This window comes from Jiella marina (assembly GCF_024359545.1).
Lineage (GTDB): Bacteria > Pseudomonadota > Alphaproteobacteria > Rhizobiales > Rhizobiaceae > Jiella.
Genome location: NZ_JAKQZG010000019.1, coordinates 1 through 43,559, shown reverse-complemented (window position 1 = coordinate 43,559; position 43,559 = coordinate 1). Strand labels below are relative to the sequence as shown.

Annotated in this window: 44 protein-coding genes, 1 tRNA gene and 3 pseudogenes; 29 read left to right on the top strand and 19 right to left on the bottom strand. The window is 63.3% G+C overall.

All coding sequences use genetic code 11. From position 1 onward, the window contains the following. From MF134_RS22620 to MF134_RS22600, 5 genes are all read right to left on the bottom strand, one after another. Positions 1-2,547, bottom strand: a 2,547-nt coding sequence (locus MF134_RS22620; protein ID WP_255341655.1) for a beta-propeller fold lactonase family protein, incomplete at its 3' end; no start/stop codon positions are given. 188 nt (positions 2,548-2,735) lie between these two features. Further along, positions 2,736-2,912 carry a hypothetical protein gene (locus tag MF134_RS22615; protein ID WP_255341654.1) on the bottom strand — a complete coding sequence of 59 codons (177 nt, stop codon included), beginning with the start codon at positions 2,910-2,912 and terminating at the stop codon, positions 2,736-2,738. Between the two features lie 346 nt (positions 2,913-3,258). Next, entirely contained in the window at positions 3,259-3,879 is a 621-nt protein-coding gene (locus MF134_RS22610; RefSeq protein WP_255341653.1) for a 2,3-bisphosphoglycerate-dependent phosphoglycerate mutase, read from the bottom strand. A gap of 83 nt (positions 3,880-3,962) precedes the next feature. Further along, on the bottom strand, positions 3,963-4,766 hold the full coding sequence (gene dapB / locus MF134_RS22605; protein ID WP_255341652.1) for a 4-hydroxy-tetrahydrodipicolinate reductase: 804 nt from the start codon (positions 4,764-4,766) through the stop codon (positions 3,963-3,965). Between the two features lie 37 nt (positions 4,767-4,803). Beyond that, positions 4,804-6,573: an ABC transporter ATP-binding protein gene (locus tag MF134_RS22600; RefSeq protein WP_304363866.1), complete on the bottom strand. Its 1,770-nt coding sequence runs from the start codon at positions 6,571-6,573 to the stop codon at positions 4,804-4,806. Positions 6,574-6,972: 399 nt separating this feature from the next. Here MF134_RS22600 and MF134_RS22595 point away from each other — a divergent pair, with 399 nt between their 5' ends. Together MF134_RS22595 and MF134_RS22590 are read left to right on the top strand one after the other, a co-directional pair. After that, positions 6,973-7,293: an antibiotic biosynthesis monooxygenase family protein gene (locus MF134_RS22595; protein WP_255341651.1), complete on the top strand. Its 321-nt coding sequence runs from the start codon at positions 6,973-6,975 to the stop codon at positions 7,291-7,293. Between the two features lie 27 nt (positions 7,294-7,320). Next, positions 7,321-7,863: an adenine phosphoribosyltransferase gene (locus MF134_RS22590; protein ID WP_255341650.1), complete on the top strand. Its 543-nt coding sequence runs from the start codon at positions 7,321-7,323 to the stop codon at positions 7,861-7,863. 100 nt (positions 7,864-7,963) lie between these two features. Here MF134_RS22590 and MF134_RS22585 read toward each other — a convergent pair whose 3' ends face one another. Further along, positions 7,964-9,958, bottom strand: a complete 1,995-nt coding sequence (locus tag MF134_RS22585) for a hypothetical protein (RefSeq protein WP_255341649.1) — start codon at positions 9,956-9,958, stop codon at positions 7,964-7,966. A gap of 278 nt (positions 9,959-10,236) precedes the next feature. Between MF134_RS22585 and MF134_RS22580 the strand changes: the two genes are divergently transcribed. Both MF134_RS22580 and MF134_RS22575 read left to right on the top strand, forming a co-directional pair. Continuing rightward, entirely contained in the window at positions 10,237-10,983 is a 747-nt protein-coding gene (locus tag MF134_RS22580) for a pyridoxine 5'-phosphate synthase (RefSeq protein WP_255341648.1), read from the top strand. Between the two features lie 186 nt (positions 10,984-11,169). Beyond that, a complete protein-coding gene (locus MF134_RS22575; RefSeq protein ID WP_255341647.1) occupies positions 11,170-11,772 on the top strand; it encodes an inner membrane-spanning protein YciB in 603 nt (200 codons plus the stop codon). Between the two features lie 190 nt (positions 11,773-11,962). On the opposite strand, the gene MF134_RS22570 is transcribed toward MF134_RS22575, so the two are convergent. From MF134_RS22570 to MF134_RS22560, 3 genes are read right to left on the bottom strand one after another with little or no spacing between them, the layout of a single operon-like run. Further along, positions 11,963-12,895 carry a hypothetical protein gene (locus MF134_RS22570; RefSeq protein WP_255341646.1) on the bottom strand — a complete coding sequence of 311 codons (933 nt, stop codon included), beginning with the start codon at positions 12,893-12,895 and terminating at the stop codon, positions 11,963-11,965. Beyond that, positions 12,892-13,287, bottom strand: coding sequence for a phage holin family protein (locus MF134_RS22565; RefSeq protein ID WP_255341645.1), 396 nt, complete (start codon positions 13,285-13,287; stop codon positions 12,892-12,894). The genes MF134_RS22570 and MF134_RS22565 overlap by 4 nt, the downstream gene beginning before the upstream one ends. Beyond that, a complete protein-coding gene (locus MF134_RS22560; RefSeq protein ID WP_255341644.1) occupies positions 13,277-14,026 on the bottom strand; it encodes a hypothetical protein in 750 nt (249 codons plus the stop codon). The genes MF134_RS22565 and MF134_RS22560 overlap by 11 nt, the downstream gene beginning before the upstream one ends. Before the next feature lie 657 nt (positions 14,027-14,683). On the opposite strand from MF134_RS22560, the gene MF134_RS22555 reads away from it, so the two are divergent. The 9 genes from MF134_RS22555 to MF134_RS22515 all read left to right on the top strand — a co-directional run bounded on the left by MF134_RS22555 (position 14,684) and on the right by MF134_RS22515 (position 20,560). Continuing rightward, a complete protein-coding gene (locus MF134_RS22555; RefSeq protein ID WP_255341643.1) occupies positions 14,684-15,427 on the top strand; it encodes a TetR/AcrR family transcriptional regulator C-terminal domain-containing protein in 744 nt (247 codons plus the stop codon). A gap of 5 nt (positions 15,428-15,432) precedes the next feature. After that, entirely contained in the window at positions 15,433-16,452 is a 1,020-nt protein-coding gene (gene ilvC, locus MF134_RS22550; RefSeq protein WP_255341642.1) for a ketol-acid reductoisomerase, read from the top strand. Between the two features lie 361 nt (positions 16,453-16,813). After that, a complete protein-coding gene (locus tag MF134_RS22545) occupies positions 16,814-17,254 on the top strand; it encodes a PilZ domain-containing protein (RefSeq protein ID WP_255341641.1) in 441 nt (146 codons plus the stop codon). Positions 17,255-17,494: 240 nt separating this feature from the next. Then, positions 17,495-17,570: transfer RNA gene (locus MF134_RS22540), tRNA-Lys, on the top strand. Between the two features lie 965 nt (positions 17,571-18,535). Then, on the top strand, positions 18,536-18,700 hold the full coding sequence (locus MF134_RS22535) for a hypothetical protein (RefSeq protein WP_154653360.1): 165 nt from the start codon (positions 18,536-18,538) through the stop codon (positions 18,698-18,700). 17 nt (positions 18,701-18,717) lie between these two features. After that, complete coding sequence (locus tag MF134_RS22530; protein ID WP_024348516.1) at positions 18,718-18,906, top strand: hypothetical protein; 189 nt, start codon at positions 18,718-18,720, stop codon at positions 18,904-18,906. 196 nt (positions 18,907-19,102) lie between these two features. Further along, positions 19,103-19,483 (top strand): hypothetical protein, encoded by a 381-nt coding sequence (locus MF134_RS22525; RefSeq protein ID WP_024348515.1) that lies wholly within the window; start codon positions 19,103-19,105, stop codon positions 19,481-19,483. Then, positions 19,476-20,081, top strand: coding sequence for a metallophosphoesterase (locus tag MF134_RS22520; protein WP_024348514.1), 606 nt, complete (start codon positions 19,476-19,478; stop codon positions 20,079-20,081). Before MF134_RS22525 ends, MF134_RS22520 begins: the two co-directional genes overlap by 8 nt. Before the next feature lie 152 nt (positions 20,082-20,233). Then, positions 20,234-20,560, top strand: coding sequence for a hypothetical protein (locus MF134_RS22515; RefSeq protein ID WP_156421800.1), 327 nt, complete (start codon positions 20,234-20,236; stop codon positions 20,558-20,560). 532 nt (positions 20,561-21,092) lie between these two features. On the opposite strand, the gene istB is transcribed toward MF134_RS22515, so the two are convergent. The 3 genes from istB to MF134_RS22500 all read right to left on the bottom strand — a co-directional run bounded on the left by istB (position 21,093) and on the right by MF134_RS22500 (position 25,259). Further along, complete coding sequence (gene istB, locus MF134_RS22510) at positions 21,093-21,965, bottom strand: IS21-like element helper ATPase IstB (RefSeq protein ID WP_009209116.1); 873 nt, start codon at positions 21,963-21,965, stop codon at positions 21,093-21,095. Continuing rightward, entirely contained in the window at positions 21,962-23,461 is a 1,500-nt protein-coding gene (gene istA / locus MF134_RS22505) for an IS21 family transposase (RefSeq protein ID WP_009209117.1), read from the bottom strand. Before istA ends, istB begins: the two co-directional genes overlap by 4 nt. Positions 23,462-23,705: 244 nt before the next feature. After that, positions 23,706-25,259, bottom strand: coding sequence for an ISL3 family transposase (locus tag MF134_RS22500; protein ID WP_009209118.1), 1,554 nt, complete (start codon positions 25,257-25,259; stop codon positions 23,706-23,708). 106 nt (positions 25,260-25,365) lie between these two features. Between MF134_RS22500 and MF134_RS22495 the strand changes: the two are divergent. The 4 genes and pseudogenes from MF134_RS22495 to MF134_RS22480 form a co-directional block, all read left to right on the top strand. Further along, positions 25,366-25,689: pseudogene (locus MF134_RS22495) on the top strand (prolipoprotein diacylglyceryl transferase family protein); the annotation flags it as partial. Positions 25,690-25,795: 106 nt separating this feature from the next. Continuing rightward, positions 25,796-26,401: a class I SAM-dependent methyltransferase gene (locus tag MF134_RS22490; protein ID WP_009209120.1), complete on the top strand. Its 606-nt coding sequence runs from the start codon at positions 25,796-25,798 to the stop codon at positions 26,399-26,401. Positions 26,402-26,756: 355 nt separating this feature from the next. Beyond that, positions 26,757-27,020 (top strand): ZIP family metal transporter, encoded by a 264-nt coding sequence (locus tag MF134_RS22485; RefSeq protein ID WP_024352448.1) that lies wholly within the window; start codon positions 26,757-26,759, stop codon positions 27,018-27,020. Further along, a complete protein-coding gene (locus MF134_RS22480) occupies positions 27,017-27,160 on the top strand; it encodes a hypothetical protein (RefSeq protein ID WP_255341640.1) in 144 nt (47 codons plus the stop codon). The genes MF134_RS22485 and MF134_RS22480 overlap by 4 nt, the downstream gene beginning before the upstream one ends. 139 nt (positions 27,161-27,299) lie before the next feature. Here MF134_RS22480 and MF134_RS22475 read toward each other — a convergent pair whose 3' ends face one another. Continuing rightward, positions 27,300-27,653: an ArsR/SmtB family transcription factor gene (locus MF134_RS22475; RefSeq protein ID WP_024352447.1), complete on the bottom strand. Its 354-nt coding sequence runs from the start codon at positions 27,651-27,653 to the stop codon at positions 27,300-27,302. Between the two features lie 143 nt (positions 27,654-27,796). On the opposite strand from MF134_RS22475, the gene MF134_RS22470 reads away from it, so the two are divergent. The 8 genes and pseudogenes from MF134_RS22470 (at position 27,797) to MF134_RS22435 (ending at position 34,854) form a co-directional block, all read left to right on the top strand. Continuing rightward, complete coding sequence (locus tag MF134_RS22470; protein WP_369695448.1) at positions 27,797-28,591, top strand: cation diffusion facilitator family transporter; 795 nt, start codon at positions 27,797-27,799, stop codon at positions 28,589-28,591. Between the two features lie 16 nt (positions 28,592-28,607). Then, positions 28,608-29,354 (top strand): cytochrome c biogenesis CcdA family protein, encoded by a 747-nt coding sequence (locus MF134_RS22465; protein ID WP_009209123.1) that lies wholly within the window; start codon positions 28,608-28,610, stop codon positions 29,352-29,354. Positions 29,355-29,406: 52 nt separating this feature from the next. Further along, positions 29,407-30,408: a sodium:calcium antiporter gene (locus MF134_RS22460; RefSeq protein ID WP_024352445.1), complete on the top strand. Its 1,002-nt coding sequence runs from the start codon at positions 29,407-29,409 to the stop codon at positions 30,406-30,408. Next, entirely contained in the window at positions 30,408-30,935 is a 528-nt protein-coding gene (lspA, locus tag MF134_RS22455; RefSeq protein ID WP_009209125.1) for a signal peptidase II, read from the top strand. The genes MF134_RS22460 and lspA overlap by 1 nt, the downstream gene beginning before the upstream one ends. A gap of 214 nt (positions 30,936-31,149) precedes the next feature. Further along, positions 31,150-32,211, top strand: a complete 1,062-nt coding sequence (locus tag MF134_RS22450; RefSeq protein WP_255341639.1) for a cytochrome P450 — start codon at positions 31,150-31,152, stop codon at positions 32,209-32,211. Beyond that, positions 32,192-33,100, top strand: a complete 909-nt coding sequence (locus MF134_RS22445; RefSeq protein ID WP_024352443.1) for an IS5/IS1182 family transposase — start codon at positions 32,192-32,194, stop codon at positions 33,098-33,100. Before MF134_RS22450 ends, MF134_RS22445 begins: the two co-directional genes overlap by 20 nt. Before the next feature lie 25 nt (positions 33,101-33,125). Next, positions 33,126-33,889 (top strand): annotated as a pseudogene (locus MF134_RS22440) (IS5 family transposase). 359 nt (positions 33,890-34,248) lie between these two features. After that, positions 34,249-34,854 carry a transglutaminase-like cysteine peptidase gene (locus MF134_RS22435; RefSeq protein ID WP_009209130.1) on the top strand — a complete coding sequence of 202 codons (606 nt, stop codon included), beginning with the start codon at positions 34,249-34,251 and terminating at the stop codon, positions 34,852-34,854. 174 nt (positions 34,855-35,028) lie between these two features. Here MF134_RS22435 and MF134_RS22430 read toward each other — a convergent pair. Continuing rightward, positions 35,029-36,178: pseudogene (locus MF134_RS22430) on the bottom strand (IS3 family transposase); the annotation flags it as partial. Between the two features lie 279 nt (positions 36,179-36,457). Here MF134_RS22430 and MF134_RS22425 point away from each other — a divergent pair. Both MF134_RS22425 and MF134_RS24130 read left to right on the top strand, forming a co-directional pair. Further along, positions 36,458-37,225, top strand: coding sequence for a heparan-alpha-glucosaminide N-acetyltransferase (locus tag MF134_RS22425; RefSeq protein WP_081451349.1), 768 nt, complete (start codon positions 36,458-36,460; stop codon positions 37,223-37,225). Between the two features lie 322 nt (positions 37,226-37,547). Beyond that, a complete protein-coding gene (locus MF134_RS24130; protein WP_024352476.1) occupies positions 37,548-37,727 on the top strand; it encodes a thioredoxin domain-containing protein in 180 nt (59 codons plus the stop codon). Between the two features lie 373 nt (positions 37,728-38,100). Here MF134_RS24130 and MF134_RS22415 read toward each other — a convergent pair whose 3' ends face one another. Next, complete coding sequence (locus tag MF134_RS22415; protein ID WP_009209136.1) at positions 38,101-38,652, bottom strand: L,D-transpeptidase; 552 nt, start codon at positions 38,650-38,652, stop codon at positions 38,101-38,103. Between the two features lie 41 nt (positions 38,653-38,693). Here MF134_RS22415 and MF134_RS22410 point away from each other — a divergent pair, with 41 nt between their 5' ends. Continuing rightward, positions 38,694-38,981, top strand: a complete 288-nt coding sequence (locus MF134_RS22410) for a hypothetical protein (RefSeq protein ID WP_148233764.1) — start codon at positions 38,694-38,696, stop codon at positions 38,979-38,981. A gap of 6 nt (positions 38,982-38,987) precedes the next feature. Here the strand turns inward: MF134_RS22410 and MF134_RS22405 are convergent, their stop codons facing one another. The 4 genes from MF134_RS22405 to MF134_RS22390 form a co-directional block, all read right to left on the bottom strand. Continuing rightward, the gene (locus tag MF134_RS22405; protein WP_024352256.1) at positions 38,988-39,956 is read right to left on the bottom strand and encodes a L,D-transpeptidase family protein; all 969 of its coding nucleotides are present in this window, start codon (positions 39,954-39,956) and stop codon (positions 38,988-38,990) included. 121 nt (positions 39,957-40,077) lie between these two features. Continuing rightward, the gene (locus MF134_RS22400; protein ID WP_060576946.1) at positions 40,078-40,917 is read right to left on the bottom strand and encodes an EipB family protein; all 840 of its coding nucleotides are present in this window, start codon (positions 40,915-40,917) and stop codon (positions 40,078-40,080) included. Beyond that, a complete protein-coding gene (locus tag MF134_RS22395; RefSeq protein WP_040325504.1) occupies positions 40,907-41,296 on the bottom strand; it encodes a copper chaperone PCu(A)C in 390 nt (129 codons plus the stop codon). The genes MF134_RS22400 and MF134_RS22395 overlap by 11 nt, the downstream gene beginning before the upstream one ends. A gap of 422 nt (positions 41,297-41,718) precedes the next feature. Continuing rightward, positions 41,719-42,402: a L,D-transpeptidase gene (locus tag MF134_RS22390; protein ID WP_035695290.1), complete on the bottom strand. Its 684-nt coding sequence runs from the start codon at positions 42,400-42,402 to the stop codon at positions 41,719-41,721. 776 nt (positions 42,403-43,178) lie between these two features. On the opposite strand from MF134_RS22390, the gene MF134_RS22385 reads away from it, so the two are divergent. Further along, complete coding sequence (locus MF134_RS22385; RefSeq protein WP_024352261.1) at positions 43,179-43,433, top strand: type II toxin-antitoxin system Phd/YefM family antitoxin; 255 nt, start codon at positions 43,179-43,181, stop codon at positions 43,431-43,433. Positions 43,434-43,559: the final 126 nt, after the last annotated feature.

Sequence of the window (43,559 nt, the reverse complement as noted above, 5' to 3'; positions counted from 1 at the left end):
GAAATCGTTCGCATCCAGGTCGCCAATGTCGACATTGCTCAGCGTCAGCGTGTTCGTTCCATCGGTAATGACCGCATTCGCTCCGACCTGGGTAAGGTGATTGGCGGAAAGATCGGCGAAATCGGTGATCGCCGTGACAGCCGACAGATCGATCCTCTCGGAGTTCCCCAGCGCGTCGAAGTCGGTGATCGTATCCCGGCCGAAGCCATTGGCGAAGACGAAGGTGTCGCCGTCGAGACCTCCGGTGAGCCTGTCGTTGCCCGAGCCGCCCTCGAGCATGTCGCTCCCGGCGTCTCCCAGGAGCGTGTCATTGCCGTTGCCGCCGAAGAGGCGATCGTTACCGCCGAAGCCGCGGAGATAGTCGAAGCCGTTCTCGCCGCGCAGGATGTTGGCGAGACCGTTGCCAAGCAGCGTGTCGAAATAGGCCGATCCCACCAGCGCTTCGATGCCGGTGATCGTGTCGCCCTCCGCATCGCCGCCGATCGTGTTGCCATTGCGCAGGTCGACCGCGACCGCCGAACCGGAGCTCTCGTAGTTCGCCTGGTCGTAGCCGTCGCCACCGTGGATCTGGTCGGCACCGGCGCCGCCATTCAGGATGTCGTTGCCATCGCCGCCCAGGAGCTGGTCGTTGTTCGCTCCACCATATAGCATATCGCTTCCGGCCTCACCGAGCAGTCGGTCGCTGCCGGCATCGCCGATGAGCGTATCGTTGCCGTTGCCCCCGAAGAGCTGATCGTTGCCGGCGAATCCGCGCAGATAGTCGAAACCGTTTTCGCCGCGCAGGATGTTTGCGACGTTGTTGCCGAGGAGCGTGTCGAAATAGGCCGAACCGACCAGGGACTCGATGCCGGACAGCGTGTCGCCGGCCGCATCGCCGCCGATCGTGTTGCCGTTGCGCAGATCGACCGCCACGGCCGAACTGGAGTTGGCGTAGTTCGCCTGGTCGTAGCCATTGCCGCCGATCAGCTGGTCGGCGCCGGCGCCGCCCTGAAGAATGTCGTTGCCCTCGCCGCCGTCGAGAATGTCAGCGCCGACATCGCCGAAGATCTGGTCATTGCCGTCACCGCCGAACAGCCGGTCATTGCCGCTAAAGCCGCGCAGGACGTCGGCTCCGCCTTCGCCGCGCAGGATATTGGCGACGTCATTGCCGAAAAGCGTATCGACATAGGCGGACCCGACCACGGCCTCGATATTGGCCAGCGAGTCGCCCGTGGCATGCCCGCCGGACGCGGAACCATTGCCCAGATTGATGGTGACGCCGCCGTTCGAGCCCTCGTAGTTCGCCTGGTCGAAGCCGTCTCCACCATCCATCTGATCGGCGCCGGAGCCGCCGATCAGGATGTCATTGCCGCCATTGCCGTTGAGGATGTCATTTCCGGCGAGACCGAGGATCCGGTCGTCGTCGATCGTGCCCTGGAGCGTGTCGTCGCCGGCGCCGAAGCCAAAGGCGGAAATTCCGTCCTCGTTGAAGCTGGATGTGATGACGAAGGTGCCATCGCCCACGGTCGCAAATGCGTTGGAGAGGGTCTCGTCCAGTGCCACGCCAGACGTGTCGAAGGTGGTCGAAATGTGGGACAGAGAACCGTCTGCCGCGACGCTGAAAATCGACAAGGCCTCATCGTACCGTCCGGACGCCGCGAGAAGGACCTGGCCATCCACTTCGAGAATGGAGAGACTGGAGACTCCGTCGAGGCCGAGCGCGGACGTGTCATTGATGTTGAAGACGTTGATCAATTGGCCGGATGCCGTCACCTGGAAGACACTGATCCCGTCGTCTTGACGTCCGCCGACAAAGAGGTAGGCCTGACCGCCGATTTCGTGGGCCGCGACGCTGAGAGGAGCATAGAGTTCGAGCGTCCCATTGTCGAAAGCACTGTCGGTGAAGGTCAGATTTCCGCTGGCGTCGAGGATGAAGGCGGAAACGCCATCCTCTTCAAATGCTGCCACGAACACGAACGTCGTGCCGTTGGAGGTGACGGTGGCGACTCCGTTGGCTCCGTTGAGGGCATAGGCGGCGTTCTCGGCGTTGTCGACATTCGCGGTGTTGGTCAGAGTCCCATCGGCGTTGATGCGAAAGACGCTGACGCCGTCATCGACACTGCCGGACGCGATGAGGAAGCTGGTTCCTCCGACCTCGATGATACTGGTTCGACCTTCGGTGCCGTTCAGTTCAAGAGTATCGTCATCAAACACCGCATCGACATACGAGAGAGAGCCATTGTCGGCGACGCTGTAGACCGTGATACCGGCGTCACCATAGGCATTGACGTAGACGAACGTCCCGCTTGGCAGCGCGACAGAGGAGATGTTTGAGGCATTGAGAAGGGCCGTGGCGTTTCCATCCCCCAAGGTCTGGACGAAGTCGAACTGCCCGTCTGCCGTGAGTTCGAAGACCGAAACTCCGCTGTCATACCAGCCGGCCACATAAACGTAGGTACGTCCGGCGATCGAAAGCGAATGGAGCCCGAACGCGCCGTTCATGGCGAACGAGCCCTCGCTGTCAAACACGGTATCGGTCAAGCTCAAGCCGCCAAATATCGTCGCCATTCCGAAGCTCCCGACGCGTAAAAAGGATAATAATGACGTAAGAGTTGCACAATCGGAAGGCGATTAAAAGCACTCAATCGGGCTCAAGGTGCAATTGCCCAGAACTCCATTCGGATCCCTTCCTTAGGCGGGGACAAGCGTAGATGCCTGTTCATGTCCAGGATCCATCCGTGAATGACGTCGCCAACCTACCGCCGTCGCCGCGTCGGGGCGTGGAAATCCGCAGGCTTGCCGGCAATCCAGCGCAGGAACGAACGCAGTTCCGGTCGCTTGGCGAGGTGTTCGCCCGAAGCGGCGATCCGGGCGAGTTCGACGTTGGAGAAGGTTGCGTGGATCGTGCGATGGCAGATCGGATGGACCGGCACGACCTCTCGCCCACCTCGGCTCTTCGGCAGGGGATGATGCCATTCGACGCGCCTTCCCAAAGGCCGGGCGCAGAGCCAGCATGAGCGGGGCTCGACCGGCGGGGGATTGCTCGGGATTTCTGGGCGGCGTCGGGCCATGGGCCAGTCAGATAGGAATGGCGCCCGAAGTCTTCGAGGCGGGCTGCGGGCACAAGCCGACCAAGCGAGCCCGCAGTGGAAATCCCGAGCAGGGGGCTGCGGAGCGCATCCGGCTCGGTGCAGTGCCCCGCCGCGCAGAGACGGAGCACGCCGGCCCAAGCCCGCTGTCGGCAGCCCTTCGACGCCAGTCCGACGGGCCGGATTTCGCTCAGTCTGCGAGAACGCGCTTTTCGGCGACCGAGCTGTCTTCCTTCAGGCGATAGATGATCGGCACGCCGGTGGCGATCTCCTCGGCGACGATCTGGTCCGGCGTCAACCCGTCGAGCGCCATGACGAGCGCCCGCAGCGAATTGCCGTGGGCGGCGACCAGCACCGTGCCGCCGGCCATCACCCGCGGCAGGATGGTGTGGATGTAATAGGGCCAGACGCGGGCGCCGGTGTCCTTCAGGCTCTCGCCCCCCGGGGGCGGCGTGTCGTAGGAGCGGCGCCAGACATGCACCTGCTCCTCGCCCCATTTCTCGCGGGCGTCATCCTTGTTGAGCCCTGAAAGGTCGCCATAGTCACGCTCGTTGAGCGCGACGTTCCGGGTTGTCTCGAGACCGGTCTGGCCGAGTTCCTCCAGCATCAAGGAGAGCGTCCGCTGGGCGCGGCCCAGTTCGCTGGTGAAGGCCGTATCGAAGGTAAAGCCTTCGCCCTTCAGCTTGCGACCGGCCGACTTCGCTTCCTCGACACCCTTTTCCGTCAGGTCCGGGTCCTTCCAGCCGGTGAAGAGGTTCTTCAGGTTCCACTCGCTTTGGCCGTGGCGGACGAGGACGAGGATGCGGGACATCGAGGGTGCCTTTCGACGGGTCTCAAGAGAGGATCGGGAGTCGTTCTATATCGCGTCCGGCGAGCGAAGCGCAGCCCTTCCCGTCAGAGACCGAGAACGTTGCGCATGGAATAGAGCCCGGCGGGCTTGTCGGCGGCCCACATTGCGGCGCGGACGGCGCCGCGCGCGAAGATCGCCCGATCGCCCGCCATGTGCTTGAGTTCGATCCGCTCGCCTTCGCCGGCCAGAATCACCGAATGCTCGCCGACCACCGAGCCGCCGCGCAGCGTGGCGAAGCCGATCGTGCCGGTTTCGCGCGGGCCGGTGATGCCGTCGCGGGTTCGCACCGCCTGTTCCTGCAGGGAGACGTTCCGCCCCTTGGCGGCGGCCTCGCCCAGAAGCAGGGCCGTGCCGGAGGGCGCATCCACCTTGTGCTTGTGGTGCATCTCCAGAACCTCGATGTCGAAGGCCTGCGGATCGAGGGCGCGCGCCGCCTTTTCGACCAGCACGGCCAGCAGATTGACGCCGAGGCTCATATTGCCGGATTTGACGATCCGCGCGCCGTTTTCGGCGGCTTCCGCGATGCCGGCCTCTTCCTCCGCCGAAAAACCGGTGGTGCCGATGACGTGGACGAGACCGTTCCTGGCCGCCTGTTCGGCGAAGGCCAGGGAGACCGCCGGGGTCGTGAAGTCGACGATGCCATCGGCTCCATCGAGTGCTGCCGAGCGGTCGCTCGTCACCGCGATGCCGTTTTCGCCGATGCCGGCGAGTGTGCCCGCGTCGTTGCCGAGCGCAGCCGACCCTTCGCGTTCGATCGCGGCGTGAAGCGAGACGCCCTCGGCCTCTGAAATGATCGAGACGAGCGTTCGCCCCATCCGACCGGCGGCTCCGAGAACGACAAGCTTCATGACGGTTCTCCCTGTCCTGGGCGGTGCCTTTTCGGACTCACCGCCTAGCCGTTGCGAGATCGACCGGGCGGCGGTCATCACGGGTCTGCAATCCGTAAAAGCGCGCGTAGAGACCGTCGGCGCGGTCCAGAAGCTCGCGGTGGGTGCCGCGCTCGGCGATCTGGCCATCCTCGACAACAAGGATCTGGTCCGCGCCGGTAATGGTGGAAAGCCGATGGGCGACGACCAGCACCGTGCGGTTCTGCATGGCCGCGTCGAGCGCCGCCTGCACCAGTGTCTCGGATCGCGTGTCGAGGGCGGATGTCGCTTCATCCAGAAGCAGAATCGGAGCGTCGCGCACCAGCGCTCGGGCGATCGACAGCCGCTGGCGCTGGCCACCGGACAGGGTCATGCCGTTCTCGCCGACCGGCGTGTCGTAACCCTGTGGCGCGGCGAGGATGAATTCCTCGGCCTGTGCCTGGCGCGCGGCCTCTTCGATCTCGGCGTCGGTGGCGTCGGGGCGCCCGAGCCGGATGTTCTCACGGATCGTGCCCTCGAACAGATAGGGGGTCTGCGGCACATAAGCGATCTTGGAGCGCAGCGAGCGCTTGGTGACCTGCCGGATGTCCTCGCCATCGACGGTGATCGCCCCCTCGGACACGTCGTAGAAGCGTTGCAGAAGCGCGATGATCGTCGACTTGCCGCCGCCCGAAGCGCCGATCAGTGCCGTGGTCTTGCCGGCAGGCGCGACGAAGGAGAGGCCGCGCAGAACAGGCTCACCCGGATAATAGCCAAAGGAGACGTCGTCGAAGACGATCTCGCCTTTCTCGATCGTGAGGTTCCGGGCATCCGGCGCATCGGGCTGCCGCGGCTCCATGTCGAGGATCTCGTAGATCATCGAGGCGTTCACGAGGGCACGCTCGAGCTGAACCTGCAGCTTGGCGAGACGGCGCGCCGGATCATAGGCAAGCAGCAGAGCCGTGATGAAGGCGAACATCGAGCCCGGCGAATAGCCGTAGACCACGGCCCGGTAGCCGGAATAGGCGATGACGCCTGCAATCGCGAGGCCCGCGACTATTTCGGTCACCGGGGTCGTGCGTTGGGTGATGCCGGCGATCCGATTCGAGCGCTGCTCGGCCTTGAGGATCAGCCTTTCGACGCGATCGCGCAGCGGCTCTTCCATGGTGAAGGCCTTGACCACGGTGATGCCCTGGGCCGCCTCCTGCATCGAGGCCAGCACTCTGGCATTGATGTCGATGGCCTCTCGGGTGGCGACGCGCAGTTTCCGCGCCAGCCCTCCGATCATCAGGGCGATCGGCGGACCGGCCAGAAGCGCGATGCCCGACAGGATCGGATCCTGATAGATCATGACGAAGACCAGGAAGACCAGGGTGAGGACGTCGCGGGCGAGCGAGGTGATCGTGAGATTCAGCGTGTCCCGGATGCCCGAGACGTTCTGGTTGATCCGGGCTGCGAGATGGGCGGAGCGGTTCTCGGCGAAGAAATCGACCGACAGCTCGGTGATGTGGGCAAACAGCCGTCTCTGATAACGCGCGACGATGTTGTTGCCGATGCGCGCCAGAATCACGCCCTGGCCATAGGTGGCCAGCCCGCGGATCGAGAAGGTGATGAAGACGATGATCGGCAGCGAGACGATCGCCGCCCGGTTCTGCTGGACGAAGATCTTGTCGATGACGTCGCGCATGATCCAGGCGAGAAACGCCGTCGCGCCGGCGACCGCGACCAGACAGAGGATCGCCATGGCGTATTGCCGGATGAAGACGCGGCCGTTCTCGCGCGCGATGCGGCCGAGCAGTTCGACCACCAAGCCGCGACGTTGGGGCGCCCTCAGAGAGATTTTCTTCTTTTTCGTCACGCGTTCGGCCGGTTGCCTGCCCGTCTTCGCAAAGACCCATGAAGGGCGTGTGCCCTGGATCGGGGCAAGGCTTATGCCCTTTCACCTCTTCTCCGCAACAGGCCGCGATGTCGAGTCTGCGAAGGTGTTGCCGACGGGCAAGCCTTGTCGGGCGGCGCGAATGCAACTTGCGTGACCGCTTTCTGAAATCATTCCAAACAACGAGCCAATATCTTTCATGTTGAGAGCAAGAATATTTTCTTGTTCGTCTTGGAATCGGACGCCATCCCCTGCAAAAGGACATGTGTGGTGTCGCCTCCGCCGAAGCGTGGCGGATCGCGAGACGATCGGAAAATGGAAAAGGTATCGAGCATGTATATCGCGATGAATCGCTTCAAGGTTCTGCCGGGTGCGGAGGAAGAGTTCGAAGCGCTCTGGCTGAACCGCGAATCGCAGCTCAAGGAGGTGCCGGGCTTCGTGGAGTTCCACATGCTGCGCGGGCCGGAAGGTGAGGATCACCGGCTTTACTCTTCCCACACGGTCTGGGAAAACGAGGATGCCTTCGTGGCCTGGACCAAGTCGGACGCCTTCCGTATGGCTCACGGCAAGGCGGGCGGCACGCGGCCGCTTTATGCGGGTCATCCGAACTTCGAAGGATTCGAGGTGATCCAGACGATCGGCAAGGGCGCGTAAGCGCCCTCAATCCTTCCAGGGGAGAACATGGTGCAGTCTGAGGTGGATTTCGCCGCCGCAATCCGGACGATTCCGGACTATCCGTCGCCTGGCATCATGTTTCGCGACATCACGACGCTTCTCGCCGAACCGCAGGTCTTCCGGGCGGCGGTGGATGCGCTGGTCGAGCCCTACAAGGATTCGGGCGTCGCCCTCGTCGCGGGCATCGAGGCGCGTGGCTTCATCCTGGGCGGGGCCTTGTCGCATCAGCTTTCGGCCGGATTCGTGCCGATCCGCAAGAAGGGCAAGCTGCCCCATGAGACGATCCGTGTCGCCTACAGCCTGGAATACGGCGTGGACGAGATGGAGATGCATCGCGACGCGGTGAAGCCCGGTACGCGTGTGCTCCTGACCGATGATCTGATCGCTACCGGCGGAACCGCCGAGGCGGCGGTCAAGCTCCTGCGGGAACTCGGAGCCGAGATCATCGGCGCCTGTTTCGTGATCGATCTGCCGGAACTCGGCGGCCGCCGCCGGCTGGAAGCGATGGGGGTCAGCGTTCAGACCCTCGTCGCCTTCGAGGGGCATTGACCGCGTCGCGCGAGAGCGACTCGACCTCATTAGGAAACAAGGGGCGCGGATCCGAAATCCGCGCCCCTTGTCGTTTCGGGAAAAGAAGTGGTCCTTTGGCTCAGCAGCCCGAGGCCGAGAGATAGGCCATGCGGTTTTCGACCCGGTCGAGGCTGACAGAGCACCCGTCGCCGAGATCGGCGGACTCACCGCTCGCCACCTGCTGCCGGCCACTTCCGACGATGTAGAGCGTGGCGCCGCTGTCGGTGACGGAGGAGACGAAGACCTTGTGATCGCCGAAGGTCTGGGTCTGGCCGGTCTCAAGCCCTTCGCCCGACGAGGAGGCCGAGGCAGTCTCGCTCGTCTGGCCTTCGCCATTCGAGCCGGAGGACGCGGAATCGTTGTTGTCCGACGCTTCGGAAGAGGCGGCGTCATCCGATGACCCGGCGTCGCTCGCCGCATCCTGCTGGCTGCTTTCCGTTGCCTCGCCCGAAGAGGCGCCGGCATTGTCGCCGCCACTCGTGGCCGCTTCGCCTTCACCGCCGCAGCCGCTCGTCGACAGGCTGGCCCTGCGGCCCTCCACGCTTTCGACCGTCACGGTGCAGCCGTCACCGAGATCGATGCTCGATCCGACCTCGAGCGTCTGCCGGTCGCTCGGGCCGACGACGAACAGCGTGGCGTTGTTGTCGCCGATGCCGGAGAGAAAGACCCGCTTGTTGCCAAAGGTCGCCGTCTGGCCGGTCTCAAAACTGTCGCCACTGGCCGAGCCGCTCGATGCGGCCTGTTCGCTTCCGCTTGCGGCCTCATCGGATCCTTCGCCAGACGACTGGTCCGCGGCAGCAGTTTCGCCCTCTTCAGACGTTTCGCCCGAGGAAGAGGTGGCGTCCTGGTCGCTACCAGCCGACTCGTTCGACTGCTGCGAAGACTGGGCCTCCTGGTCCGAGCTCGAATCGTCCGCGTTCTGGGCGGCCTGATCGTTGGACGAACCCTCGCCGCCGCATCCCGAAGCCGAAAGCGCTGCCATGTTGTTCTCGACGCTGTCGAGGGTGATCGAGCAGCCATTGCCGGCGTCGAGGCTGGAGCCCACCGAGACATTCTCGCGGGAGCCGCCGACGACCATCAGCATGGCGCTGTCTTCGCGGATACCGGACACGAAGACGCTGGTGTCGCCAAACTGCGCGGTGCCGCCGACCGGCGTCATGCCGTCCCCGGATCCGTCCGAGCCCGAGGAGCCGCTGGAAGCAGTAGCACTCTCGCTGCCTCCGGAGTCCGAGGCCTGACCGCCGGAAGCGGAACCCGACGTGGCCGCCGCTGCTGCGGCACCCTGGTCCGTCGCACCCTCATCGCTGCCGGAAGCCTCAGCCGCCTGTTGCTGATCGCTGGAGCCGCCGCTGGATTCGGAGGATCCGGAAGCCGCGGCTGCCGTGCTTTCGCCAGCGCAACCATCCGAGGAAAGGAAAGCCGCTCCACCGGCCGTGCCGGCCAGCGTGACCGAGCAGCCATCGCCCACATCGACGGAGTCGCCGCTCGAGACCTCCTGCGCGTCGCCGTCACCGGCGGCGATCTGCGCCGAACCGTCGGAAACCTCCGCAACGCTGACGCGGCCGCTGCCGAAGAGCGCCGACTGGCCAGGCAGCAGGATCGCACCGGAAGGACCGACCTGTTCGGCGAGCGAGCCCATGCCGCTGCCGGAATCGGACTGTGCGGCCGGCTCGCGCTCCGCCATCTGGCTCATGCTCTCCTGAAGCTGCGCGATCTCGCTCTTCAGTTCCTCGATGCCGCCCTCAACGTCGCCGCCGGCCTGATCGGCCTGGGCCTGAACGGCGTTGGCGAGCTCGCTGGTGCGGGTTTCGACCGTCTGGGCCAGGGTCTCGATCTGCGATTGCAGCCCAGCCACCGCCTCGCTGACGCCGGTATCGGTCTGGTCCAGCCGGGAGGAAACCTCGTTCGACATGGACTGCATGCCGGTCTGGATTTCGGTCACCGGGGCCTGCAACGAGGCAACCTGGCCTGACACCTCATCGCTGACGTCGTCGATGTCGGGGCCCAGCAACCAGCCAATGAAAAGACCGACCAAACCCGCCACGACGATCGGAATGAATTTCGAACCGCCCATGCAAACAATCTCCCGGCAAATCAAGCAGGCCCTGAGAGGAAGCGGCAGCGGCCTCGTTGTCAACCGTCGAGGGCGTCAAAGCAAGATTTTTTGCACGACGTCTGGAAGCACAAATCGCGTGACTCATAATCCCGACGTTTCGAAAAACTCGGCTGCGGATCGGGCAGGCATGCCTCCGCATGGCGAGGCTTGTCACCAGCTGCAGCGAGCGGGACGGGGACATCGCGATGTCCGGTCCCACACCCTGGGGGTGAAGCTCTGCGCATGAAAGGGGTGGGATGGGACCCGAGCTCTCCGTCAATCTCAACGCCATCGCCATGCTGCGAAACCGGCGTGATCTGCCGTGGCCGAGCGTCACCGGTCTCGGGCGCATCGCGCTTCGATCCGGCGCCCATGGCCTGACCGTCCATCCGCGCCCGGACCAGCGGCATATCCGCTTCTCCGACCTGCCGGAAATCCGCCGTCTGATCGACGAGGAATTTCCCGAAGCCGAGTTCAACATCGAGGGCTATCCAAGCGAGGAGTTCCTGGATCTCGTCCGCGCGGCGCGGCCGGAACAGATCACCCTGGTGCCGGACGACCCGTCGCAGCCGACCTCCGATCATGGCTGGGACTTCATGGCGCAGGCCGACTATCTCAAGCCGATCGTCGCTCAGTTGAAGGGCCAGGGAGCGCGTGTTTCGCTCTTCGCCGACGCCGATCCCTCGCAGATGGAGGCGGCCGCCGCGACGGGTTGCGACCGGGTCGAACTCTATACCGGCCCCTATGGCGCGACGCATTCGGACCCCGAAGCGGCGAGGGCGGAGATCGCAAGGCTGGGCGAGACCGCCGATGCCGCTTTCGCGAACGGTCTCGGCGTCAATGCCGGCCACGACCTGACGGTGGCCAATCTTCCGCCCCTCGTCGCCCGCATCCCGAAGCTCGCGGAAGTCTCGATCGGCCATGGGCTGACCGCCGACGCACTGGAATACGGCATGGCCGAGACCGTCCGTCGCTTCGTGCGGGCCTGTGGGCACTCCGGATAGGGACGTTCGCCACCTCCGCCGAACATCGTCGCCCGCCGAAGGATGGTCGACAGCCGGCCAGCAATTCAGGCCGCGCCTCCGCGAGGAACCGCCCCATATGCCATCCCGTGCGAGGTACCGCAGGAATACTGGGCGGGCGTAGCAGAGTAGCGCAATGGTGGTAGGCGGTCGCGACCGGACGGACGCATGAGTGAGACGCTGGCGGAAGGCCCGGGCGGTGAAAAAAGCCATCCGCCCGTGGGGCCGATCTTTCGGCGCATCGGCTTCGAGGCCGCGCCGCTGCTCCTGTTCTTCATAGGCTACAAGTACTACGACTTCATGACGGCGACCGCGATCTTCATCGCCGCAGTGGTGGCCGTCACCGGCCTTTCCTGGTTTCTGGACGGCCGTTTTCCCGTTCTCCCCGCCTTCAGCTGCGCCATCGCCCTTGCGACCGGCGGACTGACGCTCGTGCTGGAGGACGAGACCTTCATCATGGTCCGCCCGACGATCATCAACGGCCTTTATGGGCTGGTGATCCTGACGTCTGTCCTCGTGGGACGTCCGCTTCTGGCCTATGTGATGAAGGGCGCGCTGGAACTCGACGATGCCGGTTGGCGGGGTCTGAGCTGGATGCTCGCCCTCTATCTCCTGTTCCTGGCCGGGCTCAACGAGGCCATCTGGCGCACCCAGTCGACGGAACTCTGGGTCGACTTCAAGGTCTTCGCCCTGATCCCGCTGAACATCCTGTTTGTTCTCATCCTCTGGCCCTATGCCAAGCGCCATTTCCGAAATGGCGGCCAAGCTTAGGGATCTGCACCGTCTGAGGGACCCGGTTCGACTTGCCAACTGCGTCGTCGGCCGGGAGGATCGCAGCCCCGCCCGCAGGACACGACGAAGAAAAGCCACCGGCCGCGGGATCACGAGATCCGCTACCGATGGCTCGTGCTTTTAAAGCCAGGAGGCGGCCAGGCCATGAGGCCCGGCCGCAAGATGGGCCTCAGCTTTGCTTCTTTGCTTCGTCGCGGCCGGCTTCCTCGGCTGCCCGTCCAACGGCCGCCGCGCGTTCGGCCAGTGGCTTGCTCTCTCCGGAGGAAGCAGGCTTGAGATTCTGGTGTTCGGCTTCCTGTGAGGCGGCATCGTAGCTTCTGCGAGCAACGGTTTCCGCCTTCTCCATCGCATGGTGCCCCTCGGCCTTGGCGCGCTCACGGGCCTGGTCGCTCGCATCGCCGAACCACGCGTCCTCCTGCCGGGTGCGCGGCATTGCAGAGGCGATCGCCAGTCCGACCCCTAGCGCCAGCGCGCCGGCGACGAACGGCTCGTCTCTCAGGAAGGCCGCGGCTCGACGGCCGCCATCGGCCAGGCGTTCTTCGGAATATCGGGCGCCACGATAGGCCGAACTGGCGCCGCGCCCGGCCGCGTCGCGGGCGTCATGCGCGCCCTGCCGGACAGAGTGGCCAGCCGAGCTTGCGGCATGACCCGCCGAAGCGCCGGCACGGGCAGCCGAGCTTTTCGCGGAAGCGGCGGTTTCGGAAACCGAGCCGGCCGCCGAACCGAGCCTGTCGCCCGTGTGACTCCCGTGGCTCTCGGCTCGTTCTTCCGGCGGGAATGCCTCATCGAACCGGTCATAGTGGCGATCTTCGCGCCAGCGCTCGAAACGATCCACCGTTTCGGAGCCGCGGGCGCGCGCGCCGCCTCCCATGAACAGCCAGGCAAACCCAGCACCGATCATGCCCAGAGCCAGCGGATTGTCCCTGACCTGCCGGCCGAGATTGCGTGTGGCTTCTGCGCCATGACCCTGCTGGAAAAGATGGCTTGCTTCGTCCACGAGCTGGCCAAGCGACAGCTTTCCGCGAATGGCGTCGAGCGTCGAGTCGAGGTTGGAGCGATGAGCCTCGGCTTCCTGCTCCAGACGGTCGGTTTCCTTGCTCATCGGGCCTGCTCCTTGACGAATTCCGTATCCTTGCCGAACTGGCGGGCCGTGCGGTTCGGCGTGAGGCTACTGGGCTCGAGGTTCTTCTTGCCCTTGTAGAGGAGTGCCGCACCGATTACCGCGATGACGACGCCGACGAGAAGGGCGGCCCAGGCATTACCGATGACATCGCCCAGCGCCACGATCAGCGCCTGGGCGAGAACGAAAAGCGCGACCAGAAGACAGATCGCACCGGCGGCGAGAGAACCTGCGCCCGCTTCGACCTGCGCCACCTTGTCGGACATTTCCGTGCGGATCATCCGTATTTCGGTCTGGACGAGTTCGCTCGTCTCTCGCAGGGCGTTGAGGACGAGATCCGGCAGGGATCGTCCGGAGTTCGGATCAGCGCTCATTCTGGTCTCCATTGGTGATATCACTGGGGCGGGAACGTGCCGGGGATTGCGGAGACGCCAGCGTGGAGCGGGCATGCGAGTCGGTTGTCGACGTGGCTCCACCGGACACGGAAGCGACACCGCTTGCCGACGTAGTGGTCGGCGGGGCCCCGCTTACGCTTGCCGGAACGGGCTCATGTGCCGGACGTGGGCCGGACGGCCGTGCGGGGTCACGCCATTCGTCTTGCGACCTGCCGGAATTTGAACCAGTCGAGTGGCTGCTCCCGGACGCGCGATCGTCTTCGCTCGAAGCCTGGACGAAACGTCCCAGAGCGAGGCCGGCAAGCGCCATCCCCGCCATGAAGACGACGGGTCTTTCGCGGCCGAAGGCGGCCACCGAGCGGGTCAGTTCCCCGACGTCGCGCCCGCCGATATTGCGTGAGGCGTGCTCAAGCCCACCTGCGACCTCGCGCACGAGCTGGGACGCCATGGACTGGTCGCGCTCTCCAAGTTCGTCCGAGGCCTTGCGCACGGCCGCTGCAAAATCTTCGAGATCGGAAGAGACCGTCTGTTTGGCCTGATCGGCGCCCTGATAGGCACGATCCTTGGCCTGGTCTGCGAAGGCTCGGGCGTCGGCCTTGGCGTGCTCGCGCGCGTGCTCGCCTTCGTGACGCGCGGCGCGGGCTTCTTCGTCCATCCGGCTCTTGAGCCGATCATGGTCGGGCCCGGATGAGCCGGGGGTGTTCGAGGTGTCGGACATGGATTCTCTCCCTATGCCAGTCCAAGGAGCGACAGGATCACAAGCACGACCACGATCAGTCCGATGAGATAGATGATGCTGTTCATCACATGCTCCTGTTGGGGGAACGGGCTTGATGCGCCCGCATATTTCCGCATTCATGCAAAGGTGCGGCAGAACGCGCTTGATTGGCGTGGCGAGCGGTTGTGGTCTTTGCGCTGGAATGGCGGTTTTCGTATCCGCCTCACCGTGTCGATCCGACGGGGTCTAAAGGTTTGGCGCTAAGCCCGCCCTCGGCCCCTTCGATCGCTTTCGCCGCCACTGCGCGACGTCAGTCCTGAGGGTTGTGCAACAGTCCTGTGCGACCTTCTGTTCCGGGCAAAGTCCAGTCGTGACCAATTACCTGCCGGGTCGAAAGAGCCTTGAAGCGGCCGCTCGAGCATCGGACGGAAAAGCGGGCTCGGAGCTCCAAGGAAAGAGGGAGCATCCTTCCGCTGTGCCAAAAGCCGCCGCCAACCGCATCGGTGCGGCGCGCGTGTCTATCAGGATCAAAACCGGACCGGAGAAGGGGCGTCCGAGTTTCTCCAGCTGGCGGACCAGCGAGGCACTTGAAACGGTGGCGGCGAGCCGCTAGAGAGCTGTACCGTAACGTACGGTACGATTAACCCGGCGAGACGAATGTCTTTGGCAAAGCCCCATGCGGACGACAGCAAACAGGGAACGGTTGCTCCGACGCCGCGCCAGCGGGCGGTGCTCGATGCCGCGCTTGGCCTGCTCGTCGATCCGAAGGCAGCGCTCACCATGACGAGCGTCGCAAAAGCAGCCTCCTGCTCCAAGGAATCGCTCTACAAGTGGTTCGGTGACCGCGAGGGGTTGTTGACCGCCACCGTCCAGTGGCAGGCGGCCAAGGTGCGCGCCGTGCCGCTGGCCCGCGAAGGTATCGACCTGGCGGTGCTTCGGGCGAGCCTTGAGCATTTCGCCACCGACTGGCTGACGGTTCTGTCCGGTGATACCTCCGTCGCACTCAACCGCCTGGCGGTGGGTGAGGCGGGCGGGGCGGGTCACCACCTCGGAACGATCGTGCTGGAGAATGGCCCTTACGCCATGGGCCGGCGGCTGGAGCCGGTGCTGGCGATCGGGCGCGAGGCGGGGCTTCTCGAATTCGACGACGGAGAGGCGGCGTTCCGCGACTTCTTCGGCCTCGTCGTGCGCGATGTGCAGATCCGGCTGCTTCTGGGCGATCCCCTGAAGCTCAGCGACGACGAAATCCGCAGCGAGGCCCGCCGGGCCACGCGGCAGTTCCTCACCCTTTACGGGGCGAGCCAGGGGTCGGAAACGGCCAAACGCGGACCGGCCCGTCCGCATGGCGAAGACGGGCCACATGACCGAGACAACCCACACAAACCAAACGGGAAGGAATGACACCCATGCGCGTCTATTACGATCGCGATGCCGATCTCAATCTCATCAAGTCGAAGAAGGTCGCCGTCATCGGCTATGGCTCCCAGGGCCGCGCCCATGCACTGAACCTCAAGGATTCCGGCGCTCCGAACGTCGCGATCGCGCTGCGTCCGGGCTCGGCGACGGCCAAGAAGGCCGAGGCCGACGGCTTCAAGGTCATGACCGTCGCGGAGGCCGCCGCCTGGGCCGATCTGATGATGATGGCAACGCCGGACGAACTCCAGGCCGACATCTACAAGAACGAGATCGCCCCCAACATCAAGGACGGCGCCGCGATCGCGTTTGCCCATGGCCTCAACGTTCATTTCGGCCTGATCGAGCCGAAGGCGACCGTCGACGTCCTGATGATCGCGCCGAAGGGCCCGGGCCACACTGTGCGCGGCGAATATCAGCGCGGCGGTGGCGTGCCCTGCCTGGTCGCGGTCCATCAGGACGCCTCGGGCAACGCGCTCGATCTCGGGCTCTCTTATGCCTCGGGCGTCGGTGGCGGCCGTTCCGGCATCATCGAGACGACGTTTCAGGAAGAGTGCGAGACCGATCTCTTCGGCGAACAGGTCGTTCTCTGCGGCGGTCTGGTCGAGCTGATCCGCGCCGGCTTCGAGACGCTGGTGGAAGCCGGCTACGCGCCGGAAATGGCCTATTTCGAGTGTCTCCACGAGGTGAAGCTGATCGTCGACCTCATCTATGAGGGCGGCATCGCCAACATGAACTACTCGATCTCGAACACGGCCGAATGGGGCGAGTACGTCTCCGGTCCACGCATCATCACGCCCGAGACCAAGGCCGAGATGAAGCGCATCCTCAGCGACATCCAGACCGGCAAGTTCACCTCCGAGTGGATGCAGGAATACCGTTCGGGCGCGGCCCGCTTCAAGGGCATCCGCCGCCGCAACGACAAGCACCAGATCGAAGAGGTCGGCGAGAAGCTGCGCGGCATGATGCCGTGGATCAAGAGCAACGCTCTGGTCGACAAGGAACGCAACTAGTCTCCCCGGACCGGGCGCCTTCCGCCCGATCCGCGCCTTCGTCTCGCTTTGCTCGTCTTCGCGGCTTTGCCGCCGCGGGCGGGTGGGGGCTCGAGGCGAGCCCCGCCGACGAGGAGCATGGAGAAGCTGCGGAGCCCGGCCGCCGGACAACATCATCGCATCGGCCCGGAAATCGAGATCGGTTTCCGGGCCGATGGCGTTCAGCGAGGTCTTCGTTCGGGGCGGTGTGCCGGCGAGTGCGTTCCGATCTCCCAGGACAAAGCCGCCTTCCGTAACGTTCGCTCGATCCCGTTCATCGAATTTCAACGGCTCGGCCCGGATACTCGCCTTTGGAGGAGGCTTTGCGTCGAAGGGACCGAAGATGACATCGACAGTGCCCGAACAGGATGGCGGCGAGCGTCGGGTCGCCCCGCGCACCCGTGTGTTGAAGCGCGCCAAGGTGATCTTCAACAATGGCTATTCCACCTATGACTGCATCGTCCGCAACATCTCCGCGACGGGCGCATTGCTGACCCTCGACGACAGCGTTCATTTGCCGAAGGAATTCCGCATCAAGATCGGCGAGGAGCAAAACACGCGCCTCGCGCGGCTCGTCTATCGTCGGACGATGTTTGCGGGGATCCGGTTCATCGACCTGACCGAAGAGCCCATGTCGGCGGCGGAGGCCGCAGCACGGCAGGGCGATTCCGCAGGCGAGGGCGCCTCGACTCCACAGGCGCTTCGCCCTGGTATACGCCGCATCCAGCCGGAGACCCTGCCGGTCGCAGTGACCGCCCGCTTCGCCTGGAACCGGCGCAGCTGAGGACATCTGCCGACCTCTGATCGATTCGCAGGAGCCGGTCCGTCGAGAACGCCTGCGCTCGGGCGCGTTCCCACGTGAACGCTTGTCCGGCCGTCCATCGCGCCCACGCCCGTCTGGGCGGCGCCGCAGAGCGAAACGGGCCGAAAAAATTCTGCGTAACCTGACCCCTCGCCCGGTTTCCAGGGTGGACAGGCGCAAACCGCCCCTTTATATAGCCGCCATTCGCGACACGCAGCGAACGGGTGATTAGCTCAGTTGGTAGAGCAGCTGACTCTTAATCAGCGGGTCGTAGGTTCGAACCCTACATCACCCACCAAATTTTCTTGATATAGCAGGCACTTGGGGGCCGCAGGTGTGACCTTGCGGTCAGCGCGATGGCTTCTCAGGTCACGTACAGGTCACAGCCAAAATAGTTTACGAGCCCCCGCTGGGCCTGATTCCAAGTTGCGGGGCCTGCTGCCGCTTCGGGTTCACTGCCACGATCTTCAAGCGGACCACGGACAGTCGTCCAATGCCCAGCGCCCTCGCGAAGGTCTTGTTCATCTGCTTCCCCTTTTGTGGGTCGAGGCGCGTGACCGGTCAGGTCACGCCTGTTGCGATCAGGCACCCCGCGCGTCGCGGTGCCCGCCGTGATTTCGCTCCGCCGAAGTGTCGCCACCCGGGGAGTGAAGGCCTACGGGTTAGCGCCCCTGCCGGTCGGCGCCCGGTGGGGTGGGGCCCACGATTCCCCTCGCAGAGGGGGCCGAACTGGTAGACCTCGGCGGCCGCGTTCACCGTGACGGCCCATCCCGCAAGATTCGAGGTCGCCATCCCGCCCTCCGCCGGCGGTTTCGCGCCCGCGCCTCGGCGCCCCGTGCTGGTCCACCAACACCAGGAGGACACCATCGACGACCCCAACTCCGACCACCTCTACGCCCTGCTTGAGATCGGCTTTGGCCCGATCCACGAATGGCCGCGACCGGACGACGGCCCGGCGGCGGAGGCCGCCATCAACCGTGCTCTCGACGTCGCCTTTCGGCCGCCCATCGACGCCGCTTCCGGGAGGAACTCCGCTTCGGCCAGCACGGCGAGGACGCAGGGGGCTTCCTGTGGCGTTGCTGGTGCCGCGCGATGCAGCAGCCGAACGTCTTCCTCGATCGCTATGGCCGTGGGTACGCGTCGCCGGGAGAGGCAGCCTGATCTCTGCCGCCGATCCCCCTCGAATCTGACGCCATCCCGCCGGCGCCCAACGCTTCTCTTGGGGCACGCGGGGGACCGGGTCCGCAACGAGGGAGAGAGACAATGACCGACCATACGCATGACATCGCCGTCCGAAGGGCAAACGGCCTCGGCTGCACCCCGGCCGTCGCCGCATACATGCTCGCATTGGAGGCGCACCTCGAGACGCTCGAGGAGAAAGTGGGCGAGCTCCGCTACGACGTCCGCAGAATCCGGCGCGCAGCTTGAGAAGCGAGGGAGAGACCATGACGTACCGTTCCGCCGCCGAAACCATCGCCGCGCTCGACTTCGAAGACAGGAAGTCCTTCCAGTCGGTCATCTACAGGATCCGGCTTGCCGAGCGTGGCGCGGCTGCCGCCATGGCGTACCTCGACACCGAGGTCGCGGCGGGCGACCGGGCCGAGGTCCTGCGGCTGTCGGCGCAGGCCGCCTGATCCACCCCACCCCGTCGACGACACCAGCCCCGGCCACCGCGCCGGTTTGTTTGCCCGCCGGCCGGCTTGACGCCAACCCTCCCGACGCCGCACAAGGCTCTCATGATCTCTCGCTCGCAGCTCATACGTCGCCGTACTGCCTGACGGTCCCTTCCGGGCCGCGCCGACGCACGCCCCGACAGATAGAGCGACCGCCATGACGAGAGACATCCCGCCCAACCCGTTCAAGACGCAATTGCGGTCCGCCGCCCGACACCTCTCGATGGCGCTGCGGCTGCTCGACCGGGAGAGCCGGGCGATGGTCGACCTCGCCCGCGACAGTTATGAGGGCTACCGGGCGCGACATGCTCTAGCGAGCGCTCTAGTCTGCGCCAGCCAAGCGCTCATCACCCCGTATTGGCCCAGGGCGTTTGCCGACGCGGAGGCGTTCAAGGTTGCATTCCGAGACCTGAACCTTTTGCGAGTCCGGGCTCGCGACGCGGAGGTCACCTCCTCGGTGATCGGCGACGCAACTCCGCATCTGCGAATGCTCCTCGAAGCGACCCATCAAGCGATGGAGGATGCGAGCCATGGCTGAGATCTTCTTCACCGCCGACACCCACTTCGGCCATCGCGGCATCATCGCGATGTGCGATCGCCCGTTCTACGATGTCGAGGACATGGACGAGGGTCTCATCCGCCGCTGGAATGACCGCGTGCGGAAATCCGACATCGTCTACCACCTCGGTGACTTCACCATGGGCGCAACGGCGGGACGCGGCCGCGAGATCTTCGACCGTCTGAACGGCCGCAAGCACCTCATCATCGGCAACCATGACCGGGAGAAGGTGCGCACGCTCCCTTGGGCGTCTCCGCCGCGTGACCGCCTGATGCTCCGGCACCCGGAGGAGAAGATGCCCGTGGTGCTCGACCACTACGCCCTTCGCACCTGGCCCAGCCTCCATCACGGTGCCATTCATCTCTACGGACATTCGCACGGCAGCCTGCCGGGCATCGGGCGTTCGGTCGACGTCGGCGTCGATGTTTGGAATTACACGCCAGTGACGCTCAACGAGATCCGCCCGACGCTGGAGCGGCAGCAGGCGGTGCTCGACGACGCGAGGGCGGCGCGGGCAGTCAGCGAAATGGACGACGAGGCTCGCGGCGATGCGCATACGAGTGAACTGCCACTATAGCAAATGTCCGACCGGTTCCTTTCGGCAGCTAATTCCCGTTGTCTCGACTTATTCGAATCCGGTGAGCCCTTCGCCGGTCATGCCGGAATGCAGTCGTTGACGTCGATTCCCGAGCCCTCCAAGTTGCCGTTCTCAAACCGGAGGCGATCCCCATGGCATTCACGAATCCTCACGCAGTCCAGGGCGGCGCTCTCGCCACCGGAGCCATCGCTGCAGTCGTAATGCATCAGACAATCTTCGGCTTGATCGACGCGATCCGCGCCGGCCGCATCGCCCGTGAAGAAGAGGCTGCCCATGGCGCGTGGGACCACGCCCTGTCGTCGGCGCGCCATGATGCCGGTCAGATGTCCACGCTCGCCAAGGCTGCGGTCACGATGGCCCTCGACGCGCAAGACGAAGCCGCCGAACTCCGCGCCGAGATCGCCCGCCTCCGCCGCGCCGTCGACCAGCGCGACGCCGTCATCCGGTCGCTCGGCTGATGCCGTATCTCCCATGGCTCCACCAGACTCTGGTTGACCTCGTAGAGTGGCCGGAGGCCCAAGAAGTGGCCATCGCTCTCCATACGAGCCACGTAAAGGCCACTGAGAACGACGTTGACGGGTCGGGCGGGGTAAACCCTACCTCGCGAAAAGACGTCGCTCTTAGGAAGTGCTCCTCCTAGGCGAACGCGAACGGCGAGGGTGCCGGCTGGTTTTCGACGCTGTGGATTGGTCGCGGGGCAGGGGCCTCGAACAAACGCTCTCATTGTTTGCGGCTTTTGCCGATGGCTCCTGACCGCTGTATTCGAGGCTTCTCCACGGCGGATCAGGCATGGGGCCACGATCTGCCGGGTGAAACTCGCTCGTCCTGGAGCGGAGTTTACGATCGCATTTGATCTGACCGGGGTGTCAACGTCGGAGCAAAACCAGGCCAGCGGGACGGAGTAAAAGCAGGCCACCTGGCCGACAGGGGCGCGACATAGGAAAGGGCCCGATCGGGCCTTTTCCTATGTCGCGCGGTCTATCCTAAGGATCAGGGGTCAGTGATCTCGCCGGTATCGGGATCCACGGTCTCGGCGGTGGCCTGGTTTTGCTCCGCCCTTGCCGCGGCAGCCCGTCGTTGCCCGGCGGACTGCTTGAGGCGGTAGCTGTCGCCATTCATCGTCAGGATATGGACATGGTGCGTCAGGCGATCGAGCAACGCGCCGGTGAGCCGCTCCGACCCCAGGACGCTCGTCCAGTCCTCGAACGGCAGGTTCGAGGTGACGATGGTGGAGCCGCGCTCGTAGCGCTGCGAGAACACCTCGAACAGAAGCTCGGCGCCCGTCGGTGAGAGCGGCACGTAGCCAAGCTCGTCGACGATGAGGAGTTGCACCGCCTGAAGATCGCGTTGCTGCTTCAGAAGACGGCGCTCGTCGCGGGCTTCCATGAGCTGGTGAACGAGGGCCGCCGCGGTGGTGAACGTGACGGTGAGCCCCTTCTGGCAGGCGGCCAGTCCAAGAGCCAGGGCCACATGGCTCTTGCCGGTGCCGGAGTTGCCGAGGGCGATGACGTTCTCCCGGCGCAGGATGAACTCGCACCGCGCCAGCTCGAGCACCAGCATCTTGTTGAGGCTCGCAATCGCGGTGAAGTCGAACGTGTCGAGGCTTTTGACCGCCGGGAACCGGGCCGCCTTGATCCGTCGCTCGATCGTGCGGCGCTCCCGATCGATCAGCTCCAATTCGATCAGGCGAAGCAGGTAGCGGGGATGGTCGACACCCTCGCGGGCGCATTCGCGGGCGACCTTGTCATACTCCCGCAGAACCGTCGGCAGCTTCAACTGCTTGAGATGGTGCGCGAGCAGGACCTGCGGCGTGCCGCTCGTGGTTCCCGTCGGCATCGTATCGGTCCCTGACTTGCCGCTCATGCTGCCTTCCCGGGGACCAGAACGGCATAGTCAGCCGCCGCCGTTGTCCTCACATCCATCTTCGGCAGATGCGGATATCGAGAGAGGTCAAGCCGCAGGGGCCGTCGTTCGATCCGCGACAGAGCGATCAGCTTGACCGCGTCGAACCCGATCGCGCCGAGCCGGATCGCCTCGGTGACCGCGGCCGCCACGATCCCCATCGGCATCGCCTCCATCAGCCGCAGCACCTGGATGAACTCCCGCTTGCCGCGATTGCCCATACGGGCCTCCAGAAGATGGCGCAGATGCTGGAACGTCTCGGGCAGATCCCAGCCCTGCAACGGCGCCGCCTGGTCGAGGGCGTTCGGCTTCATCTCGAGCAGCATCAGATAATGCAGCGGGTCGAAGACAAAGGTGCCGGTGGCATAGGAGCGGCGGTGTCGGGCGATCTCTTCGCCGGCACACAGGATCACCACCTCGTCGACAAAGCCCTTCACCAGAACATCCCGGAAGCCGAACGATGTCGGCACCGAGTAGTCGTTGCAGCGGTAGCGGACCAGGGCGGTGGACGAGACCCGGGCCGCTCGCTTCTCGCACGGCTCGAGCGGTGTCGCCGGCAAGTCCTTGAAGGCCTCCAGATCGGCGACGAGCCGCTCGCCGATCGTCTCGCTATGGCGTCCGGCGACTTCGCCCTGCCGCTGCCGGCAGCGCTCCGCCAGCATGGCGTTGAGATCGTCGAAGCTCGCCGCCTGCGGGATCGGCGTCATGAAGTTCGACCGGGCATACTTCACCAGCCCCTCGACTTTCCCTTTGTCATTCCCCTTTCCAGGGCGGCCGAAACGATCGGCAAAAAGGTAGTGGCTCTGGAGTTCCGTGAAGGCCCGGGTGCGCTCACGGCGGCCGTCGCCGCAGATCCTGGCCACCGCGATCGTGGTGTTGTCGTACAAGATCGACAGCGGCACCTTGCCGAAGAAGTCGAACGCCGACACGTGACCGTCCAGGAAGGCTTCCGTCGTCTCCCGCGGATAGGCCTTCACGAACGGCGCGTCCGACTGCGGCACGTCCATGCAGAAGAAGTGGATCTTCTGCCGGACCCCGCCGATCACGCCGATCGCCTCGCCGAAGTCCACCTGGGCATGACCTGGTGAATGCGCCAGCGGAACGAAGGTCTCGCGCAGGCGCCCCCGGGCAATCCGGACATAGTCCTTCACCACCGTCAGGCCGCCGCCATAGCCGTGTTCGTCGCGCAGACGCTCGAAAATCCGCTTGGCCGTGTGCTGCTGCTTGACCGGCGCCGTGCCGTCCGCTTCCAGGATCCAATCGATCACCGGCAGCAACGCTCCCAGCTTCGGCCTGGCAACCGGCTTCACCCGCGTGTAGCCCGGCGGTAACGAGAACCGGCACATCTTCGAGACCGTCTCGCGGCTCAGCCCAAACACCCGGGCCGCTTCTCGCTGGCTGTTGCGCTCGATAAGCACGAAATGCCGAACGGCGGCGTAAACTTCCACAGCGAACATTCCCGGCCGTTCCCCAAAAGGAAATCAGCCTAACCACTGGCCGGATTTTACTCCGGCCGCCGCAGCATCAGCGCCGCCGCTCCGTGGCCTACTTTCTCACCGCCCTACACACCGGGGCTTCGTTCAAATCGAATATAGTGAATAGATTATATAAAAATCGCTTCGAAATGCGATGTCGATTTTGGCTGTAGAGTAAAATGTCATTCGGCGTGCAATTTTGGGTCTGACGCACTTTCGATGACGATCAGGCGGCGCCGAGCAAGCGGGCCTCAAGAAGATCAAGCTTGGCGCGCCCGTACATTTGCCGCTTCACGAGCTTGAGCTTGTTCACCTGGCCTTCCGTCTGGCCGTTCGACCACGGTTCGGTAATCGCACCCTGCACTGCGGATGCATCCTTACTGATGCCGCGAGCGAAGGACGCCAACAAACTTCCCTCGGCATCGTGAATCCAGGACGAAAGATCCCCGACTTCTCGACTGCGGATCATGGCATGAAACCGGTCGATCAACTCTCTCGCCTTGGCCAGGTTGGGCACTCCGGCTTCGATCGCGGCGACCGTGACCGTCTCGGTCTTCGTCAAATGATCTCGCTTCAGCGTCATCAGACGGGCAATGGCTCTCGCGGACGGGGTCCTTCGAAGCTCAGATCCTGAGATTTGCTCTGATCGTCTGCGTCGCGTGGCCCACTCACCAACAACCCGCAGCGAACCCCTGAACCCTTGGCTGCGAAGACGACGCCAGAGTTCGGCGCCGTTCCGGCAGCCTGCTTCCCACTGGGCGTCGAGATAAGGAAGGTGCGGGTCGAGCGATCCCTGTCGCGTGCGGAATAGATCGGTGCGCTCGCCGCGGACAATCTGGCGAACCAGTTTCCGGCTCCGACCTGTTTGCCGAACGATCTCCTTGATCGTGATGCCGCTCGCCGCGAGGCTTGCGACCACCCCGTTCATCTCCTCGCGCCGCAGATAGCCTTCGTACTGGATCCGCTCCGCCGAAGTCAGGAGCTTCGGGTCGATCGTCGTCGCTCCGAGAGCGGCCCGGATTGGCTTCATCGAGTTCCTCACCGTGGCGAGGAAGGCCGCGCTGGCATTCTCCATCAAGTGCCACCGGTCCGCGACCTGCACCACTTCTGGCAATGCGAGCGCCGCTGCCTCACCATAGCCGCCACCACGGTCGCGTGAGACAATGCGGATCTCTGGATGATCGGCCAGCCATGCCGCGACCGTGGCGATCTCCCGGTCCGGCAGAATCTTGACGATCTGTCGCCGCTCGAGGTCACAGATAATCGAGCCATAACAGTGGTTCCGGCGGAACGCGAAGTCGTCGATGCCAACGGCCCTCAGGGGATCGTCTCGCTGTTGCGCCCGGCGCCGGACAACACGGAGCAGCGTGTCATTGCTGACTGGCATCATTAAACGCTCGGCGAAGCTGGCTGCCGGACGACCGCCGAGCGCAAGACCGAGATAGTGGACTATGCACTCCATCCGGCCCGTGCGGCGCGCTCGTTCGGGGACCGTGTCACCGAAGCGTTCGGCAAAGATCTTGCGCCGGCAGGTGCCAACGTCGCACCGGAAACGGCGGGTGACCAGACGCAGCCGAACCACTCGCCCCGCTGCCGGCAAGTCCGTCACGCCTCGAATGTATCGGCTATGCACGCGGCTTGCGCGCGATGAGCAAGAGGGGCACACCGCCTGCCTGTTCCGGGCGGATGCGGTTACGATGAGGGCCCCTTCACAGGCTTCAAACTGCTCGACCGAGAGCCCGGCCGGAATGAGCGATGACAGCGAAATAGCGTTCGACATGGCGATCTCCTTCATGAATCGCCAGTCCGCTCCTCAACTGCATCAGATATGAGTCAGACCCAATTTTGGACGCCGATCGGGGGTCAATTTTGAAGGCCGTTTGACAGGTGATCTGCCTCGTCACCCCAGCCAGCTTTATGAAGCATTCCTGGAAGGACTAGTGCTGTTCGCAATCCTGGCCGTGCTCGCGCACAGACCGTCGCTTCGCAGGCGGCCCGGAATAATCACGGGTGTCTTCCTGCTCGGGTACGGGCTGAGCCGGATCACCGTGGAGCTGTTCCGCATGCCCGATCCTCAGCTCGGATTTCTCTATGGTGGGCTAACAATGGGTCAGATCCTGTCGTTGCCGATGGTGCTTCTCGGAATACTCCTTGTCCTGTGGGGCCAGTACCGATCATCCCGTGAGCCGCGAACGAACGCAGTGGGGTAACGGGCGAATGAGACCACATCGGTATCAAACCGTGCGCGCTGATGCCGGCCATCCGATCATCCTAGCCTCCGGGCCGGGACTCCGCCGAGTTGAGGAGACGCTGCAGATGAGCTTCTATCGTGAAAGCGTATGCCCGTGCCTAACCCATCTAGCGATGAGAGCTGGCAGCCTGAGACCCTACCGCGAGGCTGTAACCCGCCAGGCGAGCGGGCGCGTTCTGGAGATCGGAGTCGGCTCAGGAGCAAATCTCGGTTTCTACAGAAACTCGCTGGAATGCGTCATAGGTATCGACCCAAGCGCAGGTATGCTTCGGCGGGCAGCGGCCATGGACACGCACATTCCCGTGATGCTGCTGCAATCGGCGGGAGAGGCTCTACCCTTAGAATCGGGCAGCTTTGATTGCGTCGTCTCGACCTGGACGTTGTGTTCAGTATCGGATCCCCGCCTTGTCTTGAAGGAGATTAGCCGTGTTCTGAAACCCGGCGGCCACTTCCTCTATGTCGAGCATGGCCGTTCGCCCGACGATAATGTTTCGCGGTGGCAGGACCGACTTAATCCCGCGTGGAATCGCTTCGCTGGCGGATGCCACATCAACCGCCCCATTTCGAAGATAGTCGCCGCAAGCAATCTCCGCAGAATATCCGACAGTAACGCTTACGCTTCGGGGCCGCGCCTGTTCGCGTACTTTTACCAAGGAGACGTTGTTCGCTGAGGCGCGTTCGCATCCAAGCACGGACCCCATGTAACACGGCTTGTTAGGTGGCGGTCTATGACCGACTATCTGCACGTTTTTGCTCTCCCTCGGATGCCCGCATTCGGCAACTTCACTGGTGGCGTGGTGGCCGAGCTGTTCCCGTGGTCCCGCGAGGATGCTGAACCACGCGCTCCATGCTGCCGCCGGGATCGTGATGTGCGTGGTCGCCGTCGAGCTGCAGGAGGCGCTCGGCGGTTCGCCGCCTCCCTGGGCCATCATCGTCGGCCTATGACTCGGCGGGTCCTTCTACGTCGTCCTGGGATGGATTGTCGATCGGTTCCAAGGCGGCGGCGAGGAAGTTGCGGGAGCCTGAATGATCTATGTCGCCGACGCGATTGACCTGTTCAGCGATGGCTCGATGATCGGTGTCGGCTCCGTCGTTTCACTCGGTCTGACGTGCATCCTCGCGCTCGGCCAGATCATGGCTGATGTGCCCGAAGACTTTGTCACCATCGCCAATCTCAAAGAAAAGGCGCGTCCCGCTGCCGCCGCATCCTCCTGTCCGCCTCCTACGTCATTCCCTGCCTCCTGGGCGCCAGCATCGACTACTGGCTGCTGCGGGCAGGCGAAACGTTGAAGCTTGCCGCCCTCGCCTTCAGCGCGGGTATCCTTCTCCTGGCCGCCGTCGAGGAGATGTTGGAGGAGGCGCAGGAGGCGTCCGAGGACACGCGCTATTCGGCCGCTTTCTCATCGACGGCTGTGCCCTGTTCACGCTGATCGCGTCGTATTTTGAAGGCTAGCCCAACGAGAGCGCCTCGCTGGTCTGGCATTCGGCAGTCATACCACAGCCGCCCTGACTGATCGCCGCGCCCGCAAAATACGTCACTAACGCCGCCGACCACTCTAAGGCGCGGCATCACCGGGCGCCGTAGTTCCCGCAAGCGTCGACGCCGCAGGCCGTCTCGCCTAGCAACTCATCGGCGAGGACCAGCAGCTCGTTGAGACGCGGATCGCTTAGGCGGTAATGAACGAAGCGCCCGCGCTGCTCGCCGGCGACGAGACCGCATTCACTGAGGCACCGCAGATGGTTGGACGCGTTCGATTGCGACAGGCCGGTGATCGCGACGATCTCGCCCACGGACAAGGACCCCGCGCGCAAGGCGTCCAGGATCGACAGGCGCGAGGCGTCTGCCAACCCCCGGAACAATTTCGTCCGTAGGGCAACGGTCGGAAGATCGACCCGCTCGATCAGTTCGGCATCGCTCGACATATCAGTCACGAATGATATATAGCCATTTTCGATCAGGGAAGATGGCCGTGAGCGTAGCAGCTTCAACGAATGATGCCGAGACGGCGCGTTACCGCGTCACCGGCATGGATTGCCCCACCTGCGCGGCGAAGATCGAGAAGGCGGTGCGTTCGGTCGGGGTCGAGGATGTGAAGGTCTCGACGGCCACGCAGATCATGACGCTGCACGTGAATGATCCCAATGCCCGTCTTCCGGAGGTTGAGCGCGCCGTGACAGGAATCGGCTATAGGCTCGATCGCCTGGACGCGCCGAGTCTCCACGCCGAAGGCGACATTGACGACCTACCGAAGGACCTTTCCCACATCACGCCGGCCTACAAGCGGGCGCTCTGGATCGTCGTGGTGCTCAATGTCGGCTACGGCGTCATTGAGATGTTCGGCGGCTTCCTATCAGGATCGCAGGCGCTCAAGGCCGATGCGCTCGACTTCCTGGGCGATGGCCTGATCACCTTCCTCGGCATCCTCGCTATCGGGTGGAGCCTTGTTTGGCGCGCCCGGTCGGCCCTGATACAGGGGCTGTTTCTTGGCGCGCTTGGTCTCGGGGTTCTCGCCAATACCGCCTATCGCGTGCTGGTGCAGCAACAGCCCGAAGCCGAGCTGATGGGTCTGTTCGCGGTGATTGCGCTCGTCGTCAATGTGGTCGCGGTACTTCCGCTGCTGCCTCACCGGACCGGCGACGCCAATGTCCGCGCGGTTTGGCTGTTCTCGCGTAACGATGCGATTGGCAACGCCGCCGTCGTCGTTGCGGCGGGGCTGGTGGCCTGGACCGCCTCTCCCTGGCCTGACCTTGTTGTCGCCGTCGTGATCGCCGGGCTGTTCCTGCAATCCTCCTGGTCGATCATCCGGGATGCACGCGCGGACCTGCGGGAAGCCGCCGCGGCCAGCGGCGCCAAAGCCTGACGGAGGTGCTGCTGTAGTGGACTTCTCCGGCATCGGCATAGCCACGGCCTTTGCCGCGGGCGTCGTTTCCTTTCTATCGCCTTGCGTGCTGCCGCTCGTGCCGGGCTACGTCTCCTATGTCGCCGGGCGCACGATTAGCCCGGATGGGCTTGCAAGCAGTGGGGGAAGTCTCAAGGAGACAGGTCGTACACTTGGCCTGAGCCTTTGTTTCGTGCTCGGCTTCACCACCGTCTTCGTCCTGCTCGGAGCCAGCGCGACGGCCCTGAGCGGGCTTTTGCGCACGCACCTCTATGAAGCCAACCTGATCGGTGGCGTGATCGTCATCGTCTTCGGCCTGTTCACGACCGGCCTAGTGCCCATGCCCTGGCTCGAGCGCGATGTGAGATTTCATTCAGGCCCACATCACGGCGGCCCTTGGGCGAGCTATCTCCTCGGTTTGGCCTTCGCTTTCGGCTGGACACCCTGCATCGGGCCGGTCCTCGGCGCCATCCTGGGACTTTCGGCCGTAAACGCCACCGCCGGAAGTGGAACAGCGCTCCTGGCCGTCTATTCGCTCGGTCTCGGCCTTCCCTTCATCCTCGCCGCCCTGTTCATGCGCGGCTTCATGGCGCGGATGACGGCCATGCGCAGAACAGGCCGGGTTCTGAAGATCGTCGCTGGCGGGATCATGGTGGTCATGGGCATCGCGATGATCACTGGCCATCTCACAAACTTTGCGATCTGGCTCCTCCAGACGTTTCCGGCGCTTGGACGTATCGGATGAGCGCAATCGCGATGTTACCGAGCGCGCAAGGCGGCCTGGAAGTGGAGGCGAAATGAGCGTTTGGATCTGGGTAGTGGTTCTGCTTGTAGCCGTCTATGCCGCGCATTGGGGGTCGGAGCACCTCGCCGACCCCTTCAAGAAGGTGCGCCGGCAATGGGGTATCTCGGCCGCAGCAGGTGGCTCGCTGATCGGCATCGCGACCGCCAGCCCGGAGGTCGGAATCAACATTACGAGCGCGGTCCGGGACGCATCCGGCATCGGTCTCGGCGCTGTCCTCGGATCGACCGTGATCGGCATTCCGACCCTCGTCACGATCGGCTATCTGGCGACCCGCAAGCGCGATCTCCCCAATGATCCCGGTCACGACCGGCACCTGCAAGAGCACCTTCTGCGGGTCGATCCGGCTGCTGTGGGCGTGCAGGCGCTGCCTTACCTCGGAATCCTCGTCCTGCTCGCCGTGCTGACTTTGCCCGCGGCCTGGCGCGGCCTTCAGCCGATCGACGGTTGGCTGCTGTTCGCCGCCTATATCGCTTACCTCGCCCAAGCGTTCCTGCGCGGACGCGGAGAAGGTGAGCAGGTCGACTGGTCAAAGCGCGAGATCTGGCTCGCCGTTGCCGGCGTGTTGGTGCTCGCGCTGGGCGCCTATTTTACCGTCATCGCCACCCAGAACATCGTCAAGGCGCTCGGCATCTCGGCGATCGTTGGCGGTCTTTTCATCACTGCACCTGTGGCGGCCCTGCCAGAAGCCTTTGCGGCCTGGACCGTCGCCCGGTCCGGCCAGATCACGCCGGCGCTCACCAACATCATTGGCGACCACGCCATGGCCGTGACCGTGGGGTTCCTGCCTCTGGCGCTGGTCGGGACCTCCATCGAGAACTTTCATCTGTTTTGGGTCAGCTTCGTCTTCGTCGCGCTTATGCCTGTGCTCTATGCCGCCTTCATCCGCTGGGGCGGCTCCGAGCCCGGATTCCGGCGCTGGCAGGTCTTCGCTCTGGTCGGCACCTATGTGGTTTACGTGCTGATCGTCCTCTTCTGGGTTCTCAAGGTCTTCTGATGGTGCAGACGCAAACAGCCCCGCATACGTCCGCCTCCATGCTGCGGCTGGGGTTGCCCATTGCCGCCGCCTGGTTCCTGATCGATCAGGTCAGCAAATGGTGGATCATCAATAGCGTGATGCAGCCGCCTCGGGTGATCCCGGTGACCGAGTTCTTCAACCTGGTCCTCTGGCACAATACCGGCGTGAGCTTCGGGCTTTTCGGCGACACATCACCTTGGATGCTGATGACTTTCACGCTGGCGATGGTCATCGGTCTCATCATTTGGCTGATGCGCGCCGCAAACCGCCTGACCGCCATTGCGCTGGGGCTCATCATCGGCGGCGCTCTCGCCAACATCCTTGATCGCCTGCGGCATGGCGCAGTCACCGACTTTCTGGATTTTTACGTCGCTGCCTATCACTGGCCGGCTTTCAACCTCGCCGATGTGGGGATCGTGAGCGGCGTCAGCCTTCTGCTGCTCGAAAGTGTATGGCCGAGGGGCGAGGGGAGGGTGCGCAAGGCTGACCCGAACTCCATCCGATGAAGGCGCTCTGATGCCGCAACTTCCCCGTGATACCCGACCAGACGCAACGCTCTCGCTTCTCGCTGACCCCTACAGGTTCATCTCGAAGCAGTGTCGGGCGTATGGATCGGACCTGTTCGAGACCCGGCTTATGCTGCAGAAGGCGACCTGCATGACAGGGCCGGAGGCAGCCAGGCTCTTCTACGACCAAAGTCGATTCATGCGACATGGCGCCATGATCGGGCGCATCCAGAAGACGCTGCTCGGAAAGCACGGCGTGCAGGGGCTGGACGACGAGGCCCACCGACTGCGCAAGCAGATGTTCATGTCGCTGATGACGCCCGAGCGTATCGAAGTGCTGATGGCGATCACTGCGGAGGAGTGGCAGGCACGCGCTCGCCTATGGGCGCTGAGAAACGAGATTGTCCTTTACGACGAGCTTCACGAACTCCTGACAAGAGCGGCCTGCGCCTGGGCCGGGGTGCCGCTCCCCGAGTCTCAGGTTCGACAGCGAACACACGAGATCACGGCGCTGTTCGACGCCGCAGGATCAGTCGGCCCCGCGCACTGGCGGGCGCGGTGGGCGCGCAAGCGGGCCGATCGCTGGATCGAGAATATCGTCGGGCGGATCCGTTCCGGGCAAATCCGCCCGCCGGAAGGATCGGCTGCTTCGATCATTGCGGAGCATCGGGGCTCGAACGGCGAACTGCTGAGCCCGCACGTTGCCGCTGTGGAACTCCTTAACGTGATCAGGCCGATCGTCGCCGTTGGCGTCTACATCACCTTCGTCGCCCATGCCCTCCACCAGTTTCCTGAATGCCGGCGCAAGCTCGAAGCTGGCGACGACACGAGCTTTACGGAAATGTTCGTCCAGGAGGTTCGGCGCTTCTACCCCTTCTTCCCCGCTGTCGCTGCGCTGGTGCGCCGCGATTTCGAGTGGGGGGGATACCGTTTCCCCCGTGGACGACGCGTAATCCTGGATCTTTACGGAACGAACCGCGACGCCAGGACGTGGGACGAGCCTGAGGCGTTTCAACCAGAGCGATTTCGCAAATGGGACGGAAACCCCTTCAACTTTATTCCCCAAGGCGGCGGGGATCACGATTTGGATCACCGCTGCCCAGGCGAGTGGATCACGATAGGGCTCATGAGTCAGGCGACGAAGGTTCTGTCTAGGCACATCGAATACGACGTGCCGGAGCAGGATCTTCGGATCGACTATTCCAGGCTGCCGGCCCTGCCCCGAAGCCGGTTCATCATCTGCCGAGTAAAGGAGAATGCGAACGATCCTATCTAGCGCCGAGCTGGACACCCGCAAGAATCTGGCCTGGGAGCAGCGGTCGTTTTTCGGGCTCTCGGAGCATCTGGAACGCCTGAGCAAGAACGGCGATCCGCTTGAGACGCTCGAGACGACCGTGGATTTCGAGCATCTCCGCGGCTGGTTGGTCGAGGGGCTAGGCTACGGCGATGGCTCCAAAGGCGGGCGGCCGCCGTTCGACCCCGTAGCGATGTTCAAGGCGTTGATCCTGCAGGCGCAACACAACCTCTCCGACGCGCGCATGGAATTCATGATCCGTGACCGGCTTTCCTGGATGCGATTCCTTGGGTTCGACCTGGGCGCTCCGACACCGGACGAGAACACCATCCGGCACTTTCGCAACAGGCTGACCGAGACGGGAACTTTGAAGCGGCTGATGAAGGCCTTCGACTGGCAACTGCAGAAGAAGGGCTACGTCCCGATGGCTGGCCAGGTCGTCGACGCCTCGCTGGTTCCGGCGCCGAAGCAACGCAACACCGAGGGCGAGAAGGCGGCGATCAAGGCCGGAGAGTCCGCCGGCGAAATCTGGACCAACGAGCCGGCCAAGGCGGCTCAGAAGGATGTCGACGCCCGCTGGACGCTGAAGATCGGCGGCAAGGTTCGCTATCGCCCGGACGGTACGCCGCTGCCGATGATCGCGACGCCGGTCTTTGGCTACAAGTCCCACATCAGCATCGACCAGCGCTTCGGCTTCATCCGCGAGAGCGCGGTTACCTCTGCGGCGGCCCCGGACGGACGGCAACTTCGGCATCTCGTGAGCCGACAGAACACCGGTTCGCAAGTCTGGGCCGACAGCGCCTATCGTTCGGGGGAGAACGAGAAGTGGCTAGAGAGCGTCCGCATAAACGGGTTCAGCGAGGTGGCGTAATCTGATTCAATCTCCTGGAAGGGAGATTGCCATGCGTTGCCATGAACTGTCGGATCAGGAATGGGCTGTCATCGAGCCGCTGCTGCCGCAAAACAGCCGCGGCGTCGCCCGGGTCGACGACCGGCGGGTGATCAACGGCATCCTCTGGCGGTTCCGCACCGGCTCATCCTGGCGCGACGTCCCGGAGCGTTACGGTCCTCGGACCACGCTCTACAACCGCTTCACGCGCTGGCGGACCGCCGGTGTGTGGGATCGCCTCCTGGCAGCGGTATCGAAGGCTTATGACGGCGACATCGTCATGATCGACAGCTCCTGCGTTCGCGTCCACCAGCATGGTGCCGGCGCGAAAAAGGGGGATCTGCCGATCCTTGCATGGGACATTCCCGTGGCGGCCTGACCACCAAGATCCATGCTCTCGTCGACGCCGAAGGGCGCCCTGTGCGCCTCGAGCTGACGGCCGGACAGGCCGGCGACGCGCCGATGGCGACCAAGCTGCTCGACGCCGTCGCGCCCGGAGCGACCGTCATCGCCGACAAAGCTTATGACGCGGACGGCATCCGCTCCTTCGTCGCCAGCCGCAATGCCTGAGCGAACATCCCGCCGCGCTCTATCCGCAAGGGCACCTTCGCCTTCAGTCGATGGGTCTACCGCCAGCGCAACCTCGTCGAGCGCTTCTTCAATCGCATCAAGCAGATGCGGGGCCTTGCCACGCGCTACGACCGGCGCGCCGACAACTTCGCCGCCGCTCTCAAGCTGGCTGCCGTCCGCATCTGGATCAATGCCCAATGAGTCCGCTCCCTAGGCGAACGCGAACGGCGAGGGTGCCGGCTGGCTTTCGACGCTGAGGATTGGTCGCGCGGCAGGGGCCTCGGACAAACGCTCTCACTGTTTGCGGCTTTTGCCGATGGTTCCTGACCGCTGTATTCGAGGCTTCTCCACGGCGGATCAGGCATGGGTGCCGCGATCTGCCAGGTGAAACTCGCTCGTCCTGGAGCGGAGTTTACGATCGCATTTGATCTGACCGGGGTTTCGTTCAAATCGAATGTAGTGAATAGATTATATAAAAATCGCTTCGAAATGCGGTGTCGATTTTGGCTGTAGAGTAAAATCGGTATGCCACTCTTCTCATCATCAGGGAGGAGGCGGGAATGTTAAAAAAATACAAACTAGTTATTAAAACAATACTTGCAATACTGGTTGCTGCTATCTTCGTGAACACCGCGTTGGCACAGCCATCGCAAATGCCGATGCTGGAGCGCACATCGCAGCCCGTCGGCCACTACGAATTCTGCCAACGATATCAAAGCGAGTGCCAGCCGAATCTGCCGGCTGTCGTTCCGACCCTGACCGAGGATCTCTGGTCGCAGTTGATCGAGGTGAACGGCTCCGTTAACACGGTCATCATCCCGCGAACCGACGAAGAGATTTTCGGTGTAGCCGAGCGCTGGGCCTACCCCACTAAGCAAGGTGATTGCGAAGACTTCGCGCTTCTGAAGCAGTATATGCTCCAGCGTGCAGGTGTTCCTCGTTCAGCCCTCCTTATCACCGTTCTTCGTCAGCGCAACGGTGCCGGCCATGCGGTACTGACAGTGCGAACCAGCGAAGGCGACTTCGTGCTCGACAACCTGGACGAGCGGATCCTTCCTTGGAACGAGACGGATTACCTTTATCTAAAGCGGCAGTCGGAGCTGGACTCCGGAAAATGGATCGGCATAGCGGACGACCGCGACATCCTCGTCGGTAGTGTGCGGTGATCAGCTACTGGATAGGATGACTATCGAGACGGGTTTTCGCGGGGTTTCTGGCGATATCGTTGCAGGCATCACCGATGAATCTTGAAGTGGACTCCGTTTCGCATTTCGCCGGACAGGCGGCGGTTGGGTTTAGGCACTGAGCGAGATGAACTCTCGCGGCGATCGGAACTTCTATTCTGAGTGCGCGTGGACCTCGCAAGAATCCTCGACCCAGTCGGGGAGCAAGGCGAGAATAGTGGCGGCGTCGGACAGAACGGTGATGCTGGCATAGTCGCGCTTCACCGTCTTAACGAAGGCCTCCGACATGCCGTTCGACTCCGGGCTGCGGACGGGCGTGAAGAGCAGAGTCAGGCCGACAGCTCGGGCGGTGTCGGCGGTGTCGTTGGCAAGGTAGGCGCTGCAGTAGTTGTCCGGCAGCCATCCGGCCTGCGCCACGGCGGACCATGCAATGACCTCGCGGTCGCAGACATCCAGGACGAAGAAGATGCGCACGACCTCGCGGTTCCTGGCATGGATCTCCAGATGGTCTGAGCAGTGAGTCAGCGGGGCCACCGGTTCGAGCCCGCTGGTGAACGCACGTTCGAGCGCAGCGCAATGACGACGCAGTCATACGTTCGACCAGGCCGCCGGGCGGTATGGCGCTCCAGCGTCAGGCCATGATGCTGCATGATCCTCAGCACCCGCTTTGCATTGACCGCCGGGCGGCATTCCGCCCGCAGGCGACGGTTCAACAGCGCCGTCACACGCCGGTAGCCATAGGTCGGCCGGGCGTCGACGATGGCCCGGATGGGCGCCAGGAACTCGGCATCCTCGGCCTTGCGATACGGGCCCCGCGGCTTCACGGTCCTACCGCGTCGCTCGTTGATCTGGGAACGAGCGACGTCAAGCGTCCGCGCCACGACGCTCACCGTGAACCGCCCACGGGATCGCTCCAGGACAGCAAGGACGATGTCCGTTTTTTTGGGCGAGCGACGTCGAGCGCCTCTTTGAGGATCTCGTTCTCCATCGTCTTGCGGCCGAGCAGCCGCTCAAGGTCGCGGACCCGCTTTTCAAGATCGCGGACCCTCGACGTGCCGACGACGTCTTCGTCGGCCTGGACGGCCGCATGTCCGCCCTCCAGCATCCGACGCTTCCAAGCAAAGAGCTGCGACGGCGAGACGCCTGCCTGCCGCGCTACGAAGGACACGCTCATCCCAGGCTGCATCGCCTCCTCGACGAGGCGGACCTTCTCGGCCGTCAACCATCGACGCCGGCGCTGCACAGAAGTGATCACTTCAACCCGAGAATACGGGCCATCAGGAGCTTTCGACATAGTCGTACTCATAGGCGGATGCCTATGCCTTATCGGCTATACTACCTGGCTGGTCAAAAACGGGGTGCGCTCCAGTCCCATTCTTTTTCAGCCATTTATCCCTTGCGCCTCCAGTGGGTAGAGGAGCTAGGGGGTGGCCGAATGCCGAACAAGGAGTCCATCGATGACGTCCATCCTCCCGAAACAGTTGGCCAGTGACAAATCCGGCTGTCTCTCCGAAAACCCGGCAGGCGCGATAGCTGGAATTTCAGCCGCCGCTGGCCAAAGCCTCTGATGTCAGCGACAGTAAAGATGGCAGGTTCTGCCGTGCCTGAGGTTCCGAGCAGCTCTTGCAGTCCTACGCGCTACGTATTTGTCGATGTGTGGCGCGGATTGGCGATCATCGGTGTCGTAATCTATCACTTTGGCTGGGACCTGAGCTTTTTCGGGTATGTTTCGCCCTCACTGATGTTCAGTATTCCGGTCACTATATTTGCTCGCAGCCTCGCCGGCTCGTTCATGTTTCTCGTTGGGGTCGGGCTCGTGCTGGCCCATTTCCGCTATACCCACTGGCAAAAATTCCTCACGCGCCTTGCCAAGATTGTCGTGGCGGCTGCCGCGATATCAGTGGTCACGTATGGTGCTTTTCCTACCAGTTTCATTTACTTCGGAATTTTGCACTCCATCGCGTTGGGATCTCTCCTGGGACTCCTCTTTTTGAGGTTTCCAATTGGCTTGGTCTTCTTCGCCTCATTCGCAACGCTGGCGGCGCCGCTCTTTCTCGAAACCCCGACCTTCAACACACGGTTCCTGGCCTGGATCGGATTTGCTGCTGCGCCACCATTTTCGAATGATTTTGTGCCTGTGTTCCCGTGGTTTGGGGTGACACTTGCGGGCATAGGCTGCACCCGGCTCCTTGTGGCCAGGCCATCAAAGCGGGACCGGAAGCCCCATAGCCCCAGGGCACATCTTGGCGGGGTACTGACGTGGGTGGGGCAACGAACGCTGCCCATCTACCTGTTCCATCAGCCACTGCTTTTCGCCGGATTTGTTGTCCTCACCCGCCTCTTAGCGGAGTAGCCGAATCGCCCCCCCCCATAGACCCGGTTATCGAACCAGGAAGATCGGCAATTGATCTAGCTTATCCGCCAAACCGACCGAGCCGTGCTATCTTTGTAGTCTTCTCGAAAAGCCGCCAAGCTGAGCAGGGGCCTTTTGTCCTCGTCCTCGTCGGATGCTCCGCGATTGCGAGTACAATGGCAGCATCCCAGCCGACGAACGAAGCCGTCAATGCCCAGACTTTCGTGCCTTCCGCAGGGCCACCCGGCCGCACCGAAGTCCCGGAGCCGATGGGATCGTTGGACATCGACAAACTGATGGCCGAAGGCCACTGCCGGACATCGTGATCGATGATCCGAATGCGCCGGTAACGATTGTCGAATACGCCTCGATGAAGTGCGGCCACTGCGCAAACTTCCACGAGAACAGCTATCCGGCCATCAAGGCCGACTACATAGTCACCGGCAAGGTCAAGCTGATCATTCGCGGGTTCCCTTCGACCCGCGCGCGCTCGCGGCAGTAATGCCGGCGCTCTGCACGCAAAGTAATTCCCAGCGCACCGCATGATCGATGTCCTCTTCTAGCAGCAGACCAACGGGAAAGAGTGGAAAACTTTTCGGCGGCTTTTCTCAACATTATCAAGCTGGCCGGTTTCACTCAGGAAACGTTCTCCGCCTGCCTAAACGACAAGGAATTGCAGCAGAAGATCGTCGCCGCGTAGAGGCGCGGACAAAAGATGGTTTGCGTGGACGCGACGCCAACGTTCTTCGTGAACGGCGACAAATACGCTGGCTCGCTGCCGGCTAATCAGATGTCGGCGATGATTGAATCCATGTTGTAGGATCTATCATCGGAAGGAGCTTTTTCGACACGCGCCGAAAACCCGGCGCTGGCGATCACCGCACTACCACCTCGGCTCCTACGCTCACGCGATCATACAGGTCGATTACATGCTCGTTGAGCATCCGAATGCAGCCGTTTGATACAGCCTTACCGATCGAAGATGGCTCAGTCGTCCCGTGGATACGGTAGAGAGTATCTTGGCCGTTTCGATGAAGGTAAAGCGCCCGGGCACCCAAAGGGTTGCCGGGGCCGCCCTTTAGCCCTCCCGCGTATTTTGCATATTTCCCTGGTTCGCGCTTGATCATGTTTGGTGTCGGCGTCCAACGGGGCCATTCAGCCTTCCGGCCAACTACTGCCTGGCCGGAAAAGCTCAGTCCAGCTCGGCCTACGCCGATGCCGTAGCGCCGCGCGAAACCGTCTTCTTCCACCAGGTAAAGGAACCTCGCCTTCGGATCGACGACAATGGTTCCGGGTGTGAAACCAGAGAAGGCGACACGCTGCGGCAGAAACTTCGTATCAAGCTCGAACGCTTGATGCGCGGCCGTTGGACCGGACAGGGCAGAGAATAGCAGGACACCAATCATGAACTGACGTCGGTTGGTCATCTCTTATCTCCGAAGTCTGACGCTGAAGGAGATGGTCGCACATGGCCATTGATATTTGGTTGCTCGAGCGGGTTAGAGCATCGCTGCCGGATCGGGATTTGCCAAATACCAAAGAGCGCAGGTCAGAATTCATGCGCCGACTCCCGCAGTTCGATGAGGACGATTTTCAAGGGCTGATCGACAAACTTGCCGCGGCAGAGGTCGACGATACCGTCGGCGGCGGCGGCGGCGGCGGCAATGCGGTTGGAGGGCCAAGTGTCCCAACGAACTGCCAAACATTCTCGATCGGTTCAGCTCGGGCGATCCGGACATCAGGAATTGGCGGGTGATCGGACCTATTGGCCCGCCTGGTAGGGATCAACGAGAGCTGCATCGGGTCGACTGATCTGGACGGCGGTACTCGATGTTTCCCTGGCGAGCTCCTCCGCGCCGAGACGTGCCAGCAAGCTGCGGAATTTGGGGTGCATCCCGCCATCGACATAAGCCATCGCCATCTCGGCGCGGCCTTCTACAAGAAGCTTCTGCACAACCCGCTCGTCGTCGTGTCGCTTTGCCGACACTCGGGGATCGACCCTGGTATTCATGGCAGGACAGGCAGCGGTCGGTTCGAGTGCCGCAGCGCCGTCAACGCGGCGGGCATCAAACACGTAGCGCCCTCCGCAGGCCGCGACCGTCGGCTCCCTGCGGGTGACTTCGAAGACGTCGTATCCGAGCTTAAGGTTGCGCCAGAACTCGATGTTCGGGTCGCCCTGATGCTTCGCCATCTGCTCAGCCGTCATACGGAATGGGAAAGACTGGACCTGAAAATCGCTTTGTCCGATCCGGAAGGCACTTTGCGCCTCGGCGTACACCTCGGCCACGCCATTGTCTGTCATGGCAAAGCAACCCGCGGAGGAACAGGCGCCGTGGACCATGAGGGAGTCTCCGGTGTAACCGAGCGCTCGTTCCAGTTGGTTCGGATAGCCGAGATTAAAGGAGCGGTGATATTTCGAGTTCGGGTTCATCAGGCTTGCCGTAACCTGATAAAACCCCTCGGGCGCCTGCCTGTCGCCGTCAGCCGTCTTCGGCCCTAGCCGCCCTGACCAGCGGCACATTGGATGGGTCTTGTGAAGCGCGTAGCGGCCGTCTGCCCCCTGCCTCCAAACCTCCAGCTCGCTTTCCTCCTTGAATATGCGCATGAGAATCGAACCTTCCGGGCGGGTTCTCTCGGCCACTGCGAGAGTCGCCGGCGCCAGGTCCGTGTAGGCATCCTCCGTGATCGAGACACACCCGCCGATGGACAACAGGGTGATCGCGGTAAACATTGCCCGCGCCACATACGGCAGGGAAGGCATTAGATCGTAGGAGTTCAGGGTCGCGCCTCTCTCAACGGCTGGATTTGGAACCACGCGTCGGCGGCCGGGATCGTGCACCAGTTTCCGCATCTCAGGAGGCATCTTCGCAGTCAGGCGCCGACGCAAGCTCGAGCTTGGATAGTGAGCCCGAGAACGCGTAGTCGCCGTTGTCGATTATGATGTCGTCCGAGATGCCGTTCTCGTACAGGGTGTAGCTTGTCTGGAACAGTGGCAGGCCGTCCAGCTTGCTGTCACTATTGTAATAGGACTCCGCCACCCGCCATCTGCGCAGATCGAGCATCGCAGCGACAGGCGAGGAGGCAGCCTCAGGATTCGCCGGTCCGGGCGGCGTTGCCTCCGCTTCGACGGGGGTGATGATCGCCGTCGTCGTCAGGAGTTTCCCTGCCTCGTTGTCGCCGTCATAGAGACGGGCCTCGACGAGGCTTTCCCCAGCAATCGCCATGTCGATGAGATCCATCGTGTGCGCTGTGGGAAAGACCGACAATGGCAGGTCGAACGTTTCGGCACTTGGCTCGGCAATTTCAACACGCGTACGAGTATCCGTATTTGTCGCGCTGCCGCGGATGACCCATCCCTCGACGTTGTCGACGAAGGTCCGCGTGGTGAAGTGGTAGGCCCTTGCGGCGAAATTCTCGACCGAAACCGTCTGCTGGTCGGTGACGACGGTGGCATCCTCGCGCTCAAAGCGGGCGACGAAGCGGTAGTCCAGCTCGATCTGCTCACAGGCTTCGCGCTCGAGTTTAAGGGCGATGCGTCCGCTGCCACCGACGAGATCGGAGGACTTGCGGAGCATAGACATATCGTAGACAGCCAGATGGGGCACAATGTCTGCTGCCTTGGCAGGGAACGCAAACAAGCTGGTCGCGATCATCGTCAAGATCAGGGCCGAACGAGATCGATCACGAGCCATGATGATGGTCCTCCGGGGGTGATCCCGCGGCAAGCACATTCGCCACAATGGTCCGTTCGCTGCCGTCGAAGAAGGAAACTGTAACGGGCACCATTGCGCCAGGCGACAAGGCCGGCTCCTGCGGGGCAGCCAGGAGATGCAGGCCTGTCTCCTTCATGAGAAGTTCGGAGCGTGCGGGAACGGCAAGACCACCGGACAGGCCCGCTCGTGGCTTGTCCTCTGAATGCGGACCGCGGGAGACGGCGATGCGGGCAACGGCCGGGCTTGTCACCCCGCTGATCGTCACGCTGCTACCGGTGCCGTTCCAGACGACCAGATAGAGGTCGATCGGCTCGGCAGGATCGGGAGACAGGACGAACTCGGCGTGCTCAACCGTCAAGAGTTCGCCTGGTCTGGAAGGGTGCACCGTCCTGGCAGACGCCGATCCGGGTACGAACGTCAGGATTAGCGCAAGGGTACTGACCGCCACGAAGCGTCGATCCATTTGGGCATTCATCCTTGACTAGGTTCGCGACTGATTTCAGCGACAGTTCCGGCGGATTTGAGGCGATCGCCTCGCCGACGACGGCGGTGGGTGTTTGGCGGACCACCGATATTCGATGATCACGACAGCCGTGGCTCAGCGACCGCGATGCTCGTCCGCTTACGCAATTGTATGGCAGGACTTATCGGCACATCGTTTGGATGGCCGGACCGTCCGAAGATCGGAGATCGGGTCCAAACTCCGGCCCGGTCCTAAACGGCGAACGCTCGAACTTGTGAGGGAGTCCGCCAGACTCGATGGCGCTCGGTCACCCGCTGTTAGGCAGACATAGCGGTCGCTGGATCCGGAATTACTCGGATAGGGGTTCCGTCCGGGACCCGTCCGTACAGGTCGATGACATCCTGATTCAGGAGGCGAATGCAACCAGAGGAAACCGCTTTTCCGATCGACCAAGCCTGATTTGTACCATGCAAGCGGTAGAGCGTATCGCGCCCATCCTGAAAGATGTAGAGCGCCCTGGCCCCGAGTGGGTTGTCGAGGGACGGTGGCATTCCACCGTTCGCCGCACTGTATGGCGCGAGTTCGGGTTCACGCTTGATCATCTCGGCCGGAGGCGTCCATGTCGGCCATTTGCGCTTATAGGCGATCGTCGCCCGCCCTGACCAGGAGAAGCCGCCGCGACCGACGCCGATCCCGTAGCGCATCGCCGTTCCTTCTTCCATCACGAGGTAGAGGTACTTGGCGGGCGTATCGACAACGAGCGTTCCGACCCGCTCGGTGGTGGGGTAGTCGACGACTTGCCGCCAGAGCCGTCGATCGAGATTGCTAACGTCGACCGCCGGGATCGGAAAGCGCTCATTGGGCATCGCCCGGTACATCGCGGGGAGTACGGGCTTGGGCTCTGGAGGCTTGATCGGAACGACACGTGTCGGCTCCTGCGTGGAGACGCAGCCCGTGAGCGCAACGCTCGCCATTACCGCAATGAATGCGCGACGGTCCATGCCGGTCGCTCCATCCCGGCTTGCCGAATCGCACGATGGATGGGTGATTGCCGGGGGGCGGCGCGTCTTGGCGTCGATCATGTCTTCTCCTTGAAATAGGCGTGGCCCGAGAGGCCGTCGAGTTCTCATCGGGTTCTTGGATCGGTTCGCTCATGCGCGCAAACGCGGTACGGCGAGCGCGTGAACCGGCCTTAAAAGCACGGATGCGAGAGCGGCGCGGGAGCGATGAATTCGAGCTGCCGCGCTACAAAAGCTTTCGGCTCAGTGCTGTTGTCTAGTAACTACGAGATGGGTGGACGCTCGATCCGGCCGGGGGAGCCTCCGGAGCCCAACTCGATCGACCGCGGAAGGGGGAGCACGGCTCTGCGAGGGCTCTCCACAAACGGCCCCACGACCTGCATTGCAGGAAGTTTGCAGTGGAGGGCGTGGGCCGAACTCGCCTCCTGCGTCGTCGCTGGCGCCGGGCCGTCCATAGTGCCCGCTCCATAGAGCGGATCCAATGAAAGCCGCTCCGCCATGTGGCAGGGACTTTCGACCGCCTCGACCACGGCCGCGGCGTGACTCATCGACCCAAGTAGCAGGGCGGCAAGCAGCGCGAGGCGGAGGAAAATTCCCATGGATGGGTCATAGCAGCGGCTTTGTTGCTCGCAACTTAAAGAGCGAGCAACTTTGTTTGATGTGACACGCATGGCGACATGGTGGTGGCTTCCGCATTGACCAGCCCGCCCCCCTGGGGCGGGAAAGGGTACGAATGTTATGCTTTCAGGAGCTATGCCATGAGGGAGTTCACGTTCTCCGACCTGAACCGCAGCTCGGGCGACATCCTCGACCGCGCGCTGAGCGAGCCGGTGGGCCTGAGGAAGCGCGGGAAGCGGAAGATCGTCATGGTCCCGTCGGAGGCCTGGGACAGACTCAGCCGGCTCGACGAGGGCCACCAGGCGCACTGGGTCGACCAAGCGCCGGAGGAGGACCTCGAGAACCTCATGGCTGGCTTCCAGGAACTCATCGACGCCGGGGAGCACGCCGAGTGAACGTCGGCGGGGTCTACCGCTTCAACTACCTCTGGGACCATGAGGCGGAGCGCGGCGAGGAGAGCGGCCGCAAGATCCGCCGCATCGTCTTCATGATGTAGATCGGCGGGTGGCGGTACCTGTTCC

What these genes read in the sequence shown, in the direction of transcription:
- MF134_RS22570 (WP_255341646.1), bottom strand. Translation starts at nt 12,895, where the DNA reads ATGAGCAAGGAAACCGACCGTCTGGAGCAGGAAGCCGAGGCTCATCGC.
- MF134_RS22415 (WP_009209136.1), bottom strand. Translation starts at nt 38,652, where the DNA reads ATGACCAACCGACGTCAGTTCATGATTGGTGTCCTGCTATTCTCTGCC.
- MF134_RS22530 (WP_024348516.1), top strand. Translation starts at nt 18,718, where the DNA reads ATGACGTACCGTTCCGCCGCCGAAACCATCGCCGCGCTCGACTTCGAA.
- MF134_RS22515 (WP_156421800.1), top strand. Translation starts at nt 20,234, where the DNA reads ATGGCATTCACGAATCCTCACGCAGTCCAGGGCGGCGCTCTCGCCACC.
- MF134_RS22445 (WP_024352443.1), top strand. Translation starts at nt 32,192, where the DNA reads ATGCGAACGATCCTATCTAGCGCCGAGCTGGACACCCGCAAGAATCTG.
- MF134_RS22575 (WP_255341647.1), top strand. Translation starts at nt 11,170, where the DNA reads ATGAGTGAGACGCTGGCGGAAGGCCCGGGCGGTGAAAAAAGCCATCCG.
- MF134_RS22400 (WP_060576946.1), bottom strand. Translation starts at nt 40,917, where the DNA reads ATGGCTCGTGATCGATCTCGTTCGGCCCTGATCTTGACGATGATCGCG.
- MF134_RS22450 (WP_255341639.1), top strand. Translation starts at nt 31,150, where the DNA reads ATGATCGGGCGCATCCAGAAGACGCTGCTCGGAAAGCACGGCGTGCAG.
- MF134_RS22580 (WP_255341648.1), top strand. Translation starts at nt 10,237, where the DNA reads ATGGGACCCGAGCTCTCCGTCAATCTCAACGCCATCGCCATGCTGCGA.
- MF134_RS22435 (WP_009209130.1), top strand. Translation starts at nt 34,249, where the DNA reads ATGTTAAAAAAATACAAACTAGTTATTAAAACAATACTTGCAATACTG.
- MF134_RS22425 (WP_081451349.1), top strand. Translation starts at nt 36,458, where the DNA reads ATGGCAGGTTCTGCCGTGCCTGAGGTTCCGAGCAGCTCTTGCAGTCCT.
- MF134_RS22390 (WP_035695290.1), bottom strand. Translation starts at nt 42,402, where the DNA reads ATGGACCGTCGCGCATTCATTGCGGTAATGGCGAGCGTTGCGCTCACG.
- MF134_RS22385 (WP_024352261.1), top strand. Translation starts at nt 43,179, where the DNA reads ATGAGGGAGTTCACGTTCTCCGACCTGAACCGCAGCTCGGGCGACATC.
- MF134_RS22500 (WP_009209118.1), bottom strand. Translation starts at nt 25,259, where the DNA reads ATGTCGAACGCTATTTCGCTGTCATCGCTCATTCCGGCCGGGCTCTCG.
- MF134_RS22490 (WP_009209120.1), top strand. Translation starts at nt 25,796, where the DNA reads ATGAGCTTCTATCGTGAAAGCGTATGCCCGTGCCTAACCCATCTAGCG.
- MF134_RS22475 (WP_024352447.1), bottom strand. Translation starts at nt 27,653, where the DNA reads ATGTCGAGCGATGCCGAACTGATCGAGCGGGTCGATCTTCCGACCGTT.
- MF134_RS22560 (WP_255341644.1), bottom strand. Translation starts at nt 14,026, where the DNA reads ATGTCCGACACCTCGAACACCCCCGGCTCATCCGGGCCCGACCATGAT.
- MF134_RS22520 (WP_024348514.1), top strand. Translation starts at nt 19,476, where the DNA reads ATGGCTGAGATCTTCTTCACCGCCGACACCCACTTCGGCCATCGCGGC.
- istB (WP_009209116.1), bottom strand. Translation starts at nt 21,965, where the DNA reads ATGAGCGGCAAGTCAGGGACCGATACGATGCCGACGGGAACCACGAGC.
- MF134_RS22595 (WP_255341651.1), top strand. Translation starts at nt 6,973, where the DNA reads ATGTATATCGCGATGAATCGCTTCAAGGTTCTGCCGGGTGCGGAGGAA.
- lspA (WP_009209125.1), top strand. Translation starts at nt 30,408, where the DNA reads ATGGTGCAGACGCAAACAGCCCCGCATACGTCCGCCTCCATGCTGCGG.
- MF134_RS22555 (WP_255341643.1), top strand. Translation starts at nt 14,684, where the DNA reads ATGTCTTTGGCAAAGCCCCATGCGGACGACAGCAAACAGGGAACGGTT.
- ilvC (WP_255341642.1), top strand. Translation starts at nt 15,433, where the DNA reads ATGCGCGTCTATTACGATCGCGATGCCGATCTCAATCTCATCAAGTCG.
- MF134_RS22405 (WP_024352256.1), bottom strand. Translation starts at nt 39,956, where the DNA reads ATGTTTACCGCGATCACCCTGTTGTCCATCGGCGGGTGTGTCTCGATC.
- MF134_RS22565 (WP_255341645.1), bottom strand. Translation starts at nt 13,287, where the DNA reads ATGAGCGCTGATCCGAACTCCGGACGATCCCTGCCGGATCTCGTCCTC.
- MF134_RS22485 (WP_024352448.1), top strand. Translation starts at nt 26,757, where the DNA reads ATGATCTATGTCGCCGACGCGATTGACCTGTTCAGCGATGGCTCGATG.
- MF134_RS22525 (WP_024348515.1), top strand. Translation starts at nt 19,103, where the DNA reads ATGACGAGAGACATCCCGCCCAACCCGTTCAAGACGCAATTGCGGTCC.
- MF134_RS22610 (WP_255341653.1), bottom strand. Translation starts at nt 3,879, where the DNA reads ATGTCCCGCATCCTCGTCCTCGTCCGCCACGGCCAAAGCGAGTGGAAC.
- dapB (WP_255341652.1), bottom strand. Translation starts at nt 4,766, where the DNA reads ATGAAGCTTGTCGTTCTCGGAGCCGCCGGTCGGATGGGGCGAACGCTC.
- istA (WP_009209117.1), bottom strand. Translation starts at nt 23,461, where the DNA reads ATGTTCGCTGTGGAAGTTTACGCCGCCGTTCGGCATTTCGTGCTTATC.
- MF134_RS22585 (WP_255341649.1), bottom strand. Translation starts at nt 9,958, where the DNA reads ATGGGCGGTTCGAAATTCATTCCGATCGTCGTGGCGGGTTTGGTCGGT.
- MF134_RS22410 (WP_148233764.1), top strand. Translation starts at nt 38,694, where the DNA reads ATGGCCATTGATATTTGGTTGCTCGAGCGGGTTAGAGCATCGCTGCCG.
- MF134_RS22535 (WP_154653360.1), top strand. Translation starts at nt 18,536, where the DNA reads ATGACCGACCATACGCATGACATCGCCGTCCGAAGGGCAAACGGCCTC.
- MF134_RS22460 (WP_024352445.1), top strand. Translation starts at nt 29,407, where the DNA reads ATGAGCGTTTGGATCTGGGTAGTGGTTCTGCTTGTAGCCGTCTATGCC.
- MF134_RS22590 (WP_255341650.1), top strand. Translation starts at nt 7,321, where the DNA reads ATGGTGCAGTCTGAGGTGGATTTCGCCGCCGCAATCCGGACGATTCCG.
- MF134_RS22545 (WP_255341641.1), top strand. Translation starts at nt 16,814, where the DNA reads ATGACATCGACAGTGCCCGAACAGGATGGCGGCGAGCGTCGGGTCGCC.